Origin of the sequence: Andreprevotia chitinilytica DSM 18519, from assembly GCF_000711875.1 — a bacterium.
Taxonomy (GTDB): Bacteria; Pseudomonadota; Gammaproteobacteria; order Burkholderiales; family Chitinibacteraceae; genus Andreprevotia; species Andreprevotia chitinilytica.
In genome coordinates this window covers 54,729-111,995 of sequence record NZ_JONM01000010.1, presented here as the reverse complement: position 1 = coordinate 111,995, position 57,267 = coordinate 54,729, and the positions used below count along the sequence as shown (strand labels likewise).

General features: G+C 60.5%; 52 protein-coding genes, 1 tRNA gene and 1 other RNA gene (2 of these 54 running past the window's edge). 29 read left to right on the top strand and 25 right to left on the bottom strand.

Annotation, left to right across the window (positions count from 1 at the left end; all coding sequences use genetic code 11):
• Together BR41_RS14325 and BR41_RS14320 are read left to right on the top strand one after the other, a co-directional pair.
• Window positions 1-701 carry the 3' end of a PglL family O-oligosaccharyltransferase gene (locus BR41_RS14325; protein WP_035057981.1) on the top strand. It extends 1,027 nt beyond the left edge of the window, so 701 of the gene's 1,728 nt are visible here — the last part of the coding sequence; the start codon falls outside the window, past its left edge; its stop codon occupies window positions 699-701.
• Between the two features lie 82 nt (window positions 702-783).
• Window positions 784-1,191, top strand: coding sequence for a VOC family protein (locus BR41_RS14320; RefSeq protein ID WP_035057978.1), 408 nt, complete (start codon window positions 784-786; stop codon window positions 1,189-1,191).
• 43 nt (window positions 1,192-1,234) lie between these two features.
• Here BR41_RS14320 and BR41_RS14315 read toward each other — a convergent pair whose 3' ends face one another.
• The 7 genes from BR41_RS14315 to moaC form a co-directional block, all read right to left on the bottom strand.
• Window positions 1,235-2,104 (bottom strand): nitrate- and nitrite sensing domain-containing protein, encoded by an 870-nt coding sequence (locus BR41_RS14315; protein ID WP_084187188.1) that lies wholly within the window; start codon window positions 2,102-2,104, stop codon window positions 1,235-1,237.
• 10 nt (window positions 2,105-2,114) lie between these two features.
• The gene (locus BR41_RS14310; RefSeq protein ID WP_051710995.1) at window positions 2,115-3,323 is read right to left on the bottom strand and encodes a methyl-accepting chemotaxis protein; all 1,209 of its coding nucleotides are present in this window, start codon (window positions 3,321-3,323) and stop codon (window positions 2,115-2,117) included.
• Window positions 3,323-4,597, bottom strand: coding sequence for an EAL domain-containing protein (locus tag BR41_RS14305; RefSeq protein WP_051711018.1), 1,275 nt, complete (start codon window positions 4,595-4,597; stop codon window positions 3,323-3,325). Before BR41_RS14305 ends, BR41_RS14310 begins: the two co-directional genes overlap by 1 nt.
• A gap of 244 nt (window positions 4,598-4,841) precedes the next feature.
• Window positions 4,842-5,591, bottom strand: a complete 750-nt coding sequence (locus tag BR41_RS14300; RefSeq protein ID WP_035058255.1) for a TlyA family RNA methyltransferase — start codon at window positions 5,589-5,591, stop codon at window positions 4,842-4,844.
• 8 nt (window positions 5,592-5,599) lie between these two features.
• The gene (locus tag BR41_RS23035) at window positions 5,600-5,905 is read right to left on the bottom strand and encodes an MliC family protein (RefSeq protein ID WP_051710994.1); all 306 of its coding nucleotides are present in this window, start codon (window positions 5,903-5,905) and stop codon (window positions 5,600-5,602) included.
• 16 nt (window positions 5,906-5,921) lie between these two features.
• Window positions 5,922-6,656 carry a pseudouridine synthase gene (locus tag BR41_RS14290; RefSeq protein ID WP_035057972.1) on the bottom strand — a complete coding sequence of 245 codons (735 nt, stop codon included), beginning with the start codon at window positions 6,654-6,656 and terminating at the stop codon, window positions 5,922-5,924.
• 58 nt (window positions 6,657-6,714) lie between these two features.
• A complete protein-coding gene (moaC, locus tag BR41_RS25665) occupies window positions 6,715-7,812 on the bottom strand; it encodes a cyclic pyranopterin monophosphate synthase MoaC (protein ID WP_084187186.1) in 1,098 nt (365 codons plus the stop codon).
• Between the two features lie 182 nt (window positions 7,813-7,994).
• Between moaC and BR41_RS14280 the strand changes: the two genes are divergently transcribed.
• Window positions 7,995-8,549 (top strand): NAD(P)H-dependent oxidoreductase, encoded by a 555-nt coding sequence (locus BR41_RS14280; protein WP_035058246.1) that lies wholly within the window; start codon window positions 7,995-7,997, stop codon window positions 8,547-8,549.
• Window positions 8,550-8,803: 254 nt separating this feature from the next.
• Here BR41_RS14280 and BR41_RS14275 read toward each other — a convergent pair whose 3' ends face one another.
• Together BR41_RS14275 and mutM are read right to left on the bottom strand one after the other, a co-directional pair.
• A complete protein-coding gene (locus tag BR41_RS14275) occupies window positions 8,804-10,834 on the bottom strand; it encodes a dynamin family protein (RefSeq protein WP_084187183.1) in 2,031 nt (676 codons plus the stop codon).
• 111 nt (window positions 10,835-10,945) lie between these two features.
• Window positions 10,946-11,761: a bifunctional DNA-formamidopyrimidine glycosylase/DNA-(apurinic or apyrimidinic site) lyase gene (mutM, locus tag BR41_RS14270; protein WP_035057969.1), complete on the bottom strand. Its 816-nt coding sequence runs from the start codon at window positions 11,759-11,761 to the stop codon at window positions 10,946-10,948.
• Between the two features lie 457 nt (window positions 11,762-12,218).
• Here mutM and BR41_RS14265 point away from each other — a divergent pair, with 457 nt between their 5' ends.
• From BR41_RS14265 to BR41_RS14225, 9 genes are all read left to right on the top strand, one after another.
• On the top strand, window positions 12,219-13,946 hold the full coding sequence (locus BR41_RS14265; RefSeq protein ID WP_051710991.1) for a tetratricopeptide repeat protein: 1,728 nt from the start codon (window positions 12,219-12,221) through the stop codon (window positions 13,944-13,946).
• Window positions 13,946-14,494 (top strand): lipoprotein insertase outer membrane protein LolB, encoded by a 549-nt coding sequence (lolB, locus tag BR41_RS14260; RefSeq protein ID WP_035057966.1) that lies wholly within the window; start codon window positions 13,946-13,948, stop codon window positions 14,492-14,494. Before BR41_RS14265 ends, lolB begins: the two co-directional genes overlap by 1 nt.
• Complete coding sequence (gene ispE, locus BR41_RS14255) at window positions 14,494-15,363, top strand: 4-(cytidine 5'-diphospho)-2-C-methyl-D-erythritol kinase (protein WP_035057962.1); 870 nt, start codon at window positions 14,494-14,496, stop codon at window positions 15,361-15,363. Before lolB ends, ispE begins: the two co-directional genes overlap by 1 nt.
• A 17-nt stretch (window positions 15,364-15,380) precedes the next feature.
• Window positions 15,381-15,457: transfer RNA gene (locus BR41_RS14250), tRNA-Gln, on the top strand.
• Window positions 15,458-15,518: 61 nt separating this feature from the next.
• A complete protein-coding gene (locus BR41_RS14245) occupies window positions 15,519-16,469 on the top strand; it encodes a ribose-phosphate pyrophosphokinase (protein ID WP_035057959.1) in 951 nt (316 codons plus the stop codon).
• Between the two features lie 103 nt (window positions 16,470-16,572).
• A complete protein-coding gene (locus tag BR41_RS14240) occupies window positions 16,573-17,151 on the top strand; it encodes a 50S ribosomal protein L25/general stress protein Ctc (RefSeq protein ID WP_035057956.1) in 579 nt (192 codons plus the stop codon).
• A gap of 108 nt (window positions 17,152-17,259) precedes the next feature.
• Window positions 17,260-17,874 (top strand): aminoacyl-tRNA hydrolase, encoded by a 615-nt coding sequence (gene pth, locus BR41_RS14235; RefSeq protein WP_035057953.1) that lies wholly within the window; start codon window positions 17,260-17,262, stop codon window positions 17,872-17,874.
• Window positions 17,871-18,491, top strand: coding sequence for a nucleotide-binding protein (locus BR41_RS14230; protein ID WP_035057950.1), 621 nt, complete (start codon window positions 17,871-17,873; stop codon window positions 18,489-18,491). The genes pth and BR41_RS14230 overlap by 4 nt, the downstream gene beginning before the upstream one ends.
• Before the next feature lie 28 nt (window positions 18,492-18,519).
• Window positions 18,520-19,560 carry a CobW family GTP-binding protein gene (locus BR41_RS14225; RefSeq protein WP_169741307.1) on the top strand — a complete coding sequence of 347 codons (1,041 nt, stop codon included), beginning with the start codon at window positions 18,520-18,522 and terminating at the stop codon, window positions 19,558-19,560.
• 20 nt (window positions 19,561-19,580) lie between these two features.
• On the opposite strand, the gene BR41_RS14220 is transcribed toward BR41_RS14225, so the two are convergent.
• The 5 genes from BR41_RS14220 to BR41_RS14200 form a co-directional block, all read right to left on the bottom strand.
• On the bottom strand, window positions 19,581-20,111 hold the full coding sequence (locus BR41_RS14220) for a hypothetical protein (RefSeq protein ID WP_035057947.1): 531 nt from the start codon (window positions 20,109-20,111) through the stop codon (window positions 19,581-19,583).
• A 147-nt stretch (window positions 20,112-20,258) separates the two neighbouring features.
• Window positions 20,259-20,747 (bottom strand): hypothetical protein, encoded by a 489-nt coding sequence (locus tag BR41_RS23030; RefSeq protein ID WP_051710988.1) that lies wholly within the window; start codon window positions 20,745-20,747, stop codon window positions 20,259-20,261.
• A gap of 136 nt (window positions 20,748-20,883) precedes the next feature.
• The gene (gene ccsB, locus BR41_RS14210) at window positions 20,884-22,194 is read right to left on the bottom strand and encodes a c-type cytochrome biogenesis protein CcsB (protein WP_035057944.1); all 1,311 of its coding nucleotides are present in this window, start codon (window positions 22,192-22,194) and stop codon (window positions 20,884-20,886) included.
• Window positions 22,191-24,158: a cytochrome c biogenesis protein ResB gene (locus tag BR41_RS14205; RefSeq protein WP_245615908.1), complete on the bottom strand. Its 1,968-nt coding sequence runs from the start codon at window positions 24,156-24,158 to the stop codon at window positions 22,191-22,193. Before BR41_RS14205 ends, ccsB begins: the two co-directional genes overlap by 4 nt.
• Before the next feature lie 147 nt (window positions 24,159-24,305).
• The gene (locus BR41_RS14200; protein ID WP_035057938.1) at window positions 24,306-24,932 is read right to left on the bottom strand and encodes a c-type cytochrome; all 627 of its coding nucleotides are present in this window, start codon (window positions 24,930-24,932) and stop codon (window positions 24,306-24,308) included.
• A 165-nt stretch (window positions 24,933-25,097) separates the two neighbouring features.
• On the opposite strand from BR41_RS14200, the gene yihA reads away from it, so the two are divergent.
• The 11 genes from yihA (at window position 25,098) to BR41_RS14150 (ending at window position 40,049) form a co-directional block, all read left to right on the top strand.
• Window positions 25,098-25,730, top strand: coding sequence for a ribosome biogenesis GTP-binding protein YihA/YsxC (gene yihA, locus BR41_RS14195; protein ID WP_035057935.1), 633 nt, complete (start codon window positions 25,098-25,100; stop codon window positions 25,728-25,730).
• A gap of 349 nt (window positions 25,731-26,079) precedes the next feature.
• Window positions 26,080-26,463: a response regulator gene (locus BR41_RS14190; RefSeq protein WP_035057932.1), complete on the top strand. Its 384-nt coding sequence runs from the start codon at window positions 26,080-26,082 to the stop codon at window positions 26,461-26,463.
• A gap of 57 nt (window positions 26,464-26,520) precedes the next feature.
• Entirely contained in the window at window positions 26,521-26,883 is a 363-nt protein-coding gene (locus BR41_RS14185) for a response regulator (RefSeq protein ID WP_035057929.1), read from the top strand.
• 39 nt (window positions 26,884-26,922) lie between these two features.
• Window positions 26,923-27,429 (top strand): chemotaxis protein CheW, encoded by a 507-nt coding sequence (locus tag BR41_RS14180; protein WP_035057926.1) that lies wholly within the window; start codon window positions 26,923-26,925, stop codon window positions 27,427-27,429.
• A gap of 51 nt (window positions 27,430-27,480) precedes the next feature.
• Entirely contained in the window at window positions 27,481-29,643 is a 2,163-nt protein-coding gene (locus BR41_RS14175; protein WP_035057923.1) for a methyl-accepting chemotaxis protein, read from the top strand.
• An 86-nt stretch (window positions 29,644-29,729) separates the two neighbouring features.
• The gene (locus BR41_RS14170) at window positions 29,730-35,693 is read left to right on the top strand and encodes an Hpt domain-containing protein (protein ID WP_035057920.1); all 5,964 of its coding nucleotides are present in this window, start codon (window positions 29,730-29,732) and stop codon (window positions 35,691-35,693) included.
• A 63-nt stretch (window positions 35,694-35,756) separates the two neighbouring features.
• Window positions 35,757-35,832, top strand: a non-coding RNA gene (locus BR41_RS23660) — sX9 sRNA.
• Window positions 35,833-35,853: 21 nt separating this feature from the next.
• Entirely contained in the window at window positions 35,854-36,600 is a 747-nt protein-coding gene (locus BR41_RS14165) for a copper homeostasis protein CutC (RefSeq protein ID WP_035057917.1), read from the top strand.
• A gap of 101 nt (window positions 36,601-36,701) precedes the next feature.
• A complete protein-coding gene (locus tag BR41_RS14160; RefSeq protein ID WP_035057914.1) occupies window positions 36,702-37,445 on the top strand; it encodes a substrate-binding periplasmic protein in 744 nt (247 codons plus the stop codon).
• 428 nt (window positions 37,446-37,873) lie between these two features.
• Complete coding sequence (locus BR41_RS23025; RefSeq protein ID WP_051710987.1) at window positions 37,874-39,025, top strand: caspase family protein; 1,152 nt, start codon at window positions 37,874-37,876, stop codon at window positions 39,023-39,025.
• Window position 39,026: 1 nt separating this feature from the next.
• Window positions 39,027-40,049, top strand: coding sequence for a DUF2891 family protein (locus BR41_RS14150; protein ID WP_035057911.1), 1,023 nt, complete (start codon window positions 39,027-39,029; stop codon window positions 40,047-40,049).
• A gap of 143 nt (window positions 40,050-40,192) precedes the next feature.
• Here BR41_RS14150 and hda read toward each other — a convergent pair whose 3' ends face one another.
• Window positions 40,193-40,861 carry a DnaA regulatory inactivator Hda gene (gene hda / locus BR41_RS14145; RefSeq protein ID WP_035057908.1) on the bottom strand — a complete coding sequence of 223 codons (669 nt, stop codon included), beginning with the start codon at window positions 40,859-40,861 and terminating at the stop codon, window positions 40,193-40,195.
• On the bottom strand, window positions 40,858-41,985 hold the full coding sequence (locus BR41_RS14140; protein ID WP_084187179.1) for an AI-2E family transporter: 1,128 nt from the start codon (window positions 41,983-41,985) through the stop codon (window positions 40,858-40,860). The genes hda and BR41_RS14140 overlap by 4 nt, the downstream gene beginning before the upstream one ends.
• Before the next feature lie 101 nt (window positions 41,986-42,086).
• Here BR41_RS14140 and purM point away from each other — a divergent pair, with 101 nt between their 5' ends.
• The 4 genes from purM (at window position 42,087) to BR41_RS14120 (ending at window position 46,299) form a co-directional block, all read left to right on the top strand.
• Entirely contained in the window at window positions 42,087-43,124 is a 1,038-nt protein-coding gene (gene purM / locus BR41_RS14135) for a phosphoribosylformylglycinamidine cyclo-ligase (RefSeq protein ID WP_035057905.1), read from the top strand.
• A 63-nt stretch (window positions 43,125-43,187) separates the two neighbouring features.
• Entirely contained in the window at window positions 43,188-43,784 is a 597-nt protein-coding gene (purN, locus tag BR41_RS14130) for a phosphoribosylglycinamide formyltransferase (RefSeq protein WP_035057902.1), read from the top strand.
• A 2-nt stretch (window positions 43,785-43,786) separates the two neighbouring features.
• Window positions 43,787-44,968 carry a DUF3108 domain-containing protein gene (locus BR41_RS14125; protein ID WP_035057899.1) on the top strand — a complete coding sequence of 394 codons (1,182 nt, stop codon included), beginning with the start codon at window positions 43,787-43,789 and terminating at the stop codon, window positions 44,966-44,968.
• A gap of 35 nt (window positions 44,969-45,003) precedes the next feature.
• Window positions 45,004-46,299 carry an RsmB/NOP family class I SAM-dependent RNA methyltransferase gene (locus BR41_RS14120; protein WP_373278352.1) on the top strand — a complete coding sequence of 432 codons (1,296 nt, stop codon included), beginning with the start codon at window positions 45,004-45,006 and terminating at the stop codon, window positions 46,297-46,299.
• A gap of 81 nt (window positions 46,300-46,380) precedes the next feature.
• On the opposite strand, the gene BR41_RS14115 is transcribed toward BR41_RS14120, so the two are convergent.
• The 7 genes from BR41_RS14115 to BR41_RS14085 all read right to left on the bottom strand — a co-directional run bounded on the left by BR41_RS14115 (window position 46,381) and on the right by BR41_RS14085 (window position 51,871).
• A complete protein-coding gene (locus tag BR41_RS14115) occupies window positions 46,381-46,818 on the bottom strand; it encodes a ClpXP protease specificity-enhancing factor (protein WP_035057897.1) in 438 nt (145 codons plus the stop codon).
• Window positions 46,819-46,899: 81 nt separating this feature from the next.
• A complete protein-coding gene (locus tag BR41_RS14110; RefSeq protein ID WP_035057895.1) occupies window positions 46,900-47,505 on the bottom strand; it encodes a glutathione S-transferase N-terminal domain-containing protein in 606 nt (201 codons plus the stop codon).
• A gap of 185 nt (window positions 47,506-47,690) precedes the next feature.
• Complete coding sequence (locus BR41_RS14105; protein ID WP_035057893.1) at window positions 47,691-48,470, bottom strand: cytochrome c1; 780 nt, start codon at window positions 48,468-48,470, stop codon at window positions 47,691-47,693.
• Between the two features lie 13 nt (window positions 48,471-48,483).
• Window positions 48,484-49,836, bottom strand: a complete 1,353-nt coding sequence (locus BR41_RS14100) for a cytochrome b (RefSeq protein ID WP_035057890.1) — start codon at window positions 49,834-49,836, stop codon at window positions 48,484-48,486.
• A 15-nt stretch (window positions 49,837-49,851) separates the two neighbouring features.
• On the bottom strand, window positions 49,852-50,430 hold the full coding sequence (gene petA / locus BR41_RS14095) for a ubiquinol-cytochrome c reductase iron-sulfur subunit (RefSeq protein ID WP_035057888.1): 579 nt from the start codon (window positions 50,428-50,430) through the stop codon (window positions 49,852-49,854).
• Between the two features lie 179 nt (window positions 50,431-50,609).
• Window positions 50,610-51,119 (bottom strand): hypothetical protein, encoded by a 510-nt coding sequence (locus tag BR41_RS14090; RefSeq protein WP_035057885.1) that lies wholly within the window; start codon window positions 51,117-51,119, stop codon window positions 50,610-50,612.
• A gap of 2 nt (window positions 51,120-51,121) precedes the next feature.
• Window positions 51,122-51,871 (bottom strand): Nif3-like dinuclear metal center hexameric protein, encoded by a 750-nt coding sequence (locus BR41_RS14085; RefSeq protein ID WP_051710985.1) that lies wholly within the window; start codon window positions 51,869-51,871, stop codon window positions 51,122-51,124.
• Between the two features lie 34 nt (window positions 51,872-51,905).
• Here BR41_RS14085 and BR41_RS14080 point away from each other — a divergent pair, with 34 nt between their 5' ends.
• Window positions 51,906-53,063 (top strand): S1C family serine protease, encoded by a 1,158-nt coding sequence (locus BR41_RS14080; protein WP_035057882.1) that lies wholly within the window; start codon window positions 51,906-51,908, stop codon window positions 53,061-53,063.
• Between the two features lie 88 nt (window positions 53,064-53,151).
• Here BR41_RS14080 and BR41_RS14075 read toward each other — a convergent pair whose 3' ends face one another.
• Both BR41_RS14075 and BR41_RS14070 read right to left on the bottom strand, forming a co-directional pair.
• Complete coding sequence (locus BR41_RS14075) at window positions 53,152-55,125, bottom strand: monovalent cation:proton antiporter family protein (protein WP_035057879.1); 1,974 nt, start codon at window positions 55,123-55,125, stop codon at window positions 53,152-53,154.
• A gap of 136 nt (window positions 55,126-55,261) precedes the next feature.
• A complete protein-coding gene (locus BR41_RS14070; protein WP_035058210.1) occupies window positions 55,262-56,548 on the bottom strand; it encodes a dicarboxylate/amino acid:cation symporter in 1,287 nt (428 codons plus the stop codon).
• 407 nt (window positions 56,549-56,955) lie between these two features.
• On the opposite strand from BR41_RS14070, the gene BR41_RS14065 reads away from it, so the two are divergent.
• Window positions 56,956-57,267 carry the 5' portion of a KpsF/GutQ family sugar-phosphate isomerase gene (locus tag BR41_RS14065; protein WP_035057876.1) on the top strand. It continues 663 nt past the right edge of the window, so only the first 312 of its 975 coding nucleotides appear in the window; it begins with the start codon at window positions 56,956-56,958; its stop codon lies off the right edge, out of view.

Genomic DNA, 57,267 nt, shown 5'->3' with positions numbered 1-57,267 from the left:
CCGTGGTCGTGATTGGTTTGCTGTGGGCCGTGGCCGGCGTATGGAAGCGACGCGACAACGGCGTGGCCATGTTGGGTACGGCGATGGTGATCGTTTCCATCCTGCATAGCCTGGTGGAGTACCCGCTGTGGTACGCCCACTTGTTCCTGCCCTTCGTGCTGATGTTGTATCTGGTGCGGGATGACGAGGTGCGGATCGCCTTGCCGGCCAGCGCCGTGCGCGTCGTCACTGCTGCTGCCGGGCTGGCGCTGGTACTGGTGTGCGTGTTGGGTGGCCGCTATTACCTGCAGCTTTATCCGATTCTCGATCCATCCAAGGATGCGACGCAGAACGCGGCGAATATCCGCGAGCTGCAGCAGTTGCGCCCCAATCCGCTGGTTGATTACTACGCCGATTTCGCGCTGTCGAATTACATCGTCCCAAGCCGGCAAGACATGGCCTGGAAGCTCGATATTCTCGATCGCCTCAACACGGTGCGCCCGTATCCGGGGCAACTGGCTGATGCGGCGGTGATGCATGCCCTCAAGGGCCAGACGGCGCTCGCGCACACCTTGATGCGCCAGGCCGCGTTTGCCTATCCGGAAAGCCTCGATTACTTCTATCAGGTGATTGCGGACTTCTCCAAAGAGCCGACCGTGCAAGCGTTGAAGCCGGATGTGGATGAAGCACGCAAGCTGTTCAAGGATGCGCACGTGATCTGATCGTGGGAGGGGGAGTCGGTCATCTCGGTGACGTTTTCCCCCGTCTATACTCGTGGCTCTCACCCGGAGCCGGAGTCCCACCATGCAAGTGCAAAGCTATCTGTTCTTCTATGGCCGCTGCGATGAAGCGCTGGCCTTCTATGCCGACACGCTCGGCGCCCAAATCACCTTCCTCACCCGTTTCAAGGACGCGCCACCTGAGCAGGGCATTCCCGGTTGGGAAGACAAGGTGATGCATGCCAACTTCCAGGTCGGCGAGACCCAGTTGATGGCCTCCGATGGCATGGGGCCGCAGGAATCTTCGAAAATGAAGGGTTGCTCACTCTCGATTGGTGCCGACAGCTTCGAGCAGGGCGAGCGCGTCTTCAAGGCGCTGGCTGAAGGGGGCGAGGTGGTGATGCCCTATCAGGCAACCTTCTGGGCATCGGGTTTCGGCATGTTAGTGGACAAGTTTGGCGTGCACTGGATGGTGAACTGTCCAGATGTTTGAATGACGCAACTGCCAACGCTTCGTTGGGCAGCGCGCCAAAACATCAATGCAATAACTTGCCGCCCGGCAGCACCTGTCTGGTTGCCTGCTCGGCGGCATGCCACAGCGCCAGGCAGGCATCGATGGCCTCGGTTGCGGCGCGGAAGTAAGCGTCCGGTGCCAGTTCGATCCGCTCGACCCCAGTCAGGTGCGTATCGATCAACGTCTGCAGTGCATCGACCTTGTGTCGGCACGCCTGCGTGCTGGCCGCGAGCGTGGGCGATTCGGCGATGACGTTCGCGCGGTTCAGGCAATCGCGGATGCGGCGTTGCAGGAAACTCAGCCTGATTCGTCCGACCGCACCGCAGCGGCCGCGAACGGCATAGCCGGTGCCCAGCGCGCGGGCCTGACCGATGCTCTCCGTCAACAAGGGCAGGCGCAGCAGCAAGACCTCGGCGAGTGTGGCCAGTGCAGGATTGCGCACTTCCAACAGCCCGCCCCGTTCACCCATGTCGCCCAGCAGATACAGGACTTGCTGGATCAGCGCCGTGTGGGTGGCGAAGCTTTTTTCCACGGTGTATCGCCGCGCTTCCTGCCGCAGTTGCGCCCAGGCGGCGCGGATCGCTTCGAGCCGTTTTCCGCCGGCCGCAAATTCCGTCACCCGCGCGAAATACTCGCCCAATGCCGACAAGGTGTTATCCACTTCTTGCTGCTTGTTGTTCAGGCGATCGGCAAAGCTTTGATCGCCATTGAGCAGCGCAGCGGCCATGCCCCGATGCTGTTGTACCACCGTCATCAAGGCGACGCCCCGATTGACGGCTCCCAGGCTCAGATCACGCCGGGCGGCATGCTTCTTGTCGCTCTGGGCTTGCGCCCAATGCATCGCCGCCGTGGCGGAGGTCAGTATTCCCACACTTGTTGCGATGGCTACCATGACGGGCTCCTCAGGTTTTGAAACGCAATACCGCCCCGCGCAATCCTGCTGCCAACTCTTCCAGATAGCGCGCGACCGCTGCGGCCTCGCTGCTGGCGGCGTTGTTGGTGCGGGCAGCGCTGGCAATGCGGGTCATGTTCTCCATGGCGTTGGTGCTGGCCAGACTTTGTTCGCGCGTGGCTGCGGCAATGGCGTGCACGCGCTCCAATGTGCGGTGCGCGCCATCGCGGATGTCGGTCAGCGCATCGGCGGCCTGGCTGGCCAGTTGCACGCCACGCTCGGCCTGCGTCTGGCCTTCGTCCATGTTCGATACGGCGGTGTCGATCTCGGCGCGGATCTGCGCGATCACTTCGCCGATCTGGCTGGTTGCTGCGCTGGTGCGCTCGGCCAGCTTGCGGACCTCGTCCGCGACCACCGCGAAGCCACGCCCTTGCTCGCCAGCGCGGGCGGCTTCAATGGCGGCATTGAGCGCCAGCAGATTGGTCTGATCGGCAATGCCGCGAATCAGCGCCACCGTGCCGCCGATTTCTGCCGAGCGTTGGCCCAGCGAGCCCACCAGCGTGGATAGGCGAGCGACTGAATCGCGAATCCGGTTCATCTCCGCACCGGCCGCATCCACGACCGCGACGCCATCCTTGGCCAGTGCTTCGGAACGATCGGCGATGGCCTCGGTTTCGCCGGCGCTGGCCGCGATGGCTTCCACGCTCCCCTTGATCTGCTCGACCGCCCCTGCCGTGGCACCAGAGAGCGTGTCTTGCGCGGCAACGCCTTCCAGCACCCGTGCGGCGGCCTCGGCCAGTTCGGAGGCCGCGCTGGCGACTTCGTCGGCCGTGCCACGCACTTCGGTAATCAGCCGGCCGTTTTCGCGGGCCATCTCATTCAGGCGCATCGCGACCTTCGCCAGCTCGTCCTTGCCGTCGACTGCTGCGCGTGCCACCAGGTCGCCTTCGGCGAGCCGCCGTACCGTCTGCAAAAGCGCCTGTGTTGTGGCAGTAGTGGCTTGGTAAAGCGCAGTGAACAGGTAGAGGCCGATCGTGGCGATGGCCCAGGCCAGACCGTCCAGCAGCGCGTGCCCGGTGTGCTCATTGGCCGGCAACCAGTAATCGCCCGACTGCCACGCCAGCAGGGGCAGCGCGAGCAGCAGCCCGACCAGAGCGAACTTGGTTCGTAACGCGAGGCGGTGCATCAAGCCCACCGCGGGGCGCATCAGGATGTTCATCAGTCTTCCCACTGGATATCGCAACACAACACCCGCGTGCCTTCCGCCAGCGCAACCGTCACCGACAAGGTGACGCACAGGCTGGAATTGGCCACGGATAGATAAGGACGGCTGACTTGCGGCAGGCCGGGGTGGGCCAGCGCTCGGTAGTGGTAGGGCTTGCGTGACCAGTTCGCGCCTTTGGCTTCTTCCAGTGGCGCGAAGCGGGACGAACCGGGTTCGTGATCCGGCCGCAGCACGCTGGCGCCGATCTGCACGCCGTCGGTATTGATCAGGTAGCAGCGATCCACACGCGGTAGTGCCATCAGCCCGGTGCAGGCCGCTGCCAAGCAGTGGTCAGACTGCAGTTGCTGCGCCATCAGCTGAAAGGCATGGGTGTAGGGCTGCAGCGCTTGGTGTTGGCGCGCCGACACTTGCGCCGCCGCCTGGCGGGCGAACAACGCCGAAATGCCGCCGTCGCCGTGGCGCAGGGGCAAGGCTGCGGGACGCGCGAAGTAATAACCCTGCACGAGGTCGGCATCGCTATCCAGCGCGATGGCCGCTTGTGCTTCGGTTTCGACGCCCTCGATCAGTGCGAGGCTGCCGGCCTCGTGGATCAAGGCCACGGTGGCGGGCAACACACGCCGCGCCTTGGTGGAGTATTCGGCGGCGGCAATCAGCTTGCGGTCGAGTTTGACGATGTCCGGCGAGGCGCGCCAGATGCGCTCGATGTTGGAGGCATCGGCCCCGAAGTCATCCAGCGCCACCAGGCAGCCCATATTGCGGTACGCCGCGACCGCATCGCTGAGCAGCGATAGATCGGTGATCGCGCCTTCCAGGATTTCCACCACCACCCGCCGCGCCGGAAAGCCGCGCCGCGCCAGCAGATCGGCAAAGAAGGGCAGGGATTTGCCGGTATGGGCGACGACTTGGGGCGATACATTGAGGAACAGCCACGTCGGTTCGCAATCGTCAGAGCCCGGCGGGCGGTAATTGCGCAGATGTAGCGCGCGGCACAGGCGGTCGGCGAAGACTTCCTCCTGGGCGCTTTGCGCACTTGCCAAGGCCACGGGCGGTGGCACCGGGTTGCCGCTGGCGTTGGTTGCTCGCAGTAGCGCTTCGTGGCCGACGATGCGTTGATGGGGCAGGCTGTAGATCGGCTGAAAGGCACTATCCAGCCGTAGCCCACGGAAATGGCCGATGGCGCGGCCGGTTTCCTGCGAGATGACGCGCTCCACTTCCTTGAGCGGGGCAGGCGCGCGCGATGAGGGTTTGGGCGAGGCTGTTGGCATCATGGCGAAAAAAAAGGCGTCCCCGGGCCAGATGGCCAAGGGGACGCCGTTGTCCCTTTTTAGCGACCACCGTTGGTCTGCCTGATCAGTGGTAGCAAACGCCATGCCAATGCCATTGCACGCCGGGACGCCACAAAATGGCCCGCCATGTGTTGGTGTATCACTGGAGCGTGCTCGGCATTGGGGCGTGCCGCACCCGGCTGGTGCGAGGGATGGTCGGGATCAGTGCCAGCGATTGCGGCTGGCGTTACGTCGGCCGCTTTTCTGCGTAGATGAAAAACTCGCGGTTGCCATCGCCGCCGGCAATCGGGCTGTCGAAGTAGTCCCGCACCATAAACCCGGCGTCTTGCGCGGCTTGGCGGATCTTGGCTTCCACCTCGCCGTAGCGCATCGGGTCTTTCACGATCCCGCCTTTGCCAAGGCCCTGCGGGCCGACTTCAAACTGCGGTTTGACCAGGAAGAGCAGCTGGCCGCCGGGGGCCAGCAAGCCAGCGAGCGCGGGCAGCACCAGCGTGAGGGAGATGAACGAGACGTCGCCGACGATCAACTGCACCGCGCCATCCAGATGCGCCGCGAGATCAGCGGCCGTGACATGGCGGGCGTTGATGCCTTCAAGCGTGACGACACGGGCATCGCCTTGCAGCTTGGCATGGAGTTGGCCGTGCCCGACTTCCAGCCCAATCACCCGCCGCGCACCGGCCTGCAATGCGCAGTCGGTAAAGCCGCCGGTGGATTGGCCAACGTCGAGCACTTGCCAGCCGGTGATGTCGAGCCCGGATTTTTCCAGCGCGCCAGCAAGTTTCAGACCGCCACGCGAAACGAAGCGATCCAGTTCATCCGGCGTGATGGCAATCGCGGCGCCGGCATCGAGTTTCTGGCTGGATTTGCTAACCGGTTTGCCATCGGCCGAGACCCGGCCGGCTTCGATCATGGCTTGCGCGGCGGAGCGGGAGGCGGCCAGCCCCAACTCGACCAGCAACAGATCAGCCCGCTGCATGCCAGCCATCAGTAGGGGCGTTGCTTGCGGCAATTGTCGTGAACGATGGTCTCGCCGCGCATCACGAAGTTGGTGTCCGTGCCCTTGGTCCACCATTTCCAGTCGCCATCGCTCCACGCCGCACCGGACGCCGTGACGGCACTGGTGAGTGGATAAATGCGGCCATCGATACGGAAGGTGACGGTGTCCATGTCCGCGCTGGACGTGGCATAGAACTGCGCGCCATCACCGCAGACATAGCGGCCGGTGATGTCGGATGAGCTGGCATAGGCGCTGGCGGCAAGCAGTAGCAAGGGCAGAGCGACTAAACGCATGGGAACTCCTGGGGGATCAGAGGAAGCTTTCGTCAGCGGCGAGGTAACGCCACTGCCCCACCGGCAGATCGTCCAGCGTGATGTTGCCGATGCGGATACGTCTTAGACCGACCACCTTGAGTCCGACCAGTTCGCACATGCGGCGGATCTGCCGCTTCTTGCCTTCCTGCAAGACGAAGCGCAGCTGGTCGTCATTCTGCCAGCGCACCTTGGCCGGTTTCAGCGCCTTGCCATCGAGGCTCAGGCCAAAGTTGAGCTGCCGCAGGCCGCTTTGCGAGAGCTGGCCTTCCACGCGCACCAGATATTCTTTTTCGACTTTCGAATCCTCGCCGATCAGCGTCCGGGCGATGCGGCCGTCCTGCGTGAGCACCAACAAACCGGTCGAATCGATATCCAGTCGGCCGGCTGGCACCAGGCTCTGCAGATGCTCGCGCACGAAGCGCACGCCGGTGGTGTCGCCTTCCCACTGGTTTTCCGGCTTGATCAGCACCACGGCTGGCTCGTAGCCATCTTCGGCCTGACCGGAGACATAACCGATCGGCTTGTTGATCAGCACGGTGACGCGGTTGGCTTGCGTGGTCTGCGCGGCTTTTCTGAGCTGGATGTTTTGCGTCGGCAATACCTTGCTGCCAAGCACATTGACCACGACGCCATCGACCTCGACCCAGCCGCGCGAGATGTATTCATCGGCTTCGCGGCGCGAACAAAGGCCTAGTTCTGCCATGCGTTTGGAAAGGCGGATCGGTTCCATGGCGGTCTCGGGGTTTCAGGTAGGAAGGGCGGGAGGATAGCCCAAGCGCGGCGTGGCGTTAAGCGCTGTGCCGTGATTGCGCATCGGCTTGCCAGTGCCCCGACTTGCCGCCGCGTTTTTCCAGCAGGCGCACACCATCGATGACCATGCCGCGATCGACGGCCTTGCACATGTCATAGATCGTGAGCAGCGCGATGTTGGCTGCGGTGAGCGCTTCCATTTCGATGCCGGTGCGGCCGATGGTTTCGGCGGTGGCGATGCAGCGCACCGCGTTCTCTTCCAGCATGAAGTCGACCGATACGTGCGTCAGCGGCAATGGGTGGCACAGGGGAATCAGTTCACCGGTCTTCTTGGCGGCCATGATGCCGGCGATGCGGGCCACGCCGAGTACATCACCCTTCTTGTGGTTGCCGGCAGCGATCAGCGACAGCGTTTCCGAACGCATGTGGATGACGCCCTCGGCCCGTGCCAGCCGGCGTGTTTCTTTCTTGCCGCCGACGTCGACCATGACCGCTTCGCCCTGTTGGGTGAAGTGGGTCAGCATTGGCGCCAAGGCAGGCGGTTCCGGCGGGAGTTCGGATGAAAAGCTGGCGAAGGCATCCGGGGTATTCAAGGTCGGGAAGGCGGCGTTGGGGAATTCGACGTAGATCGGGTTGAGCGCCGTCAGCCAGTGTTCTTCCTGGCAGGTGGGATCGCGACGCAACTGGTCGGCCAGCGCGATTTGCACGCCACGCCGCAGCAAACAGATGGACGGATGGACCTGACCGTTTTGTGACTGGGCGACGGCGGCTTGCCGCTCGCTTTTCTCCAGCGCGCTGAGCAGCCTTTCCAGCAGATCAACCGGCAGGAAGGGGGCATCACAGGGTACGACCAACAGGTATTCGGCCGGCGAGGCCAGCAAAGCCGCATGGATGCCGGCCAATGGGCCGCGGTAACCGGGGTAGATGTCGCGCAGCACCGGATAATCGAAACGGGCGTAATCAGGCAGATTGCGGTTGGCAGAGACCAGGATGTGGTCGATGGCATGGCTTTGCGCATTCACCGCTGCGATCACCCAGTCGATCAGGGGGCGGCCGTTCAGCAGCAACAGCCCCTTGTCTTGCCCGCCCATGCGCAGGCCGGCACCGCCGGAGAGGATGACCGCATCCACTAACATATTGATCCTTTAAACGTTTGGGGGCTTCGCGTTGGTATCCCAGCCGGCCGAAGGTTAGCCAAATGATAGCGTCCTGTCCAAGCGGTGCAAGCCTGCCCGCTGCAATCGGCCGACCTATAGTGGAATTTGTCCGATTGCATTGTCCGATTCACGCAGACGCCTGCGTGTGCGAGGTGTTCGCCATGAAAACGCTGATCTTGCTGTCACATCCCTATCTGGCGGTATCGCACGCCCATACCTTGATGGTCGATCAGGTGAAGGAGGTGCCCGATGTGGTCATCCATCATCTGGAAGGGCTGTACCCGGATGGCGTGATCGATGTCGAATCCGAGCAAGCCGCGTGCGAGAAAGCGGCGGTGCTGGTGATGCAGTTCCCGCTCTGGTGGCATTCGTCGCCGCCGATGCTCAAGCATTGGCAGGACGAGGTGCTGGCCGCCGGTTGGGCTTATGGTCCGGATGGGCACAAATTGGCGGGGAAGACTTTGCAACTGGTGGTGACGGCAGGAGATGCCGCGACCTATCTACCAGACAACGATGCGCGCTTTGCTACCCAAGTGCTGCTGCGCCCGTTCGAAGCGACCGCGCACTTATGCGGCATGCGCTTTGCCGAGCCGCTGGTGCTGGAGGGGATTGCTCATCCGCACGGCATTGCCGAGAACGCCGAGGAAGAAGGGCGCATCATTGAATTCGCTGCGCGCTTTCAGGTGTTGCTGGAAGGTTTTGGAAGCACGGCCTGAGTTTTCTGCAACCGTAGCCCGGATGGCTTGTCGGCCGGGGTGACATTGCCACCGGAGCTACCCCGGCCGGCAAGCCGTCCGGGCTACATGGGGCGGATGCGGTGCAGGGGGCATAAAAATGTAGGAGCGAGCTTGCTCGCGATGGCACTGGTTGATTTACCGCAGCCATCGCGAGCACCCCAAGAGTATTTCCTCGCTGAGCGATGGCAAGCCATCGCACGCTTGCGGGGCACAAGCTCGCTCCTACAATGTTTTCATGCCGCCTGCGATGTCTTGCCGATCTGCCGGTTCAGCAAGGCATAGACCGCACGTGAGCGCTGGTCGAGCTCACCAATCTGCGAGGCCAGCTGGCGGTCGATGTCTTCCAGCTCGGTCAAGCGCTCTTCCAGCGTGTCGGTCGCCTTGTGGATGCGCTTGATGCTCTCCAGACGACGACGCAGTTGCAGCTGGTGCTCGCGCACTTGCGTTTCCATCGGTGCCATCACCGCTTTCAGCCAGTTTTCCACATCGCGGTTGGCGACTTCGAACACATACACGACGCGGCTGGCGACGGTTTCGAAGAACTTCTGCGTGATACGGCCCTGCGTGGTGGTGATCAGGTTGCTGATGGTGTTGAAGTGCTCGCGGAAGGATTTCTCCAGCCGCGCCAGTTCCTTGTGGTACTTGAGCGTCGAGAATGGCGGCGGCGTGGCTTGGCCGAGGCCGTGCTCCTCGCTGAACTTCTTGTACATCGCGGCCATCATGGCCTGGATTTCGGCGACCTGTTCGGCAGAGCGGGTGATGTTGCCGTTGGTGTCCTTGAAGAAGCGTTCCATCAGCGAGCGCAAACCGCCTTCGCCGAACGAGAACTTCGAGTGCTCCATCTCGTAGCGGATGCGGCCGATTTCCGCCTTCAGGCCATCCATGCCCAGCAGGGTCAGCAGCTGGTTGGTCTGCTGGCTGAATACGCTGCGCAACGCCTGAAAACGCACCAAGCCTTGCTCGAAGTGCTTCTTGTCGGACATCACCTTGTCCATCATCTGGGTGACGACGTCCTGATTCTTGCCCTTGAGCGTGGCGAGTTCGTTCAGCTGCTCTTTCACGCCTTTGCGGCGGGCGGAGACGATATTGCGCGTGGCGAGCACGACGTCTTCGACCTCGGTCATCGTGCTGTCGCGCACGATGTCCTGCTTGGCTGGCAACAGTTCGTGGGATAGCGCGTCTTCGAGCGGGGTGAGGCGCGAGCGCACCAGCAAGGCATCGTCGTCCTGCACCTTGGCGACCAATGCCTTCTGTGCCGAGATCGGATACACCTGCCGGACGGGTACGCCCAACAGTTGCGCCGTGGTATCAACCTGCTTGTTGATCTCGGCATCCATCTCGGCCTGGGTTTTCAGCGGGTCCCACAGGCCATCGATCTTGTTCAGCACCACCAGACGGCCACGCGTCCCGGTCTGAGCACGGCCGATATGGTTGCGCCACACGTCGATATCGCTCTTGGTCACGCCGGTGTCGGCGGCCAGGATGAACAGGATGGCGTGCGCGTTCGGCAGCAGGTTGAGCGTCAGTTCCGGCTCGGTACCGATGGCGTTCAGCCCCGGGGTATCGAGGATGACGAGGCCTTGTTCAAGCAGCGGATGCGGGAAGTTGATCACCGCATGACGCCAGCAGGGGATGTCGATCTCGCCCTTGGCATCCACGGTCATCTTCTGATCGGGATCGCTCTCGTCGTAGAGGCTGTATTTCTTTGCCTCTTCGATCGGCACTTTCTTGGTGTCGCCTACACGACGGAAGGCGGCCAACAGCGACTCGGCGTTGTCGAGGTCCAGTGGCAGCGTGGTCCATTCTTCCGGGTAGCGACGGTATTCGCTGGTGGTGGCGTTCTCGGCGCGGGTCTCGATCGGCAGCAGCTGGATCGATGGCGGGCGGCTGGCGTCATACAGCAGCTCGGTCGGGCACATCGTGGTACGGCCGGCGCTGGATGGCAGCACGCGCTGCTTGTAATGGGCAAAGAAAATCGCGTTGATCAGTTCGGATTTGCCGCGGGAGAACTCGGCGACAAACGCGATATTCAGTTTGTCGTCCTTGAGTTTTTCCAGCAGCGTGCTGATGCGCAATTGGGTCTGGCTGTTGTCCAGATCCTGTTCGGTCAGCCAGCGCGATAATTGAGCGATGGACTGCGATAGCTCGGCGCGCCAGGTGCTGTAGGCCTGGAAATCACTGACCAGCCGGTCGCTGGCGACAATTTCAATTGCGGCCGGATCATTGACTGCCACTGAGCCTTGATGCAGGTATTCGGAACTCATGCTCCATCCTTCCTCTGGGCTACTGCGCCCGCTATATAAATAGAGCAAATTATTGAAAGAAAATATGCTCTTAGTATTTCCATGGATTTATGCTTGGGAAGCCTTGCTTTGTCAACGCTGACAAGATGGACAGTAGAAAGTAGACCGCTGACCGAGCCGGAATTGCGATATTGGTGTGCCACAAATCCGGCATGGCTCGCCGGTGCGGCCATAGACTTGGCTTTGCAACATGAAATAGCCCGCCTTGCCATCGCTATCGACATAATCGCGCAAGGTGCTGCCGCCCACGTTGATTGCGGCCTCCAGCGTTTCCTTCACGGCCATGACGATTCGGCTGCATTCGTGGTGGCTCAGTGACTGTGCCGGCCGGCGTGGATCAATGCGGGCGCGGAATAGCGATTCGGAAGCATAGATATTGCCCACGCCGACAACGATATGGTTATCCATCAAAGCCAATTTGATTGCCACGCGTTTGCTGGCAATTGCTGCTTGTAGATAATCGGCATTGAAAGCGGGTGACAATGGCTCCGGCCCCAAAGCCGCCAGCAATGGATGCGCATTGTCGGCGCCGGCTTGCCACAACACCGCGCCGAAACGACGCGGATCGCGCAGCCGCAATCGCTTGCCGTCGGTAAAGACGATGTCGACATGATCGTGTTTCTCGGCCGGGAATGGCTCAGTCAGCACCCGCAGATTGCCGCTCATGCCCAAATGGATGATCACCGTGCCGTGGGAAAAACGCAGCAGCAGATACTTGGCGCGGCGCTCGATGGATTCCACCTTGCGGTTGGCGAGCAAGGCCGGCAAATCGGCTGGCACCGGCCAGCGCAAACGCGGCTCGCGAATGATGACTTCGGCGACGGTCGAGCCCTCCAGATGGGGGGCAATACCACGTCTCGTCGTTTCTACTTCTGGCAATTCAGGCATGCATATTCCCCAGGCGCTGTTGATGTTGGTTTCACGGCTGTGTTTGGGGTAGTTCGGGATGTAGCGTTGGGCCGTGAAGCGCGCCGTGGTGTGAACACCACAAGCGATTCGCGACACGGCGATGCGCCCGAAATGCCCTAAACCCTCTACGTGAGAGGGATTTAATCCGTTGCCCTGTGATGGGGCTGGACCAGAAAAAGGTCAAGGACGTTATGGTGCCCCTTGAAAATAACCTGATTAGACTAGTTGTCGTTACATGCTCGACGACAGGCCTTTTTCTGGTCTAGCGCAGCCGCGAAACCGACGTCAACAGCGCCTATTCCCGTCGGGCAGAGCCAACGGAATTCCCGTAAGATCGTTCTGTCTATCACAAACCCAGTTTCGGATGGTAGCCGCTATGGCCTGCATGACCCCCTTGAAGCCGATTCCCTTGTCTTTGCGTCTTGCGGGAGTCGGCGTGGCGCTAGCCTGGCTGCTCGGCGGTTGCTCGACGGCGCCGGCCCCGCAGGCCAAGCCGGTGGCTGCTGTGCCGGTCGCGAGCGCACCCGCCGCGGTTGATAACGACCAGGCGAGCGATGACGACGACAAGTTCACCAACCTGCCCAAGATCGAGCTTAGCGATGAATTGCTGATCCGCTTCCTGGTCGGCGATATTGCATTGCAACGTGGCGGCGGCCAGCTTGCTGCGCAGACTTGGCATGATCTCGCCAAGCGCACCCATGATCCTCGCGTCGCCAAGCGTGCGACTGAAGTCGCGATCGGCACTGGCCAGCTCGGTCTTGCCCGCGAGGATACGCAAATCTGGATCGATGCCGCGCCAGAATCCCAGCCCGCCAAGCAAGTGATGCTCAGCCTGTTGTTGCGGGCCAACCGACTGGACGAAGCCAAGCCCTATCTGGAAAGCTTGCTGCAGGCGCAGCCCAAGGAAATCTCGCCTTTCTTTGCCCAGTTGCACCTGTTGTGGGACAAAAGCACCGATCGCAATGCGGTGCTGAAACTGACCGAAGAGCTGACCGCACCCTATCCGCAGTTGAGCGAAGCGCAGTTTGCCCATGCCGTAGCGCTCGCCAATGTCGGCCAGACCGATGAGGCGCTCAAGCTGCTGGATAAGGCCGAAGCGCTCAAGCCGAATTGGGAAGCGCCGGTGCTCTACCACGCGCAGTTGCTGCCCGAACAAGACCGGCTGGACTATCTGCAAGCAGCGCAAAAGCGCCATCCCAAGCTGGTTTCGCTGCAGGCGTCGCTGGCGAAAGAGCTGGTGACACAAAAACGTTTTGCCGAAGCCCGCGTGCTTTATGAACAGGTGTTGGTACAGCAGCCAACAAACCTCGAGGCGTTGGTGGGCTCCGGCCTTGTGTCCCTGCAAATGCACGATCTGGAAACCGCTGATAAGCGGTTGGGTGCCGCCATCAAGATTGCGCCGACACCGACGAGCAATCTGCGTTTCTACATGGCGCAGATCGCCGAAGAGCGTCATCGCAGCGACGAGGCGTTGGGCTTGTACGAACAGGTCGAGGGTGAGATGAAGCCTTTTGCCGACCAGCGTCGTATTCGCTTGTTGGCAAAAGCCGGCCGTGTCCAGGAGGCGCTGGCACTGCTGGACGCCCAAGCTACGAGTGATGACGATTCAAAAGTCGAAAAAATCCAGCTCAATGCGCAGATCTGGCGCGAAGCCAAGCAATATCCGAAGGCTTATCAGGTGCTCTCCGACGGTTTGCTCGCAACCCCGGACAACCCGGATCTGCTCTATGACCGCTCGCTGGTCGCCGATTTGATGGATAACGATGCAGCTGCAGAAAAAGACCTGCGTCGCATGCTCGAATTGCAGCCCGATAGCGTGCAAGGACTGAATGCGCTGGGCTATACGCTGGCCAATCGCAATCGGGCGCTGGAAGAGGCGGCCAAGCTGCTCGAGGCCGCTATTGCCAAGGAGCCAGATAACCCGGTCATCATCGACAGCATTGGTTGGCTGCGTTTCCGCCAAGGCAAGCTCAAGGAGGCGCGTGACCTGCTCTCCCGCGCGCATGGCCTGATGGACGACCCGGAGATTGCGGCGCACTACGCCGAAGTGCTGTGGGCATTGGGCGACAAGGCAACGGCGCGCAAGGTCTATGACGCGGCCCTGCAGATCGATCCCGCGAACGATTCGCTGCAAGAAACCAACAAGCGCCTGGGTATTCGCTGATGCGGTTTGGGCTTGGCATGGCGCTTGTCGGCATCACGTTGATTGCCGGCTGCGCCGCGCCACCGGTGAAAGCGCCTGGAACTGATTTCGCCGCCAACGGCCGCCTCGCGGTTCGTGGCGAAATCAACGGCAAGACCGTGTCCGAAACCGCCAACTTCCGCTGGCGGCGCAGTGGCGAACGAGTTGAAGTCGAACTGGGTAGTCCGCTCGGGGAGACGCAAGCCCAACTCACGTTTAGTCCCGATGAGGCCGAAGTCCGGCTGCCTAACGGCCGTACTGCCCAGGCGGCCGATGCGGATTCGCTGCTGGAAGAGACCACCGGCTACGCGATCCCGGTTACGCCGTTGCGCTGGTGGATCGAAGGACGACCGGCTCCCGTCTTGCCGGTGCTCGATGACGGCGACACAGACACTACGACCGGGCGAGGCTTTACCCAGGCGGGGTGGCACGTAGCGCTGAACAATGTCTCCGCCCAAGGTTTTCCAAAACAACTCCATTTGCAGCGCGACGCACTCGACGTGCGCATCGCCATCACCGACTGGCCTTGATGTCTTCCAATCCCGTGTTTTCCGATCTTGCTGGCTGGCAGGCATTTCCTGCACCGGCCAAGCTCAATCTGTTCCTGCATATCGTCGGCCGCCGTGTGGATGGCTATCACCTGCTGCAATCGGTGTTCCAGCTGATCGATTATGGCGACACGCTGTACCTGCGCGTTCGTGCCGATGGCGAGGTGATGCACCACAATCCACTCCCTGATGTGCCGGCTGAATCCGATCTGATCGTGCGTGCTGCGCGACTGCTACAAGCTGAGACGGGTTGCTCGTTGGGCGTTGATCTTGGCATTACCAAGCGGCTGCCAATGGGGGGCGGACTCGGCGGGGGTAGTTCCGATGCCGCCACCGTCCTGTTGGCGCTGAACCGGCTCTGGCAACTTGGCTTGTCCCGGCAGCGATTGATGGATATTGGCCTCAAGCTCGGGGCCGACGTGCCGTTTTTTATCTATGGCCGCAATGCATTTGTTGAAGGGATCGGCGAAATCATGACGCCAGTCGAGACGCCGGCTGGTTGGTTCGCAGTCGTCCATCCCGGCGTGCATGTGCCGACGCCCGCCATCTTCAAGGCTGATGACCTGGTGCGCGATACGCCACCGATTGCTGCGCAAGATATTGATTACGCAGCAGTTCGCAATGACATGGAGCCGGTCGCTTGCCGGCTGTTTCCTGAAATCGCCGCGGTGCGTGAGTGGCTGGGCCAAACGCTGCCTGCGCGCATGACTGGCTCTGGTGCATGTCTTTTTGCATTTGATGCTTCACAAACCGAAATCGTCCATGTAATATCTCGGCTTCCTGACGGGGCGACCGGATTTGCTGCCAAGGCAATCAGTCGTCATCCGTTGTACGAGTTAGCTGTGGACTAGTCCATAAGCGATTCGATAGGGGAGTCGCCAAGTTGGTTAAGGCATCGGATTTTGATTCCGACATGCGAAGGTTCGAATCCTTCTTCCCCTGCCAATTCGAAGATAGAAAAGCGTGTACGCCCGTTACACGCTTTTCGTTTTTTCAGGGTTCGGAAATGGCTTACGACAGCCTCATGGTGTTCACTGGCAATGCTAACCCCAAGCTTGCCGAAGACGTGGTCAATCATCTGGATATCTCGCTCGGCCGTGCTACGGTTGGCCGGTTCTCCGATGGTGAAGTGACAGTCGAGTTGCTCGAAAACGTACGCGGTCGCGATGTCTTCGTGCTGCAATCGACCTGTGTGCCGACCAACGACAACATCATGGAAATGATGCTGATGGTCGATGCGCTGAAGCGGGCCTCTGCCGGCCGCATCACCGCTGCGATCCCGTACTTCGGTTATGCACGCCAGGATCGTCGTCCGCGCTCCGCCCGTGTGCCGATCTCGGCCAAAGTCGTGGCCAACATGCTGCAAGTGGCTGGTGTGGACCGTGTTCTCACCGTCGATGTACATGCCGACCAGATTCAGGGCTTCTTTGATATCCCGGTCGACAACATCTATTCGACGCCGGTACTGCTCTCCGATATCCGCGCACAAAACTATCAAGACTTGATGGTCGTGTCGCCAGACGTGGGTGGCGTACTGCGTGCCCGTGCCATGGCCAAGCAGCTGAACGTCGATATGGCGATTATCGACAAGCGTCGCCCGAAGGCTAATGTGGCCGAGGTGATGCACATCATCGGTGACGTCAAAGACCGTACCTGCGTGATCATCGATGACATGATCGATACCGCAAATACCCTGTGCAAGGCCGCGCAAGCGCTCAAGGCGCATGGTGCAAAGCGAGTGATGGCATATGCCACGCACCCGGTTCTGTCTGGCGCTGCCGTCGAGCGTATTCTGCAATCGGATCTCGACGAAGTCGTCGTGACCGACACGATCCCGCTGCCGGATATGGCGCGTGGTTCGCAACGCATCCGCACCGTCTCCATCGCCGAATTGCTGGCTGAGACGATGCGTAGAATCAACAACGAAGAGTCGGTTTCCACACTATTCGTGGATTGATCGATACTTGGTTTCTTAAGTATTCACGGGAAATTCGTCCCGGAATCGCAGGTCAGTCTGGTCGCGGGTGGCCTGCGTATCTAAGAAGTAATGGAGTTACATCATGACTTATCAAATTGAAGCCCAAGCCCGTGCGGAGCAGGGTACCGGTGCGAGCCGCCGCCTGCGTAATGCCGGCAAGCTCCCGGGCATCGTGTATGGCGGTGACAAGGCCCCGGTGGCCGTGGTCCTCGACCATAACAGCATGTACTACAAACTGCAGGAAGAGGCTTTCCACACTTCGCTGGTTCAGCTGTCGGTTGATGGCAACGTCGAGCAAGTGCTGGTTCGTGCGGTCAACTACCACCCGTTCAAGCAACTGGTGCTGCACGTTGACTTCCAACGCGTGAGCGATGCCACCAAGGTTGAGCTGCGTGTGCCGTTGCACTTCGTTGGTGCTGAAGAGTCCGAAGGCGTGAAGCTGCAAGGCGGCACGATCAGCCACATCCTGAACGAAGTCCAAGTGCGTTGCGTTGCGACCAAGATTCCGGAATTCCTGACTGTTGATCTGTCCATCCTGAACGCTGGCCACGCTATCGCTCACTTGTCCAGCATCAAGCTGCCAGAAGGCGTCGAGCTGACTGCTCTGGCACGTGGTGAAGACTTGGCGGTTGCCAGCCTGAACGGTGCCAAGGCCGTTTAAGCCTGTCTTGCTCCGTGAAAACCCGCCCGGCTTCGGCCCGGCGGGTTTTTTCTTGTCCGTGCGATAATCGCAACCTGACCTCGACATCAACTCCACAACTGCACACGCATGTCTCAGATCAAGCTCATTGTTGGCCTCGGCAATCCCGGGGCGGAATATGCCGATACGCGGCATAACGCCGGTTTCTGGTGGGTGGATGAACTCGCCCGCGATGGCGGCGCAACGCTACGGCACGATGCCAAATTCCACGGCCTTGCCGCCAAAGCCCGCCTTGATCGCCATGATGTCTGGCTGCTCGAGCCGCAGACCTTCATGAACAAGAGTGGCCTTGCTGTGGTGGCGTTGGCGCAGTTCTACAAGATTCTGCCGGACGAGATTCTCGTTGTGCATGACGAGCTCGATCTTCCGGCTGGCCAGATCAAGCTCAAGCAAGGTGGTGGGCACGGCGGGCATAACGGCTTGAAGGACATCCAGGCGCATCTTTCCACGCCGAACTTCTGGCGACTGCGGATCGGTGTCGGCCACCCCGGCAACCGCAACGAAGTGATCAACTGGGTGCTCAAGCCGCCGCGCAAGGAAGAATACGAAGCGATCATCGATGCGACCACGCGTGCGCATCAGATCGTTCCCAAACTATTGGCGGGGGAGATGGGCGCGGCAATGCAGTTGCTGCATACCGACGACACGAAGAAGCGTCCGCACAAGGCGTCCCCCGACGCATGAAAATCATCCTGATCGCCAATCCGAAGGGCGGTAGCGGCAAATCGACGCTGGCTGCCCATATCGCTGGATATTGGGCCTGGCAAGGCGAGCGGGTGATGTTGGGCGATCTGGATCGGCAACATTCCGCGAAGCGCTGGCTGGCGTTACGCCCCGATCGTTATCCGACCATCACCGGTTGGGAGGTCAAGGACGGCGAGCCCGCCAAGCCTCCCAAAGAGACGACTGCCGCGGTGTTGGATAGCCCGGCCGGTTTGCATGGCAAACGGCTGGAAGCGGCACTGAAAGTCAGCAACCGTATCCTGGTGCCGGTGCAGCCGGCCGCATTCGATATGTGGGCCAGCGCGGATTTCTTCCGGCTGCTGGCGGAAGAAAAAGCCGTGCGCAAAGGCCAGGTCGAAGTTGCCGTGGTGGGGATGCGGGTGAATCCGCGTACTCAGGCGGCCAAACAGCTCGATGCCTTTTTGCGCGAATTCGATCTGCCGGTACTGACGCAGATTCGGGATACGCAGCTGTACGTGCAGTTGCAGCCCCGTGGCCTGACCTTATTTGATCTGCCCAAACCGCGCTTTGAGCGCGACTACGCGCAATGGGCTCCCATCCTCAACTGGCTGAAGTGACGTGGCTGAAACCAACGCAAAAATCCCCGTGAATCTCGTGACCGGCTTTCTCGGTGTCGGTAAAACCACGGCGCTGCTGAAATTGCTGGCCGATAAGCCGGCCGATGAATACTGGGCGGTGGTGGTCAACGAATTTGGCGAAGTCGGCATCGATGGTGCGACGCTGTCGGGCGACGGCGGCGATGCGGTGCAAGTCGCCGAAGTCCCCGGCGGCTGTATCTGCTGCACCACCAGCCCGATGTTACGCGTAGCGCTGGGCAAGATCGCCAAGGGCGGAATAGAGCGCAAGCGGCCGGATCGGTTGCTGATCGAACCGTCCGGCTTGGGCCATCCGGCCGGCATCGTTGATCTGCTGCGTGATCCGATGGTGGCAAGTGCCTACGAATTGCACGCGGTAGTCACCCTGCTTGATCCACGCCATCTTGATGATTCGCGCTATACCGGCAACGAAACCTGGCGGGATCAGATTGAATTGGCCGATGTGCTGGTGCTGAATAAAGCCGATCTGGCCGAAGCGGTTCAGATCGATCGCGCGTTGAAGCTGGGTGACGCGCTGTTCCCGCCCAAGCTTGCTGTCGTTACTGCAGTGAAGGGCGCATTCGACGCAGCGTTGCTGGATCTGGCGCTCGATGCCAGTCGTTGGCCGGATGCGCCGCAGCCGCATCAACATGGCTTGGCGGCGCAAACATCACTGGCACCGCGCAGGAAAAGTCGGGATGTTGTTGCGGAGCCAGTCAGTTGGCCGATCCGCAAAACCCAATCCAGTCTTGGTTCGCACAGCTGCGGCTGGATTTATCCGCCCGATGCCATGTTCCATTCGGCTGCCTTGGCTGCGCTGTTCGAGCAATTGAGCGATCCGGTTGCATTGGGTTTGCAAGGGTTGTCTCGTGCCAAGGGGGTGTTCCACACCGAACGCGATTGGTATCGCTTCGACTGGGTGGATGGCATGCCCGGCGCAACGGTATCGGCCTACCGCCGGGATTCGCGTTTCGAAGTGATCGTCGATGCAGCAACGCCGCCTGATTGGGCGGCGCTAGAGGCTGCGATCGCGGTGGCTTTGATCGCTTAACGGCTTAAGAGGTTGCCGCATTATCCCTGCAAGATGGCGATGATCTGCGCTTTGTAGGTGCGCGCCATGCCGCTTTGGCCCTTGGCGTTCATGCGCCTTTCCCAGTGATCGAGACAGTCGCCCAAGGCTTGTGTGTCCTTCACGCGTGGTACGACGGTCTCCAGCCATTCATCCAGTTCGCCGGTCAGATGGGTGCGATTGGTGACATACAGAATGTGTTGAATGCGGGCGAGCTGTCCGGAGCTCACGGCTTGAACGCCGGCCGGAAGCGCAGGGGAAGCCACTGGTGCCGGGGCCGCAGCAGGGGTGTTGCTTGGGGCGGGGGCGAATGTCGCAACGCTGCCGGGTACTTTCTCGATCAGCGCATCCCACTCCAGCGCCATCAAGCCTTGCACCAGTTCGCGCCCCTCCAGCGGGGTGACCAGCGAGGCAACCGGTTTGATGCCGTCGATCTGGATCAACAACTGCCGGAGCTTGACGGAGATCCCGCTGGAGCGGTTGATCATCTCCTCCAAGCCTTGCTGGGTCTTGCGATACACGACGCCTTGCATTGAGCTTCCCCCGGTTTTTATTGCATCGAAACGCAAGCGTCATATTCTATGGCAAATCAGTAGGGCGAGCGCGGGAAAAGGCAATTGGGCCTTTCCAGCTGCTTGCTCTGCCACAAAGTGGTTCTGCTTGCGCTCGGTTTGAGTGGATCAGGCCGAGAGCGCGGACGTCACTTCGCGCTGACAGGTGTCCGCCACGCCGCGGTGGCCGGAGCGTCGCAACGCGGTCAGGCAGTCATCGACGGCGGACTGCAGCTCGCCGGCGCTACGTGCCCCGAGCAATGCCGCATCCAGGCGTTCCGCCCACTGTTCCCCGAGATATTGCTGGCTACAGGCATGGATGACTTTGCGAATGGCGGCAAGACGATCCGGCGCAAGAGCATTGGATTTTGCCGCGATGACCGGTGTTGCTGGATTGAGCAGGGGATTGCCTGAGCGGACTTCGATCAGATGTAGGTCGAGCAGGCGGTTGAGATGATCGGTGAGGTCTGCCCCGGCCGACATCTGCTGCAATTCGCCTTGCGTGCGTTTGCCGTCGATCACGATCAGCAACTGGCGCAAGCGCGGTGTGATTTGCAGCGTGCGCTCGGTGAGTTCGCGCTGGCCCTTGTCGGTTTTTTGATAGATCACGCTGTCCATTTACTAAGCCCCCATACCAGATGCTTGTTACAGATTAAGACAGCATATGCAAATTGAATAGTACGGGTAAACCCGAACACAAAAAGAAAAAGCCCTTGTAAACAAGGGCTTTCCGGGTTGGTAAGGCAGATGGGTTTTATAGTCCGCCGTAAGAATGCAGGCCGGAGAGAACCATGTTGACGCCTAGGAAGGCGAATGTAGTTACAAGTAGTCCCACAACAGCCCACCAAGCCAAGATGTCCCCGCGCCATCCTTTAACCAGTCGGACATGCAGCCAAGCTGCATAGTTGAGCCAAACGATTAGCGCCCAGGTTTCCTTTGGGTCCCAGCTCCAGTATCCGCCCCATGCGTCGGCGGCCCAAGCTGCGCCCAGAATTGTCGCGATGGTGAAGAACAAAAAGCCTAAAGCAATTGCCTTGTAGCTGATCTCGCTAAGTATGTCCGGGTTTAGCGGGAATGCACTTAACACGCCTCTGTTTAGGGCGATGCCGAGAATTGCAACGGCGGCGAAGAGAAGGAAGCTGCCGATAGCAACGACCGGACCGCTTTGTGGAAACCATTCGCTACTTTTTAATTGGAGGCAAACGGCGATTGCTACTAGCACGGTAGCGGCCAAATAGCCGACGATCTTTGTCTCTTTTTTGAGTGGCGCCGATGGGGTTGCCAGAAGTTGCGCCACTCCCAGCATTGCCGACAAGGCAAACGAGCCATAGCCGATGAAATTCGCCGGTACATGAATCTTCATCCACCACGATTGCAGTGCGGGAATTAGTGGCTGGATTTCATGTGCTTGCCGGTCGAACGTGTACCAAAGGATGAAGCCGACCGCTGCCGAGATCACCAGCAGTACGAAGGCGCCCATGCTGCGTGCCTTGTAGCGTGCCGAGTAATACAGATACATCAACGACGTGATCAGGCAGAACAGCACGAACACTTCATACAGGTTCGAGACGGGGATATGGCCGACATCTGCGCCAATCAGATAACTCTCGTACCAGCGCACCAGTGACGAAGAAAGTGCGGCGGTCGCGGCGGCCCAGGTGAGGCCGGAGCCGATGGACAGCGCGGTTTCCGAGCGGCGCAGCACGCCAAGCCAGAACATGGCGGTGGCGAGGAAGAAGCACACGCACATCCACATCACCAGCGATTGGCTGGCCAGTAGGTATTTGAGCCAGAACGCGGTCTGCGCGCGGGCAAGGTCGCCGTGGTAAAGGCCAATGCCTGCCAGTGCGATTGCAGCGCACGTCGGCAAAAAGACGCGAAGCGCCGGCCAGAACCAGCCCAGCCCGATCATTGCGCCGGCAGCGCCGATCAGGATGGCCTGCTCGTAGTAATCCATGAAGCTGCCGTAGCGACTGAAGGCGATGCCGCCGGCAATCAGCACCAGCAGGGCGAAGATGAAGTCGAACGGGCTGCGGGCAGCTAGCCGTTGGGCGGTGGCGTTCATGCGGAATCTCCGGTTTCGGGCAGGAGCGCGGTGCGGTGGCGCTCGAATTCACGGTCGAAATCACTGCTGCGGCGGTTGCTGCTCATGGCGAGCAGCGTACGCCCGTCGGCCACGCGCAACCACAGTCGTTCTTCGCGAATGTAGAACATGCAGAAAATGCCGAGCACCAGCAGGATCGAGCCCAGATAGACGACGTTCTTGCCCGGTGAGCGAGTGAGCTGGAAGCCGCTCGATTTGACTTCGGTGAAGCCGACCGGCTGTAGGTAAACCTGCGGGCCGTAGTCGAACAGTGAGCTCGCTGCGACCAGACTATCCATCAGGAAGCGGTAGTGCTCGGGATCGACCGGCAATGGTTGCAGACCGGCGCGTTGCTGGGCGACATCCATCGCATCGACGGTCGCGCCTTGCAGGATTTTCAGATAAGTCTGCGCGATGCCTTGGCGTTGCTCTTGCGGTACTTTGGCAACGAGGAATTTCTCCAGCGCGGGGAAGCCGCCTTGGGCGAATTGCTGCAGCACGCTGGTGGTCACTGCCTCGAACTGATTGCGGTTGGTGGCCGAGAATGCACCATCCTTGAAGGCTTTGTCCGCCGTGCGTTTGGCGATCTCCGGCCAGGTGCGTTGGTCGAGCAGCGTGGCGCGCAGTCGCTGGAAGGTATCCGGCTTCATATCGTCGTCGAGCGGCATGCGCACGAAACTGAATTGATCCGTGACCGCGTGGCGTACACCGGAAATCAGGTAGTTGGCGCCGCTATCGTTGAATGGTGCGAGGTAGTTCAGGTATTCGGTGGCTTGGCCGGCGCTGTCGCGCAATTTGAACTGGATCGACGGGCCGAGATTCTTCAGGTTGCGCTCGGCACGCACCGAGCGGGCCGAGGCCAGCGCTTGCGAGAACTGATCGACTGCGACGGCCGAGGTCTGTGCCGCGAGCTTGCCCATGTTCTCGATATTGAAAACGCGCAGGTCGCCGAATTCGAGTGTGTATTTTTCTTGGCCGTTCTGAAACGGTTGCTCTGATTGCGAGCGGCCGGCGAGGGTCGTCTGCTGACCGGTCATCAAATCCCAGCGAGCAAATTGCAGCGGCGAGCCGCCATCGCCAAAGCTGGATTGGTAGATCGCCACGCCATCGACAATCAGCGGTTTGTTTACTTCGACCGTACCGCTCTTGAGTAGCTTGCCGGCGTGGTCGAACACGTCGATATCGGATGCAAACCGCTTGGGCTGGCCGGTGCTGTAATGCTCGACATGGAACTGCTTGAGTTTGAGGACGAATGGCAGTTCCTGCACGAAATAGCCATTGCCGGCGTTGAGGAACACGACGTCACCGCCGCCGCCTTCCGATAGCGTGACATTGCCGCGGAAGGAGAGGTTGCTGGCGTCGAGCCGGCTGTGTGGCGGCACCTGGCTTTGCGGCAGGTCACGGGTTTCGGCGACTTTGCCGCCGAATACTTCGCGCAATTTCAAAGGTAAGTTGCCATCAATAATGAAGCCGATGCAGATGACGACAATGGCGGAATGGGCGAAGAAGTAGCCGAGTTTTTGCCAGCTGCCACGCTTGGCCGCGAGTAGCGTCACGCCGTCCTCGGTGCGTGTTTTCCAGCGGAAGCCATGCTGCTTGAGCCAAGCCTCGGTCGCGGCTTGGTCTGGCGTGCCATCAATCTCGGCGTGATGATGGATCAGCCGCAGCGAGTTGTAGCTGGCACGTTCGCGATAGCTCTTGATGTCGCGCAGCATGCCCGGCACGTGCCGGTAAATGCACAGGCTGACCGAGACGATCAGGAAGCCGAGGATGCCGAGAAACCAGCCGGCGTGATAGACATCGAACAGGCCGATCGGCTCGAAGATCGAGAACCAGAAGTCGCCGAATTCGAAGTGGTAGTTGGTGTAGGGCTCGTTCTGCTTGAGCACCGTGCCGATGATCGAGGCGATGGCCAGCACGGTCAGCAGGCTGATCGCGAAGCGCATCGAGGAGAGAAGCTCGTATAGCGCGCGGTGAAACGGAAGGAGGCGTCGGGTCGTCATCAAGTAGAAAAGGGGCGTTGGCCGCCCCTTTGTTCGTTCGCGGCCGGGTTAGGTTCCGTGAACAGAACCCGGTTCCGGCTGGCGAGAATATTAATGCAGGGCCTGGATGTATTCGGCCACGGCTTTGATGTCGGCATCGGACATCTTGGCGGCGACTTGTTGCATTGGCGCGTTGTTGGTGCGATCGCCGATGCGGAAGGCTCGCAATTGCGCATCGATGTAGGCGCTGTGCTGGCTGGCAACGCGCGGGAACTGCACCGGAATGCCGGCGCCGCTCGGGCCGTGGCAGGCCATACAGGCTGGCAGTCCCTTGGCTGCGATGCCGCCGCGGTAGATCTTCTTGCCGGCGTCGATCAGCGTCTTGTCAGAGGCGCCACGTTCTTTGGGTTGTTGCGCCGAGAAGTAAGCGGCGACGTTTTTCATGTCGGCATCGGATAGCGTGGATGCCATGCCGAGCATGACCGGATTCTTGCGCTTTTGCGCCTTGAATTCGGTCAGCTGTTTGTAGATGTATTCCGCATGCTGGCCGGCGAGACTGGGGTTGGCGGACGCGGCGCTGTTGCCGTCGATGCCGTGACAGGCGGCGCAAACCTTCTCGACGATTTCCTTGCCCTTGGCTGGATCTCCCTTGGCCACCGGGGTGGTGGATTCGGCAAATACGCTAGATGCCATCATCGTCAATGCTGCTGCCAGTGCGGTAACGAACGCGCGCTGCATAGGTTGCTCTCCCAAGCAAATTCGCCGATTCGTCGGCGGCTAATGAATCAAATCCTGCTATTCTATAGCAATAAAGATATTGCAAGAAATACTGCCGAACCACTCGCCCGCGTACTGTCTTATTCAGACTCTTCTTTGTCGCGCGGCACCCCTGAGAACCACTCAATGTCGCTGTTTCGCGGACTCAAATTCCTTACCACCGTCAATGATCTGAAAATGCTGCCGAACGAAGGCATCGAAGTGGCCTTTGCCGGGCGCTCGAATGCGGGCAAGTCGAGCTCGATCAATACATTGGCCAATCACACGCGGCTCGCTTTCGTCTCGAAAACGCCGGGCCGCACGCAACATATCAACTATTTCGATTTTGGCGAAGAGCGCCGGCTGGTCGACTTGCCGGGCTATGGCTATGCCGATGTGCCGGCGCGGGTGCGGGCGCACTGGGAAAAGCTGCTCAGCCAGTACCTGGTGGGCCGCGAAAACCTGATCGGTCTCGTATTGATCATGGATTCGCGCCGGCCGCTCACCGAGCTGGATCGCCGCATGCTCGACTGGTTCCGGCCAACCGGCAAGCCGGTGCATTGCCTGCTGACCAAGTCCGATAAGCTCACCACGCAAGAGCGTATCAAGACGCTGCGCGCAGTCGAGGCGGAGTTCGCCGACGATCCGCAGGTCACGGTGCAGCTCTTTTCCAGCCTGAAGAAGCAAGGCGTGGAAAATGTTGAAACGGTTGTGGGCGCCTGGTTTGATGCGATCCGATTCGAACAGAATCAGCAAGATGAAACGACGGACGGTATTTAAATGTCATTGAACTTTGCGCGAGGCTTTCTATCCTAGGAGCTAGGTGCGCCCCCGCACCTCCCGCTTTTCCTCCCTGAGCGGGTGCCCCGGCCACATTGCCGGGGCCTATTACACCCCGGTCGATTTCCCCTTGGGCCGGGGTTTCTTTTTGTCTTTTCGCCATTGCGTGCTTCGGCGGCTACGATCTGAAAGTAAGGTTTCATGTGGCAAGCGCTAGGAGAATTCCCGTACGCCCCGCATCAGCCTTGTCTTATTTAATTTTCAATCGGTATGATCGCGAAAAAGAGGTATGCGGAAAGCATGTCGTCGCGTGACGATTGCGCGCTGCCGAAATAATCTGGAGGAGTTCATGTCGAATCTCGCTGGCGTAAAAGTGATGGTCATCGACGACAGCAACACGATTCGCCGTAGCGCCGAGATTTTTCTCGGCCAGGCCGGGTGCGAGGTCATCCTGGCCGAAGACGGGTTCGATGCGCTGGCCAAGATCAGTGATCATCAGCCGGACGTGATCTTTGTCGACGTCATGATGCCGCGGCTGGATGGCTATCAGACCTGCTCGCTGATCAAGAAAAACCCGCGCTACAAGGCTACGCCGGTCATCATGCTGTCGTCCAAGGATGGCTTGTTCGATCGCGCGCGCGGCCGGATGGTCGGCTCAGATGAGTACCTCACCAAACCCTTTACCAAAGACAGCCTGCTCTCTGCCGTCGACGCGCATGTGAAGCAGGTCTAGCGCTCGGCCCGTTCGCGCCGTTACGCTGTCAATAATTTGCAGAATGAGGAACACCTTATGTCTATCAAGAAAATCCTGATCGTCGATGACTCCCCGACCGAACGTCATTTCCTGGGTGAGTTGCTCACCAAGAACGGTTTCCAGATCCTGACCGTAGAGTCCGGCGAAGAAGCGGTCGCCAAGGCCAAGGAACTGATGCCAGACCTGATCCTGATGGACGTCGTCATGCCGGGGATGAACGGTTTCCAGGCCACGCGCACCATTAGCCGCGACGAAGCGACCAAGCACATCCCCATCATCATGTGCACGTCCAAGAATCAGGAAACGGACAAGGTCTGGGGCAAGCGTCAAGGCGCGGTCGAATACGTCGTCAAGCCGGTTGATCCACAAGAGTTGCTGGCCAAGATCGCCGCGCTCTAAACCCTCGCACCCTCACTTTCCTACGCCCCGGAGCCGGCCATGGCCAAGCGCATCAGTCTGCGGGAATACCAGCAAGGCGTGGTTGAACGCCTGAAAACAGCCACCGCGACCGCGCAGGTCGACGCGCGGCTCGGCGTTCGCATCGGTACCGACAACTGGTTGATCGATCTGGCCGACGTGGCCGAGGTGATGCCGGTGCCCGTGGTGTCCAGCGTGCCGCTGGCCCAGCCCTGGTTCAGGGGTGTGGCGAACATCCGCGGCAATCTTGTCAGCGTGTCGGATGCCAGTGCCTTTTTCGGCGGCCCCGATCTGCAAACGAGTCAGGCGGCGCGTTTGATGCTGTTGCATCCGCGTCACATCCTGCACTCCGCAATTCTGGTTGAGCGTATGCTCGGCCTCAAACACTTGGCTGACTTACAGCAGGACGACGCACCGCATCCCCGCGCGAGCAGTAGCTGGCGCGATGCAGGCGGGCAACGCTGGTTCGCGCTCGACGTCGCGGCGCTGGCGGTTGATCCGGCGTTTCTGCAAGCCGGCACAGTTTGAAATCACACAGATAACTGAATAAATAAGATTGCATCGGGAGCGAGACGAACCATGGCACTGAAACTGGACGGCCTCACCAAGTTGTTTGGCCGCAAAGCGCCGAAAGCGGAAGCGAAAAAAGGCTACGAGCCCACCAAGACCACCTGGATTCTGGAAAAGATCCGCCTGCCGGATACCGATGACGCCGCTGCACTCAAGCCGCTGCCGCTCATTGGTCACATGCCGGCGCGGCAACAGATGGCCTTGCTGGCGCTCATCGTGGCGGTCTCGGTGGTCCTGTTCGGCGCCACCGCCTTGATTTCCTATCAGGAAACCACGACCAACGCCGGCCGCCGCTCGATCGCAACCGAAATGCAGATGTTGTCGCAGCGTCTTGCCCGCGCGTCTACGCAAGCGGTGCAAGGGCAGGCGGATGCGTTCCCGATTCTCGAATCGGCGTTCCAGAACTTCGACACCGATCTGAACGAGCTCAAGGGCAGCCACAGCCTGTTCGGTGGCGGTAGCCGCGAGGTGATCGAGTCGATCGAACAGACCTGGAATGCCTCTTATCGCATGAACCCCAGCCGCCCGACGGTTGATTCGATCCTGAAGCAAAAAGACGCCTTGATCGACGTGGGTAAGCGCGTTTCCAACATTAACGCCAACGATGCCAAGCTGCTGGAACAAACGCAGCAATTCGCATCGCTGCTGGGCGAATCAGGTGGTAACACCCGCGAACTGGAATACGCGAACCAGCTCTCGATGTTGTCGCAGCGGATGGCGAAAAACGCCAACGCCATGCTGGCGTCTGAGCTGATCAACCCGGAAGTGGTGTTCTTGCTCGGCAAGGACGTATCGACCTTCAACGACATCATCGCCGGCTTCATCGACGGTAGCGATGCGTTGCAGATCCGCCCCATGTCCAGCTCGGCGCTGGTCGAGCGGCTGAACAACATCAAGACGACTTTCCACGACTTCGAAGTGGTGGTGACCTCGTTCTCGAAGAACATGCAGCCGCTGGTCAACACCCGCCTGGCCAATCAGGCCGTGGTGAAAGACTCCAACAAACTGCTGACCGATACCATCGAACTGTCCGCCAGCTACGAAAACCGCTTTGGCAGCTTCCTGACCAATGCGCTGGAAGTCGCGTTCATCGTCATCGCCGTGGTGTCCGCCTACCTGCTGTCCCGCGTGTTCAACCAGGAAGCGGTGCGTCGCCGGATGGAATCCGAAGGCGAGAACAAAAAGAACCAGGAAGCCATTTTGCGCTTGCTGAACGAAATGTCCGATCTCGCCGACGGTGACCTCACCGTACGCGCCTTGGTGACGGAAGACTTGACCGGCGCCATCGCCGACTCGATCAACTTCACCATTGAAGAGCTGCGTAACCTCATCGGCGGGATCAACCGCGCGACCGAGCAGGTGAACCGCGCTACCGACAAGGCCCAATCGGTATCGAACGAACTCCTGTCCGCCGCCGAACGCCAATCCAACGAAATTCAGGACACCACGACGGCCGTCGACCGCATGGTGCATTCGATCCAGGGCGTATCGGGCAACGCCGCCGAATCCGCCAACGTGGCCCAGGCATCGCTGTCCGCCGCCGAGCAAGGCGCGGTGGCGGTACAGAACCAGATCAAGGGCATGGGCGAAATCCGCGAACAGATTCAGGAGACCGCCAAGCGAATCAAGCGGCTGGGCGAATCCTCGCAGGAGATCGGTGAAATCGTGGAACTGATCTCGGACATTACCGAGCAGACCAACGTGCTGGCGCTGAACGCCGCCATTCAGGCCGCCGCCGCCGGCGATGCCGGCCGAGGCTTCTCGGTGGTTGCCGAGGAAGTGCAGCGACTGGCCGAACGCTCCGGCGAAGCCACCAAGCAGATCGGCGCGATCGTGAAGACCATTCAGACCGATACGCACGATGCCGTGGCCGCTATGGAACTGTCGACCCAGGGTGTGGTGGAAGGGGCCAAGCTGTCTGATGCCGCCGGCAAGGCGCTGACCGAGATCGGTCGAGTCTCGCGTGAACTGGCGAAGCTGATTGATTCGATCGCCCACGAAACCGAAGATCAGACCCAGCTGGCGGCCCGCGTGAACACCTCGATGCGCGATATTCTGTCGATCACCGAGCAAACCACCGAAGGCACCAAGCAATCGGCTCAGATCGTCGGCCAGCTCACCAGCCTCGCCCAAGACCTGAAAGACTCCGTTTCGGGCTTCAAACTCGCCTGATCGCCCGCTGGGGCCGCCCATCGGATCAAACTGACCATCTATAAAGACTGCGGGGGCAATTAGCCCCCGCTTTGCGAGACCCCGCCATGAGCGTTCATACCGAATTCGACCAAGGCTCGCTGATCTGGGTAAAAGGCGAGCTGGAGCAGACACTGGCGCGCGCGGCCGATGCGCTTGCCCGTTATGCCAGCGCGCCTGCCGATGCCTCTGATACCGCCTTGCTCAAGCATGCCCAGACCCACCTGCACCAAGCCGCTGGCGCGTTGCAGATGGTCAGTCTCGACGGGTTGGCCCGGTTCGTCGAAGAAGTCGAACAGGTCGTTGCCGCAGTCGCCCGTGAAGAAGTCCCGCCCGCGGCGCTGACGCAGGCCAAAGCCGCCACCGCCGAGGCCGGCCGCTATCTCGAAGACCTGGTGGCGGATGTACCCAATCAGCCCATGGCGCTGTTGCCGCGCTTTGTCGAGCTGGCAGCGCTTCGCCGCGCCAGTCAGAGTGGCGCGGAGCTGTTCTTCCCGCAGTTGACCGAGCTGGAGTTGCCCAAGTCCTTGCCGGCCCGCGCGCTCGGGCCGGGGGAGTGGGCGAACTGGCTGCGTGAACAACGCCGCCGTTTCGAAGCCGCCTTGTTGCGCTGGATTCGCGATCACGATCCGGCCGCTGCCGCCGTACTCGGTCGTGCCTTGGCCGAAATCGCCACCGTACAACCGCAAGGGCTGGCCAAGGCTTTCTGGTGGACGGCCTCGGCCGTGGCGGAAACGCTGCCGACGCGCGCACCGCTCGATCTCGATCTCAAACAACTGCTGCTGCGGCTCAATATGCAGCTGCGGCGCTTGTCCGACGGCTCGACCAAGGTCGCCGAGCGCTTGTTCCGCGATCTGCTCTACGCGCTTGCCAGCGATCACTCCGGCAGCGCGCTGGCCGGACAACTCAGCACCGCATTCGATCTCTCGGATTTGCTGTTCGATGTCAGCGCCAACGAGGCGGTGGCAGAGAACGAAAGCAATCGACAGCATGCACGGGCGTTGCGTGAAGAACTCTCCGCCGCCAAGGAAGTCTGGACGCGCGTCGCGACCGGTCAGCGTGAGCGCCTGCCGACCTTGCAGGCTGAAGTCACCAAGCTGGCGGATCGCACCGCTGCCTTGCAGATCGAAGGGTTGGCACCGCTGTGGCAAGCGATGTCCGCTGCCTGCCTGCGCTACGCTGATGCTGGCGTGAGCGAAGGCGATGCGCTGGAAATGGCCACCGCCTTGCTATTGGCCGACAACGCCCTGGCCAATTATCCGACCCGCTCGCCCGACTTCGCCGCGCAAGCCGAAGTGATGGCGCATCGTCTGGCCGATCCGAGCGCGGCGACGATGGATGCGCCGCAGCTGGATGAAGTCAGCCGCGAAGCGCAGGAAAAGCTGTTGCAGGCTCAGTTGGCGCAGGAAATGCGCACCAATCTGCAACAGGTAGAAGAGACGCTCGACGCCTACTTCCGCGATCCGGGCACGCAGGCTGCGCTCAAGCAGCTTGATCCGGGCCTGCGGCAAATCCAGGGCGCGTTGATGATGCTGGAGAAGCACGACGCCGTGGCGTTGTTGCAAGCCAGCCAGCAGCGCATCCAGCGCTATGCCGCCCAAGAAACACCACCACCGCCGGCTGAGCTGGAAGAGCTTGCCGAAGCGCTGTCGAGCCTCGGTTTCTACATCGATGCCATGGCGCAAGGCCGGGATGAGGGCAGCGACATGCTCGCGCCCAGCCTCGCCCGCCTGTTGGGCGGCGATGTTGAAGAAGTGGCCGTGCCGGAGCTGGCCGAGCTGGAGCAAGAGCCCGAACTGGCTCCGCCGCCCGCCGTTGCCGCGCCGGTTGAGACGGAACCGGTGGAGGCACCGCGCGCGTTGCCGTCTTCCGACGAGGCGGTCGATGCCGAATTGCTGGAGGTCTACCTCGAAGAAGCCGTCGAAGTGTTGGCCACGATCGACGACAACCTCGCCGTTCTGCGCGCCAATCCGCACGACCGCGAAGCGCTCACCGTGCTGCGGCGCAGCTTCCACACGCTCAAGGGGAGCGGCCGCATGGTCGGCCTCAACCTGCTGGGCGAAGTCGCTTGGGGCATCGAGCAGACGCTGAACAAATGGCTGCAGGCAGAACAACCTGCTGCCGATGCCTTGCTTGCGTTGGTTGGCGACGTGCACGTCGCCTTCGCCGGCTGGGTGGAGGAGCTGGCGCAGAGCGGTAGTGCGCAGGTGGATGAAGCGCCTTGGGCCGCACGTGCCGAAGCCCTGCGGCACCAATTCGACAATGCCCCGGCAGAGCCCTTGCAAGAGCTTGAAGTCGACACCGCGTCGTCGTCATCGGAGTCGGCCGAGCCGGTCAGCGATGAAGTGCAGATTGGCGATGTCACGGTATCCAGCACCCTGTTCGCCATCTTCCGTGACGAGGCGACCCGCCACGTTGCCACGCTGAAAAAGGGCGCCGACGTGCTCGAAGCCGGCGATGTGCCGCCCGGCAATTTCGAACTGGCTGCGCACACCTTGGGCGGTATTGCCTCGACCGCCGGCTTCCGCCCGCTTGGCGAGCTTGCCTATGCGCTCGAACACTCAGTACAGCAGCTCGGGAAAACGCCGGGCTCCGTCATCAGCCATGCGCGTGAATTGACCAGTGCCGTTGCCAAGCTCGACCGTATGCTGGGCACCGTATTCGCCTTGCAACCGCCGGAAAGCCCGGAACCGAACCTGAGCGAACTCGTCTCGCTGGCAAACGAGCCGCTGGTTCTGGCACTGGATGAAACCAATATCGACGTCGGCGAAGCGCTGGTCGAGCTGGTGGTTGATCACCCGGAGCTGGAGGAAGTCGTCACGCCGGCCGAGCTGCCGCATGTCGAGCCACTGGAAGAGATCGATTTCTCGCTCGATCTGGGCAGCCTGGAAGCGCCTGTTGCCGCGCCGCATGCCGAACCGCTCCATGAGCAGATCGTCGACGCGCCTGAAGCTCACGCCGCGACCGATGCCACCTTGGCAGAAGTTGATGAGCTGGCGATGCTCGATGGCGTTGCCGCCGCACCGGTTGCTGAACCGGTTGCCGGGCACGACGCCGTGCATGATGAGGATTTGGCCGCGCTGGCTGATCTGATCGAACTTGATCTGGATGAAGCGCCTGCGCCGCATCCTGTTGAAGTCGCCGCCGAGCCTGATGAAATTAATCTCATCTTGTCGGACGAGCTGCTGGATGCCGAGCCGGCCGAAGTGCCGGCCGCGCCTGTAGCGGACTTTGTGATCCCGACTGCGCCGACCGAAGCCGCTGGGGATGCGCTCGACGAAGGGTTTGATCTCACGCTTGATGAAGCACCGGCCGAGCCGGCAGTGGCCAGCACACTGACGGAAGAGGCGACCGCTGCCGAGCCGGCATTCGACCTCGATCTGACCGAGCTTGATGTACTGGTTGATGAACCCGTCGCAGAGGCGCCCGTTCAGCCTGAGTCCCACGCCGAGCCCGTTGTTGAGGCCCCCCTTCTCGAACAATCCGAGCAATCTGAAGAAGAAGACGTCCCCGAACTCCACGAGCTGGTTGATCTGCCGCCGGCCGAATCCGACCTCGCTGCTGAACTGTTGGTAGAGCCGGCGATTGAACCGACTGCGGTGGCTGAACCCGAACCGGAGGTTGAGACGCTTCTGATGAGCGACGAGGCGGTCGAGCTGCTGCTGACCGAAGAAGAGCCGCAAGCCAAGGGCGATAGTCTGGCTGCCCAGGCAGCCGAGCCGCCGGCTGCATTTGCGGCCCCCGAGGCCGCGTCTCCGCTTGCCGCGCTGTTGGCGACCATTCCCCTCTCGCTGAATGATCGCAAGACCGAGCTTGAAGCCGCGGTGGTCGATGAAATCGACGATCAGCTGTTGCCGGTCTTCATCGAAGAAGCCGATGAATTGATGCCGCAAATCGGCGACGCGCTGCGCAGCCTGCGCGAGCACGGTGTGCCGGCGGCGGTGAACACGCTCAAACGTACGCTACACACCCTCAAGGGCAGTGCGCGGATGTCCGGTGCGATGCGCATCGGTGAAGCCACGCACGAGATGGAATCACGTCTGCTTGCCAGTGCCGCTGAGGTACCGGGGCCGGCGCTGCTCGATGAGCTTGAAGCCGATTACGACTTGATTCTGGCTATCTACGACGAACTGACCGGTCGCAAGAAACCGGCCAAGCCGGCTGCCGGTGCCGAGCAAGTCGCCGCCACCGCAACCGCCGCACAGCCGCTGCTGGCCGCGCCGGATGCCGAAGGCAAGACCACCATTCGTGTGCGTTCCGAGCTGGTCGACGAACTCGTCAACCAGGCCGGTGAAGTGGCGATTGCCCGGTCGCGAATCGAAGCTGAAATGCTGGCGGTCAAGGGCTCGCTGCTTGATCTGACCGATAACGTGACCCGTCTGCGCGGCCAGCTGCGCGAGCTGGAAATCCAGGCTGAATCGCAGATGCAGGCGCGGGTGAAGGAGTTTGAAGTCCAGCATCAGGACTTCGATCCGCTCGAATTCGACCGCTTTACCCGTCTGCAGGAAATCACCCGCTTCATCGCCGAAAGCGTGAACGACGTGGCGACCATTCAGCACAACCTGTTGAAGAACCTCGACGATTCCAGCGCTGCGCTCACCGCGCAGAACCGGATGACCAAGGAGCTGCAACAGAGCCTGATGCGCGTGCGCATGGTGCCGTTCTCCAGCGTGTCCGATCGCTTGTACCGCCTCACGCGTCAGACCGGTAAAGAGGTCGGCAAGAAGGTCAACCTGGAAATCCGCGGCGGCCGCGTCGAAATCGACCGTGGCGTGCTGGAAAAAATGATTTCGCCGTTCGAGCACATGCTGCGCAACGCGATCGACCACGGTCTGGAAACGGTGGAAGAGCGTGCCACCGCTGGCAAGACCGAGTTCGGTGAAGTCGTGGTGGAAGTGCGGCAGGAAGGCAACGAACTGGTCGTGATCCTGAAGGACGACGGTCGCGGCATGAACCTGGAGCGCATTCGCGCCAAGGGTGAATCGCTCGGCCTGATCGCGCCGGGTAGCGAGCCGACCGACCGTGATCTGATGCACCTGATTTTCGAGCCGGGCTTCTCCACCGCATCGAACGTGACGCAAATCTCCGGCCGTGGCATCGGTATGGACGTGGTGAAGAACGAGATCGGTAACCTGGGTGGCCGCGTGGATGTGACCTCTGCGGTTGGCAGCGGCACCACGTTCACCATCCACCTGCCGCTCACGCTGGCAGTCACGCAAGTGCTGCTGGTCAAGGCCGGCGAGCGCTTGCTGGCGATTCCGTCGGTGATGGTCGAGCAGGTGCAGGAACTGAAACAAGAAGCGCTGGCGCGGCTCTACAGTGCCCGCGAGCAGGAATGGCTGGGCGGGAAGTACCCGTTTGCCTACTTCCCGCGTCTGGTTGGTGATGGCCAGTCGGTGCCGGAGCAGAAACGCTTCTCCACCGTCTTGTTGTTGCGTTCCGGCGTTGATCGCATGGCCTTGCATATCGACCACCTGGTGAAGAACCAGGAAGTCGTGGTCAAGCAGATCGGCACGCAGCTGGCCCGTGTGCCAGGTGTGGCTGGTGCGACCGTGCTGGGTAACGGCGACATCGTGTTGATCGTGAATCCGCTGGCGCTGTTTGCGCGTGGCGAAATCGCGCCGACGCAGAAGAAGGCCGCTGCTGCGCCGGATCAATTGCACACCGCGCCATTGGTGATGGTGGTCGACGATTCGCTCACCGTGCGCAAGATCACGACTCGCTTGCTGGCACGCGAAGGCTTCCAGGTGGTGACCGCCAAGGATGGCGTCGATGCGCTGCAGCAGCTGCAGGATGTGACACCGGCCGTGATGCTGGTCGACATCGAAATGCCACGCATGGATGGCTTTGAGCTGACCCGTAACGTGCGCGCCGATGATGGCACCAAGCACATCCCGATCATCATGATTACCTCGCGCACGGCCGACAAACACAAGAACGTGGCGTTTGATATGGGCGTGAACGTCTTCATGGGCAAGCCGTTCCAGGAAGAAGAGTTGCTGGGGCACATCCGCGAATTCACCGGGGCCTGAGAACCATGCCCGCAAAACTACTGCGCGACCGGCAATCGGGGGCGCGCGGTGCTCGGAATCCTCATGTATCGCTCATACACTCCGGTTCCTGTGCGCCGGGCTTCCCCGCCTGCCGGGCGCTCGCTACGTTTTCCGGGCAGGTTCTGACGGGAGTGGTGGAATGATCGAGCTGGAAATCTGTGCGGGCTCGGTGGCGAGTTGCCTCGCTGCCCAGGCTGGCGGTGCGGTGCGCGTCGAGTTGTGCGACAACCTGCTGGAAGGCGGCACCACGCCTTCCCACGGCACCATCGCCGCCGCGCGGGATCGGCTCTGGATCACACTCAATGTGATCATCCGTCCGCGTGGTGGCGATTTCCTCTATTCGGACGACGAGTTCGAAGTCATGAAGCGCGACGTGCTCGCGTGCAAGAAGATCGGCGTGGATGGCGTGGTGATCGGCCTGCTGACGACCGATGGCGATATCGACGTGGCGCGTACCCGTGAGCTGGTCGAGCTGGCTACGCCGATGCAAGTCACGTTTCATCGCGCCTTCGACGTGGCACGCGATCCATTCAAAGCGCTGGAAGACATCATCGCGTGCGGCTGCAACCGGCTGTTGTCATCCGGGCAAGAAGCGAGTGCGCTGGCCGGTGCGGCCTTGCTCAAGCAATTGAGCGAAGCCGCCGCTGGTCGCCTGGCCGTCATGCCGGGTGCGGGGGTGCGCGCCAACAATATTGCCGATCTGGTGCGCCAGACCGGTTGCCGCGAATTCCACACTTCGGCACGAGCTCCGGTGCCCAGCGGCATGCGTTATCGCAATGAGCGCGTGAAGATGGGCGGGCCGGGGCTGGATGAGTACAGCATCCTGGAAACCTCGCCGGACATGGTGCGGGAGATCCTGCAGCTGGCCGGCGATGCGTTGGCCTAACGATTGCGCCACGCTGCCGGCATGACGATCGGGAGCGCATGCACTACGTTGGAAGCTGGCGTGGCCACTGCTGCGCTCATGCGTAGAGTCAGCAGGGATTCATGATGCGCTTTGCGGCAATGCTCGCTTTTCTTGTCTTCGCCACCATCGGTCCCGCTCACGGTGCCGAAGTCAAAATGGCGTTCGGCGAGAAAATCCCGCCCTTCTGCTTTCCTGAAACCAATTCCGGCATCGAGCTGGAAGTGATCGGTGAATCTTTGGCCTATCGTGGTCACGTGCTCAAACCGCTGTATTTCTCGTTCGCCCGCGTGCCGCTGGCATTCAAGAAAGGGGAGGTGGATGCGACGATGACGGATCTGGGCGAGGATTTGACCCCCTACGGGGGCTTCTACGGCGATCCGGCGGTGTTTTACGACAACGTGTTTTTAACGCTGAAAGAAAAGAACTTCACCATCAAGAAGCCGGACGATCTGCACGGTTTGACGGTCGTGTCATTTCAAGGTGCGAGCAAGCGTTACCCGGATTGGCTGGATGCGGTTAAAAAAGCCGGTCATTACTACGAGCTGGCTGATCAGGAGCTACAGGTGCTGACGCTCAATGGCGGCCGGTACGACGTGGTATTGAGCGATCGCAATATCTTCAAATACTTTACGTTGAAGCTCAAAAAGGAAACCGGCTTCCAGCCCAAACCGACGCAAGAACATCATTTCGTCAAACTCAATCCGCTGGATTACCGGCCGATATTCCGGGATAAGTCCGTGCGCGATGATTTCAACGTGGGCCTCAAGCATTTGAAAGAGACGGGGCGCTATCAGGCGATTTACGACAAGTACCTCAAGGAATAGGTGGCTATGCGCCTTCGGCGCGAGTAAAGGCGTTACAGCGCGTTCCGCCGCGTGGACGGGGAAGGGACTTTGTCTCGCCAAAGCCCCCTCCACCCCAAAGGCGACCCCCGCTGGGCGGCCTTCCAGGCTACCCTCGGTCGGTCGCGAGCCTAAGGTCTCGGGACACTCTCTCGGCGCTTAGCGAAAGGGGGAGAAAACCACCAGTGCAACCATTGCAGAAGCAAAAGCCGGCAACTGTTTGCATCGTTCGTAGGGCGCAATCCCCGAAGGGCATTGCGCCGCATCTATGTCTGGAGAATCGAATGTTCACAATCAAAGGTCGTGAACAGGCTTTAAGGATCACTCATCCTTATCCGCACTGGCAACGTCCCGATGTTCTCCTGCCATTTTGACTAGAATTCAATTGTCATGAACCGGAACAGTCGTGGATGAAATCCCTACTCAATCTGCTCAAGCTATTCATCGTCTTGCTCTGCGGCATGTTGTTGGCCGCACCGACTAGTGCCGCCACCAAAGTAGCCTTGGTCATCGGCAATGCCGCCTACAGCAGCGCCCCGCTGAAAAACTCGGTGAACGATGCCGAGCTGATCGCCAGCACGCTGCAACGGCTTGGCTTCGACGTAAAGCTGGAACGCAATGTGAATCAAAAGTCCTTCCAGCGGGCGCTGCGGGATTTTGGTGCGCGCTCCAAAGGCGCAGAACTGGCGTTCTTCTATTACGCCGGTCACGGCGTGCAGGAAGAGGGCGAAAACTGGCTGGTGCCGGTCGGCGCGCAGATCGATAAGCCAGGGGATATTTCAATCGAAGCCGTTGGTGTGAACGGGGTGATGCGGGAGCTGCAGAACTCCGGGGCCAAATACAAGGTCGTCGTGCTGGATGCTTGCCGCGACAACCCGTTCATTTCCGCCGAGCGCGGCAGTAGCCATCGCGGGCTGGCACGGATGGATGCGCCCGGTGGCACCCTGGTGGCATTTGCCACTGCGCCCGGCAGCACTGCGCGCGATGGCGACGGCCGCAACGGCCTCTACACGGGTGAGCTGGTCCGCTATCTGGTCGATCCGTCGCTGGATCTGAAAGAGGCATTCGATCGGGCTGGCGCGGCGGTGGCGCAGGCCAGCGGCGGCAAGCAGCTGCCGCGCAAGGACGATGGCATCTACGACAAGATTTATCTGGCCGGCCATGCCCCGGCCGCTGGCAAGCCCGAAGCGCCGCAACCAGCTGCCGTGGCGAGTATTGATGCCGCGCTGGCCGGGCAATGGGAAGGCTATTACCGCTACGATGCGAACAAATCCGTACCGGTCAAATTCATGTTGGACGCTGCCGTGAGCGGCAGTCGCTTCTATGGCAAGATTTCTGAACCCAACACCTTTGGCGATAAACAGGAAGCCTTCTTGTATGCCAATTTCGAAGGCGCAATTACCGGCAATACCGTGACCTTTGTGAAAACCTACGATGGCAGTGGCGGCCAGCATCACTCGATCCAGTATCGGGGTGTGCTGGATCGGGCTAGCGGTGTGATTCGCGGCCAGTGGGTGATCCAGAATACGACCGGCACATTCGAGGTGAAGCTCAGGAAATAAAATGCGCCAATACCTCTCGTTTGCCATTTTATTCTGGGGCGTTTTTGCCAATGCGGGCTCCACGAACCCCGCGCTGAATGAGTTGGTGGCGAATCGACAGCAAATCGCGACCGGGTTTGCTGAATCGGCGGCGAATTGCGTGCAACGGCAAGATACCGCGCATGTCGCATTTCATGGTTGCATCGACTGGCATTCCGCCGTGCATGGCACGTGGGCACTGGTGGCCTATACCGCAACCACCGGGGATCAACGTTACGTGCCGTTGATTCGGAGCGTCACCGCGTCGGCGAAGATCAACGAAGAGCAACAGTTATTGGCGGCCAATCCCGATTTCGAAATGCCCTATGGCCGCGCTTGGCTATTGCGCTTGGGGCTGGAATACGAAAACCAATTCCATGATGGTCATTTGCAGTCCATCGCTGATTTCGCCGCCGATTCCATTGCCGCCTATTACCGCCGGAATCCACCTGATCCAATGGCGCGAGAATACAAGAGTGCGGCTTGGGCGCTGATCAACGTGTTTGATTACTACGCATCCCGGCATGATGAAAAGAAGCTGGATGAAGTCCGCCAGCTGATTCGCAAATCCTTCGTCGAGCATCGGCCATCTTGCGATGCCGCTACGGATCGGGCGGGTTTCATGGCGATTTGCACCAATTGGGCATGGCTGGTTTCCCGTGTGATGACGCGGGAAGAGTACCTGCCGTGGGTGGATCGATTCCTGCCGATATCGCGCCTACCCAAGCCGGTGCGTGATCCGCGAGATGCACATGAATACGGCCTGAATTTCAGTCGGGCTTGGGGGTTGTTGGGTATCTATCGCGTCACCTGGCGCCCGGAATATCTCACTGCCTATGCGGAGCACGTTGAGGCCACGCTCAGCAATCGCGGCAATTGGGCTGTGCCCTATGAGGTCGTCGGGCATTGGGTGCCGCAGTTCGGGATGTTCGCGATCGAGCCGCTGTTTGATGCGGCGGTCATTGCGCCGGGAGGCGCGTCAATCGGGCCAGCGAATGGGGCTTGAACAGGTTCTGAGAAGCTGTTCAAAGTCTCTTGCGGCAACGTTTACGTTGCCATTCCCCCCTTTAAAAAGGGGGAAGTAAAACCCTGTTGCGCTTCAAGTTGGCGGTTTGCGAGCCTTTGAACAGGCTCTGAGAAGAGGAGGGCCTAAACGCCGCCCGCTTCGGACAATACTTCCCGGATCAACGCCGTAGTGACCGGACGGCGTAAAGACAGCGCCCGCTCGTTCACGCGATCAAGGAGCGCGGCAAGGCTGCCCAGATCGCGTGCGGCGTGTCGCAAAAGATAGTCCGCCACATCGTCGCCCAGCTCGAAGCCCAGTTGATGGGCGTGTTGCTTGAGGGCGGCGATGCGATCCGGCTCGGATAGCGCTTTGAGCTGGTAGACAAGGCCCCAGCCCAGCCGAGTGGTCAGGTCATCGCGTAGCGCCAACAGCATCGGCGGCAGTGGGCCACTGGCCAGCAAGCGGCCGGTGCCTTCCTTGAGCGTGTTGTAGTGATCGAACAGGCGGATTTGCTGCTCGGGGTCGAGTGCGTCGGCGTTGTCGACGATCAGTGCCGCATCGGCAGGCAACGGAAACGGGAGCGTCTGTCGCTTGGCATCGATGAACAGCGCGCCGGGAATACGGTCGGCGACGGCGGCGAGCAAATAGCTTTTGCCCACGCCGGATTCACCCCACAGGTAGACGAAACGGACATCATCGCTGCCGGCCGCCCACTCGCCGAGCATGAACAGCAGCTCCGCGTTGTCGCCAGCGACAAAGCCGGCAAAGCCCGGCGGCGTGGCCAGGCGCAGATCAAGCACCAGTTGTTTCATGAGTCGTCGGATTTCGGCTGGGACGGCGGGTCGACCCGGTGGGTGCGTGCCGGTTTGCGGTAGGTCTGGCTAGCCATGTAAACGCGGCTGGCGTGGCGCAAGGTGACTTGCAGCACCGCCGCCATCGGCAGCGCGAGCAGCACGCCCACGAAGCCGAACAGCTGGCCGAACGCCATCAGCGCAAAGATCACCGCAACCGGGTGCAAACCAATGCGGTCGCCAACGACCTTGGGTGTGATCAGATTGCCTTCCAGTGCTTGGCCGATCCCGAATACAACCCAGGCGGGCCATAGTCCGGCGAAGGAGCCGTATTGGCTGAGCGCCGCCAGCGTGGCCAGCATGAAGCCGGTGCTGGAGCCCAGATAGGGAATGAAGGTCAGCACGCCGGAAATGACGCCGACGGGTAGTGCCGCATCCAGCCCGACCAGCCACAGTCCGCCGCCATAGATCACACTCATGATCAGCATCACCGACAGCTGGCCGCGCAGGAATTCCGACAAGACCTGATCGAATTCGCCGAACAGCTTGGTGATGCGGCCTTCCAGCCGGCGTGGCACCCAGCGGCGCAGGCGCGGCAAAAAGCGGTTACCGTCACGCAGGGCATAAAACAAGACCACCGGCACCAGCGCCAGATTGACCAGCCAGCCCGCCAGCGCGATGCCTTTGCTGCCGAGTTGTTGTGCCAATCCCGGCAGGAGGTCGCGTACTTCGCCGGCGTGGTTGGCCACCCAGTTGCGCAGATCATCCTGATTGAGCGAGAGCTTGAGGCCAAGGCGCTGATTCAGCGCCGGCAGCCAGCTGCTAGCCGCACGCTGCGCCAGCTTGGGCAAGCCTTCGTACAGCAGCTGGAATTGATCGATGAGCAGCGGGGTAATGATGAGGAAAAGCAGCAGGAAAACGATGGCGATACCCAGAATCACTAGCAGCGCGGCGACATTGGCGTTGATGCGCCGGGCCACCAGCCAGTCCTGCGCTGGGTGCAGGATATAAGCCAGAATCGCGGCCGCCACGAAGGGCATCAGGATCGGCAGCAGCAGGTAACACAACGCGGCGATGGCGCAGGCTGAGCCGATCAACCAGAGCGGCGGCACGTCGAACGTGTGGCTGGAGGGCGGGCGCTTCATCGCGGGATACGGTAAACTATTATGTTTTCAGTGGGTTGGCCGGCATTCTAACCGAGAACACCGCTTGCCCACCGCAGAATCATCCCACCACGAGGCCGTGCATGAGTTCCCCAAGCCTGAGTTACCGCGATGCGGGTGTCGATATCGACGCCGGCGACCAGCTCGTCGAAAACATCAAACCGTTCGCCAAGCGCACGATGCGCCCGGAAGTCTTATCCGGCATTGGCGGCTTCGGCGGTCTGATCGAAATCTCCAAGAAGTACAAGGAGCCGGTGCTGGTATCGGGTACCGATGGCGTGGGCACCAAGCTCAAGCTGGCGTTCGAACTCAATCGTCATGACACCGTCGGCCAGGATCTGGTGGCGATGAGCGTCAACGATATTCTGGTGCAAGGCGCCGAGCCGCTGTTTTTCCTCGACTACTTTGCCTGCGGCAAGCTCGATGTCGATACCGCCACCGAAGTGATCCGCGGCATTGCGCTGGGTTGTGAGCTATCCGGTTGCGCGCTGATTGGCGGCGAAACCGCCGAGATGCCGGGCATGTATCCGCTGGGCGAATATGATCTGGCCGGCTTTGCCGTCGGCGTGGTCGAAAAGGCCAACGTCATCACTGGCGCCACGATCAAGGCGGGCGATGTCGTACTGGGCCTGGCTTCCAATGGTGCACACTCCAATGGCTATTCGCTGGTGCGCAAGATTCTGCATCTGACCGATGCCGATTACGCCGGTGAGTTCGAGAACGGCAAGAGCCTGGCCGATGTCGTGCTGGCCCCGACCCGTATCTATGTCAAACCGCTGCTGAAGCTGATGGCCGAGTTGTCCGTAAAGGGCATGGCGCATATCACGGGTGGCGGCATTACCGAAAACGTGCCGCGCGTACTGCCGGCCAACGTTGTTGCGCAGATCGATGCCAAGAGCTGGACCTTCCCCAAGCTGTTCCAGTGGCTGCAGAAAGAAGGTAACGTCGCGACCGACGAAATGCATCGCACCTTCAACTGTGGCGTGGGCATGGTCGTGATCGTGGCGGCCGAAGATGCCGACCGCGCTACGGCGCTGCTGCAAGCCGAAGGCGAGACGGTCTACCGCCTTGGCGCCATCCGCGCTCGCAACGGCGACGAACACCAAACGCAGATTGCGTGAGGTGAGAGGAGTGAGGCGTGAGGTGTTCACCCCTCACTCCTTCCCCCTTACTCCTCACATCCAATGAAAAACATTGTCATCCTGATTTCCGGCCGCGGCTCGAATATGCAAGCCATTGTCGAGGCGCAGATCGACGGCGCAAAGATTGCCGCTGTGATCGCCAATCGCGCCGATGCGGCCGGTCTTGCCTGGGCTGCTGAGCGTGGCATTGCTACGGCAGTGCTCGATCACAAACAGTTTGCCGGTCGCGATGCGTTTGATGCTGCGCTGGCCGAACTGATCGATAGCTACGTGCCCGATCTCGTCGTACTGGCTGGCTTCATGCGCATCCTCACGCCGGGTTTCGTCAATCATTACGCTAACCGGCTGATCAATATCCATCCCTCGTTGTTGCCGTCGTTTACCGGGCTGCATACGCATGAGCGCGCTATTGCGGAAGGCGTCAAGTTCGCCGGTTGCACGGTGCATTTCGTCACCGCTGATCTCGATCACGGCCCGATCGTTGCGCAGGCAGTCGTGCCGGTGCTCGACGACGACACACCTGATGCCTTGGCGGCGCGGGTGCTCAAGGAAGAGCACCGGTTGTATCCGGAAGCGGTCGCCTTGTTTGTTGCCGATCGTTTGCATATCGACGCCGGCCGGGTGAGGCGGAGCCACTGACGATGCCGCATCGCGGTCGTCGCTGGTTTTTGTGGGCGCTGGGTTTGTCGCTGGCGTTGCACATCCTGACCATCGGTGGCGATACGATCACCATGCTGGCCGGGATGTTTACCGGTAGTGGCGAGCAGGTGAAGTTGCGCAAGCCCAGCAAAGAGTTGGCCGGTCAGACATTGGACGACGAGCCGGAAAAACCTGCGGGGCTGGCAGGGGTGAAACCGGCGGATAATCTGTCGATTACATTCCAGCAACCGCGTACGACTGGTCAGGTGCAGTCGGCATCAGCCACCCACCCAGCCACGCCGCAGTCGAAGAAGAAGCTGGCTGCGGCTTCCAGGGCAAGCCATGTCGCATCGCAGGTGGTGGCCGAGGTCGGTAAAGAAGCCGCAGCGCGCGTGGCGGCGCAAGTCAACCCCTTGGCGAGCAATGTGGCAATTGCCTCCATCGCCTCCGTTGCACAGCCCGTCGCCAGTACGCCGCACGTCGCCATGGCATCGGCTGCGGCCTCCATGCCGCAAGCAGAAATGGTGGCGGCCACCAAGCAGTTCCCGCGCAATGTCTCGATCACCTATTACTGGGGCGGGACGCCAGCTACGATGACTTGGCATGTCGAGCGCGGCGAGTATGTGGTGAGCTTGCAGTTCAATGCCTTGGGCAAGCGTGAGTTCCGCAGCGAAGGCAAGATCAACAACAATGGCGTCGTGCCCATGCACTGGATCTCGCTGCTGAACGGCGAGAAACAGACCGAGGGTATCTATGATTGGGACGCCAAGACCATCACCCTGGATAACAAGGGTGACATCAAGACCGAGCCGCTGAAGGAGGGGGCGCAGGACTTCCTGTCCGCCGCACTGCAATTCAGTTTCAAGGGGGCGAACGCTCAGCGCTTCAAGCAGACCTTGATCAGCGGCAAGAAGGTGTATGAAGACATCCCGTTCGAGATTTTGGGTGAGGCCACGCTCTATGTGAGTACCAAGCCGGTGAACGCCACGCTGCTACACGGCCACTATGAGGATCGGGTGGTGGACTTCTGGCTGGCGACCGATTGGCATAGTTTGCCGGTGCGGATCAAGGCATCGTTCAGCGGCATTGGCATCGATATCCAGGCCAGCGAAATCCGTATTGGTGACAAGACGGTGTTGTCACCCTCCGTGCTACAGCGCGATCCCCGCCGACGTGGCCCATGAGTTATGAAGAATTTGAAAAGAGTAAACAAGAAATGCTGAACCGTACCCAATTTGATTCCCTGCTGGATGTACTGCATCAGGTGCTGCCGTTCACTGCGCCGTCCGACGTGATCCTGTCGCGTTATTTCCGCGATGAGCGCCAGCTCGGCGCGCGTGATCGGGCGTTCATCGCCGAAACCGTATTCGGCCTGCTGCGTCATTTGCCACGCATCGAGTGGCTGACGGGCGAGAAGGCTGGTGTGGTCGAGTGGCTGCTGGCGTACTTTTCAGCGGTCGAGAAGCGCAATCTGAAAGAGCTTGTCGGCATCTTCGACGAAAAGCGCATCGAGCAAGCCAAGCAATGGAAGGGCGTGGATTGGTCCACGGCCCCGTTGCACGTCCAGGCGGCCTTGCCGGCATGGGCGGTCGAACAGCTGCAAGCCGGCGGGATGAGCGATGCTGCGGTGCTGGAGCTGGGGCAATCACTGCTGACTGCCGCGCCGCTCGATCTGCGTGCCAATACCCTCAAGATGAAGCGCGAAGCCGTCGCTGCTGAGCTGACGGCCTCGGGCATCGAGATCAAGCCGATGGCCTACTCGCCGTGGGGCCTGCGCATCAACAGCAAGCCGGCGCTGAACAAGCATCCGCTCTTCCTGGCCGGTGCATTCGAGGTGCAGGACGAAGGCAGCCAGTTGTTGGCGTTGCTCACTGGCGCCAAGCGCGGGCAGATGGTGGCGGACTTCTGCGCCGGCGCGGGCGGCAAGACGCTGGCCTTGGGGGCGATGATGGGCTCGACCGGGCGCTTGTATGCGTTCGATATCTCCGAGAAGCGGCTGGCGAATCTCAAGCCGCGTCTGGCGCGTTCTGGTCTGTCTAATGTGCAGCCGCAGCTGATTGCCAGCGAGAATGACCAGAAGATCAAGCGCCTCGCCGGCAAGATGGATGCTGTGCTGGTCGATGCCCCATGTTCTGGTTTGGGGACGCTGCGCCGCAATCCCGATCTGAAATACCGGCAGAGCGCCGCGGGCGTGCTTGAACTCAATGCCAAGCAGGCGAGCATCCTGGCTTCCGCCGCCCGATTGGTGAAGACCGGTGGTCGCCTGGTTTATGCCACCTGCAGTATTCTGCCGAGCGAGAATGCGGCCATTGTCGATGCCTTCCTCACCGCACATCCAGACTTCCAGCTGGTGGATGTGCGCGAGCTGCTGGCGAAGGAAAAAATCGAATTGCCGCTCGATGGCGAGATGCTGCAGCTGTTGCCGCAAAAGCATGGCATGGATGGGTTCTTTGCTGCGGTGATGACGCGTCTGCCCAAGGCTGCCGTTGTGGTGGAGCCTGCCGCCGCAGAGTGAGTGCTTGCTTCAGCAAAAAAACAATAAACCCGCCAACTGGCGGGTTTATTGTTTGGAGCGCGTCGGTGCAGCTTCGGTTGCTTACTTGACGATCCGCAACGCTGGCTTGCCACCACCGGGGCGTGACGGTGGCGGTTCATCGCTGCCGTCATCGTCTTTCTTGCTTTCTGGTGCGGTTTCCAGTGTCGGGACTTCATGCACCGGGCTTTCTTCATACTCAAAGCCCATGCCCTCGCCGTTCTCGCGGGAGAAGATCGACACCACGGCACCAACCGGAATCGTGATATCACGTGATACACCGTTGAAACGAGCCGAGAAGCTGATGAAATCGTTGCCCAAGCTCAAGTTACGCGTGGCGTTGTAGCTGATGTTGAGCACGATCTCACCGTTCTTCACATACTCCATCGGCACCTGCATCTTGCCGCGCACCGAGACCACCAGATACGGCGTAAAGCCGTGGTCGGAACACCACTCGTGCAGGGCACGGATCAGATAGGGTTTGGTCGAGACGGATTGCATGGTTCGCTCCGTAAAGGGTGAGGCAGAAAGAGTGAGGCGGTTTCCCCCTCACTCATCACACACCTATCACCTTACTATCAATTATTTCCGCATGGCTTTTTCGTTGGCGGTCAGCGATTCGATGAACGCTTCGCGGCTGAACAGGCGCTCAGCGTATTTCATCAGCGGAGCCATCGCCTTGGTGACTTCAATGCCGTAGTGGTCGAAGCGCCACAGCAGCGGGGCAATGGCGACATCCAGCATCGAGAACTCTTCACCGAGCATGAACTTCTGCTTGGCGAACACCGGAGCGACTTGGGTCAGGCTGTCGCGGATGGCGACGCGTGCTGCTTCGAGTTGCTTCTTGGTGGCAGCGCCGTCTTCCAGTGTCTTCACGTGGATGAAGAGTTCGCGCTCGAAGTTGAACAGCATCAGGCGGGCGCGGGCGCGCATCACCGGATCGGCCGGCATCAGCTGCGGGTGCGGGAAACGCTCGTCGATGTATTCGTTGATGATGTTGGATTCATACAGGGTGAGGTCGCGCTCGACCAGAACCGGCACTTCGTTGTACGGGTTCATCACGGACAGATCTTCCGGCTTGCTGTGGATATCGACATCGATGATTTCGAAGTCCATGCCCTTTTCGAACAGCACGATACGGCAGCGGTGGCTGAACGGGCAGGAGGTACCGGAATACAGTTTCATCATGACGCGGGGGTTCCTGTCTGGATTGGCAAAAGAGGGAGTGTACAGAAAGTGCTGGGTGACAATCCAGAAAACGTTGCTTAACTTGTTGATGTAAAAGGGGAATCCGGAAATTTTCCGTAAAATGAAAAACGGGGCGCAAATGCGCCCCGTTTTCGGGTCTGGCGAGCGTTGATCAGTACATCCGATCAGTGCACGTCGCGCCAGTATTCCTTCTTTAGCAAGTAGCTGATCGGCACCAGTACGAACAGCAGGAACAGCAGGACGAAGTAGCCGATCTGCTCGCGCTTCACCTGCGCAGGCTCAGACACGTACACCAGATAGTTCACCAGGTCGGCAACGCGCTTGTTGTACTCGGTCTGGTCGTACTTGCCATCTTCGCTGATCTGCGTAAGCAGACCCGGCTTCACCAGCTTGACGCCTTCAAGGACCTGTTCTTCCTTGCCGGATTCATGGTTCTTCACCGTCTTGTAGACCGGCTCCTGAATGCCTTGCAGCTCCCAGAGGGCGTGCGGCATGCCGACCTTGTCGAAGGCGATATTGTTCCAGCCGGTCGGGCGGGTATCGTCACGATAGAAGGTGCGCAGGTAGGTGTAGAGCCAATCTGCACCACGGGCACGCGCGATCACCGACAGATCCGGCGGCACGGCGCCAAACCAGACTTTGGCATCAGGCGCTTGCATCGCTACCTTCATCTGCTCGCCGACTTTGTCGGTGGCGAACATCAGGTTGGCTTTGATCTGGTCTTCAGTCAGGCCAAGGTCTTGCAGCCGGTTGTAGCGCATGTTGAGCGCGCTGTGGCACGACAGGCAGTAGTTGGCGAACGTCTGCGCGCCACGTTGCAGCGACTCAGGGTTGTGCAGATCGATCGGTGCCTTGTCGAGGTGCGCACCGCCTTCGTTGGCGAACACCGCCACCGGCAAGAGCAGTGCAGCAGCGGCGAGGAAACGACGAATATTCTTATGCATGTTGGCGTTTCCCTTAAATAACCTTGGCAAACACGGCTGCGCCGATGAAGGTGACCGCCATCCAGAACAGGAATTGCAGCTGGCGAGAACCGTTGGTATCGGTAACACGATCAGGCACCGGCAGCGTTTTCCCCATTTTCGAGTAGAACGGCATCAGGAAGAAGAAGGCGAAGTAGACCACCGACAGGATGCGCGACACGAGGGTGCGAACCGTGGTCGGCGGCAGCGCGCCGAGGATACCCAGGCCGATGAACGCGACGATGAAGATGCCCAGGATGACCTTGAACGACTTCGGACGATAACGGATCGACTTCACCGGGCTACGGTCGAGCCACGGCAGGAAGGCGATGACCACCACCGCAGCGCCCATGCCCAGTACGCCCCACACCTGCGTGCCAAGGAAGGACGGAATGGCGCGCAGGATCGCGTAGAACGGCGTGAAGTACCATACCGGCGCAATGTGCGGCGGGGTCTTCAGCGGGTCGGCCGGGATGAAGTTGTTGTCTTCCAGGAAGTAACCGAACACGTTCGGCAGGAAGAACACGATGGTGGTGAACACCACCAGGAACACCGCCACGCCGAAGATATCCTTTACCGTGTAATACGGGTGGAACGGAATGCCATCGAGCGGCAGGCCGGTCTTCGGGTCCTTGTTCTTCTTGATCTCGACGCCGTCCGGGTTGTTCGAGCCGACTTCGTGCAGTGCGATCAGGTGGGCTACGACCAGCGCCAGCAGGATCAGCGGCACGGCAATCACGTGCAGCGCGAAGAAGCGGTTCAGCGTGGCATCAGATACCACGAAGTCACCACGGATGAAGGTCGAGAGATCCGGGCCGATCATCGGGATCGATGCGAACAGGTTCACGATCACCTGTGCGCCCCAGAACGACATCTGGCCCCACGGCAGCAGGTAGCCCAGGAAGGCTTCGGCCATCAGGCACAGGAAGATCAGCATGCCGAAGATCCACACCAGCTCGCGTGGCTTCTGGTACGAGCCGTAGATCAGGCCGCGGAACATGTGCATGTAGACGACGACGAAGAACATCGAGGCGCCAGTGGAGTGCATGTAGCGGATGATCCAGCCACCGCCCACGTCGCGCATGATGTATTCGACCGAAGCGAACGCGACCGAGACATTGGTGCCCGGAATCAGCGAGCCGTCCGGCTTGTAGTTCATCGTCAGGAAGATGCCGGTGACGATCTGGATCACCAGCACCAGCAGTGCCAGCGAGCCGAAGAAGTACCAGAAGTTGAAGTTTTTCGGTGCGTAGTATTCGGAGACATGCTCCTTCCACAACGCCGTCAGCGGGAAGCGGTCATCGACCCATTGCAGGGTGTCTTTACCGAGTTGTTCTAGTTTGCTCATGGTTCGCTCCGGGCCTTATTCGCCAATCTTCAAACGCGTATCGCTCAGGAACGCATAAGGGGGGATGGGCAGGTTTTTTGGTGCGGGCATGCTGGAGTAAACACGACCGGAGAGGTCGTATTTGGAGCCATGACAGGGGCAGAAGTAGCCGCCCAGCCAATCCGAGCCCAAGTCTGCCGGGGCAAGTTCCGGGCGGAAGGTTGGCGAACAGCCCAAATGGGTGCAGACGCCGGTGGCAACCCAGACTTCCGGTTTTTTCGACCGCCAGGTGTTCTTTGCGTAATCGGGTTGTTCGCTGTCATCCGACTTGGGGTCGGCGAGTTTGCCGTCCAGCTTGGGCAGGTTGGCGAGCATTTCCGGTGTGCGCTTCACGATCCAGACGGGCTTGCCGCGATATTCGACGTCGATCTTCTGGCCCAGCTCAAGCTTGCTGATATCCACTTCAACCGGCGCGCCGGCGGCCTTGGCGCGCTCGGACGGGAAGAAGCTGGCGATGAACGGCGTTGCTACGCCGGCCACGGCCACGGCGCCTGCGCCGCTGGTGGCCAGCAGCAGGAAACGCCGCTTGCTGTTGTCTACTTGTTGGTCACTCATAACTTATCCCTGATTGAAGGAATCTCTTGTAGAAACAGCCCGGTAACGGCGAGATGGCCGGATTTTCCGAGCTGTTCCTAAAGCTAAACTCGCGAATTCTACCCGACAGGGTAGGGAACTGAAAGCATACGGTGTGGTCCTGATGCGCCGCTGCGTCAGTCAGTGATTCAGACAGCGATTCAGCGCCAGTCGCCTTTGGCGTAACCGGCCAGCTCGCGGTCGAGCTGTTGTGCAACATCATTGGTGATTTCGGTGATCTGTTCCTTGGTCGTGCCCGGATTGGCGACCTGGAACACGCGGGCAGAGAGCAACTGGCCCCCGCCGCTGGCCGTCAGCAGATAGCGTATGCGCGCTTCGGTCGGCACCTTGACTTTTTGCACCGTCATGGAAAATTCCACGCGATTCGCGGTTTTCGTGGTCACGGTCATGCCGCGGCCGGTGCGGTATTTGACGATGTCCTCGAGGATTGCTTGCGGCGTGCGATTCTGAATCAGCACGGAGGGCGGCTGCAGCTCCGGCGATGGCCGGCTGGGTGCCGGGGTCGGTGTGGGCGTGGTGCCTGGCGCCGTGGTGGATGGGGTTGTTGTCGACGGCTTGGGGCCGGGGCCGGTTTGGGTTGCACAACCGGCAAATAGCGACAACGCTGCTGCCAGAGCGAAACAGCGTTGGATGTAATAAGTGTTGGGCATGATCAGACCGGGTTCGGGATGTCGAGATGGTGGACGATGAGGCCGAAAGTCGCGCCGAGATGATCTCCCAGTGCACGCACGCCGCCACGTTCCGTGGCGTGGTGGCCGGCGCCCAGATAGGCGATGCCGGTTTCCTGCGAGAGATGGGCGACGAATTCAGAGGCTTCGCCAGTGAGAAAGCAATCGATGTCGAGCGTGGCCGCTTCGTGGAAATAACCTTGCGCGCCGCCGGTGCACCAGGCGATGCGGCGGATCGGTTTGTCCACATCGCCAATCGCCAGTGGCGGGCGACCCAGAACGGCTGCGACGTGCTGGCTGAAGTCGGCAAATGACATCGGCGTGGGTAACTCGCCCAGCCAGCCCAGGTCCTGTTCCGCGAAACGGCCAGTCGGGGTGATGCCCAGCGCTGCGCCAAGCGTGGCGTTATTGCCCAGTTCGGCGTGCGCATCGAGCGGCAGATGGTAGGCGAACAGGTTCAGGTCGTGGGCGAGCAGCTTGGCGATGCGGGTTTTCTTGGTGCGCACGATGGGGGCCGCTTCGTTCTTCCAGAAAAACCCGTGATGGACCAGCAAGGCGTCAGCGCCAATGTCGATGGCCGCGTTAATGGCGGCAAGACTGGCGGTGACTGCTGTAGCGAGAACGCGGATTTCGTCGCGGCCTTCGACTTGCAGCCCGTTTGGACAGTAATCGCGAAAGCGGTCAACGGATAATCGTTGTCCGATATAATTTTCCAGGCTTGTTCGCGTAACCACTTGAATAGTTGAATCCACTGGACTTGGTTGGCTGATGAAAAAACTGTGGCTGATTTTCGCACAAACCACTACGGCCGGTCTGGCTGTCTGGTTTCTGGTGTCTCTGCTGTACCCGCAATGGCTGCCGCGGCCTTTGTCGCCCGCGCCGGTTGCCGCTTCACGGGGTGGCTCGCCAACGCCGTTGATCAACCTGACCGGGCCGTCGAGTTATCACGGCGCTGTCGCGCGTGCGATGCCGGCGGTGGTGAATATCTACACCGCAAAGGAAGTGAAATCGCGCAAACACCCTCTGATGAACGACCCATTCTTCCGGCGTTTCTTTGGTGACCGCTTCGGCGGCGACGAGACAACGCGGGCCACCAGCCTGGGGTCCGGTGTGTTGGTATCGGACAAGGGTTACATCGTCACCAATAACCACGTGGTGGAATCGGCCGATGAAATCGAAGTGGCGCTGGCCGATGGCCGTACCACTGAAGCCAAGATCATCGGCACCGACCCCGATACCGATCTGGCGGTGATCAAGATCGAGGCGGATCGCTTGCCGACGATTGGTTTTGCCAATTTCGAAAAGGTGGCGGTTGGTGATGTCGTGCTGGCCATCGGCAATCCGTTCGGGGTTGGCCAGACGGTGACGATGGGCATCGTATCGGCGCTGGGCCGCACGCAGCTGGGCATCAACAATATCGAGAACTTCGTGCAGACCGATGCCGCTATCAACCCGGGTAACTCGGGTGGCGCGCTGGTCGATACCAACGGCAATCTGGTGGGCATCAACAGCGCGATCTACTCCAACAGCGGCGGCTCGCTCGGCATCGGCTTCGCGATCCCCGCGACCACGGTCAAGCAGGTGATGGACGCGATCATCAAGGACGGCAGCGTGACGCGCGGCTGGCTGGGGGTCGAGGCGCAGGACGTGACGCCGGAACTCGCCGCATCGTTCAAGCTGAAGGACGTGCAAGGCGCTTTGATCGCGGGCATCGTGCGCGGTAGCCCGGCAGACAAGGCCGGTCTCAAGCCGGGCGATATCCTGCTGACGATCAATGGCCGGCCGGTTGCTGATTCATCCGGCATGTTGAATCTGATTGCGTCGCTGAAGCCGGATGAGGACGTGCCGATGGTTGTCCATCGCGGTACGCAGAGTGAGACGGTGAAGGTGCATATCGGCAAGCGACCGAGGATCAAAAGCCAGTAAGTATTGGGATGCATGAGGTAAAAAGGGACGCCAGCGCGTCCCTTTTTCAATTGTCTTTCGTGTTGATGGTGTAGCACCGGGCTTCGAATCAATTCCCTTGCAGCAACAGCATCTCTGCGGCTGCCAGGCTTTCCGGCTCGCCCAGCAAGACCAATACGTCGCCGTCCATCAATTCAAACGCATTGTCCGGCTGCACGGCAGGCATGTGGCGGCGGCGGATGCTCTTCACTTCAACATGCATCCCGCTCAGGTTGACGTCGCCCAGCGTACGGCCGATCGACGCTGCGCCGGGGCTCAGTAGCACCGAATGCAGCTGTGATTGCGGGCGGTCCGCGTCGTCCAGATTCTCGTTCAGGCCGCGGAAGAAGCCACGGAACAACGCATAGCGTGCCTCCCGCACTTCCCGGATGGTCTTCAGTACGCGATTGAGCGGCGTGCCAAGCAGCATCAGCGTGTGCGAGGCGAGCATCAGGCTGCCTTCCATGATCTCGGCCACCACTTCGGCCGCGCCAGCTTCACGCAATTTGCCGATATCGCTGTCATCGGTGGTGCGGACGATGATCGGTAAATCCGGACGAATCTGGTGGGCAACTTCGAGGATTTTCAGCGCTGAGTGCGTCTCGGCATAGGTGACGACGACGGCGCGGGCGCGCATCAGGCCGGCGGCCATCAATACCTCGCGTTTGGCTGCATCACCGAATACCACCGACTCACCGGCGGTGCTGGCCTCGCGCACCATTTCCGGGTCGAGATCAAGCGCAAAGAAGGGGATGTCTTCCTGCTTCAGAATCCGCGCCAGCGACTGACCGCTGCGGCCATAGCCGCAGACGATCACGTGGCCGCTGGCTCCCATGGTGCGCACGGCGATCTGGTGCAGGTTGGCGGCCATGTTCATCCATTCGGAGCTGGCGAGCTTGAGTACCAGCTTGTCGCTGTGCATGACGATGAAGGGCGTTGCCAGCATCGAGATCACGATGCCGGCGATGGTGGCCTGTTGCACGGCTTCAGGTAGGAGTGGACCGGATGTGGCGGCGAGCGCCAGCAGCACGAAGGCGAACTCGCCACCCTGGCCGAGCGCGAAACCGGTGCGCCATGAGGCACCCGGACTGCTGCCGAACAGTCTGGATAGCCCGGCGATCACCATGATCTTGAGCGGCCCCAGGGCGAAGACCACCAGCAGCACCAGCCACCAGTTGGCGAAGACCTGATGGAAGTCGAGCGTCATGCCGACGGTGACGAAGAACAGGCCAAGCAGCAGATCGCGGAACGGCCGGATGTCATCCTCGACCTGATAGCGGTATTCGGTCTCGGCGATCAGCATGCCGGCGAGGAAGGCACCAAGGGCGAGCGAGAGCCCGGCCAGTTCGGTCAGCCAGGCAATGCCGAGCGTGATCAGGAACAGATTGAGCATGAACAGCTCGCTCGAATGCTGCTTGGCGACCAGCGTGAACCAGGGCCGCATCAACTTCTGGCCGAAGTACAGCAGCAACAGCAGCACCACGACGATCTTGGCGGTGGCGATGCCCAATGCGGTGAACAGTTGTTCGCTCGGCTGGCTCAGGGCCGGCAGCATGATCAGCTGCGGCACCACGGCCAGATCCTGAAACAGCAGGATGCCCAGTGCATTGTGGCCCTGCGGGCTGTTGAGCTCGCTCCGGTCGGCCAGCAGTTTGGAGACCATGGCCGTGGATGACATCGCCATCGCGCCGCCGAGTGTCAGCCCGGCTTTCCAGTCCAGCCCGGCCAGCATCGACATGACAAGGATCAGCAGGGCAGTGGCTGCGACTTGCGCCAGCCCAAGCCCGAATACGATGCGCCGCATCGCATTCAGCTTGGCGATATTGAATTCCAGCCCCAGCGTGAACATCAGGAACACCACGCCATATTCGGCCAGGTGGGTCGCTTCGGTGGACGAGCCGATCATTGCCAGCGCGTGCGGGCCGATCAGCACGCCGACGAACAGGTAGCCGAGCATGGCCGGCAATTTGAAGTGGCGGCAAGCCACTACGCTGAAGACAGCAGCAGCCAGCAACAACAGGAGCGAGGACAGATGAATGGGCATGGCGGCTGTTGGTGGGGGATTCCGTTGATGGCTGGTTACAGCCCAGATTATGCAAAACGACTGCGGGACCGTCTTTGTTAAGACGGCCCCGCGATAATACCCCGCCCGTCAGCCCGACGCCGAGCGCCGTCAGCGATCAGCGCTCTGCTGTTTCACTGACCAGTTCGCCGCGTTCACCAGTCATGCCGCGAGCGAGTTTGTCGCGGTCAAGCTCGCGCTCCCATGCCGAGACCACCACGCAAGCCACGCCGTTGCCGATGATGTTGGTCAGCGCCCGGCATTCGCTCATGAAACGGTCGATGCCAAGGATCAGCACCATGCCGGCGACCGGGATGGTCGGCACTACCGCGAGCGTGGCCGCCAGCGTGATGAAGCCCGCACCGGTGATGCCCGATGCCCCCTTTGACGTCAGCATGGCCACCGCCAGAATGCTTAGCTGCTGGGTCAGCGTCAGTTCGATATTGAGTGCCTGCGAGATGAAGATCACCGCCAGCGTCATATAGATATTGGTGCCATCGAGGTTGAACGAGTAACCCGTCGGCACCACCAGGCCGACCACTGATTTCGAACAACCAAGTCGTTCCATCTTCTCGATCAGTTGCGGCAATGCGGATTCGGATGAGCTGGTGCCAAGCACGATCAGCAGCTCCTCCTTGATGTAAATGATGAAGCGGAAAATATTGAAGCCGGTCAGCTTGGCAATGATGCCCAGCACGATGGCGACGAACAGGAAGGCCGTCAGATAGAAGGTGCCGATCATCTTCAGTAGCGGCACCAGCGACACCACGCCGTACTTGCCGATGGTGAACGCCATCGCGCCGAACGCGCCGATCGGGGCGACACGCGTGATGATGTGCACGATGCGAAACATCACCGCGGCGGTGCGATCGATGAGGTCCGTCACCATTTGCGTGCGCTCGCCCAGCGCCGACAAGGCTGCACCCACCAGCAAGGCAATCAGCAGGATCTGCAGGATGTCGCCCTTGGCAAAGGCATCGACCACGGTGCTCGGAATGATGTTGAGCAGGAATTCGACCGTGCTTTGTGACTGCGCCTTGGCGGCATATTGCGCGACGGCCTTGGTATCGATGGTGTGGACGTCGACGTTGAAGCCCGCGCCGGGATTGAGCACGTGGCCAGCAATCAGGCCGATGACGAGGGCAAAGGTGGAGACGACTTCGAAATACAGCAGCGCCTTGCCGCCGACCCGGCCGACTTTCTTCATATCCTGCATGCCGGCAATGCCGGATACCACGGTGCAGAAAATGATCGGCCCGATCACCATCTTGATGAGCTGGATAAAGCCGTCACCCAGCGGTTTCATCTTGGTGGCGAGGTCCGGATTGAAGTGGCCCAGCAAGACACCAAGCACAATCGCGGACAACACCTGTACGTACAGAATCTTGTAGAACGGCTTTTTCATGAGTTCCTCGAGGAATCGAAACAGCGACGTCATGTGGTGCTTGGGCGAAGTGCGCTGCCGAGCGGGTTCTTGGGTGGATGCTTGTTATCTTGAAACGGATGGAAAGCGGCGCAAGGCAAGACTTCACTTCAGGCTGCGGCCATTCAGCTTGCCGATAAAATTACGATGGCATTCGGGGTGAGCAGCGTCAACCAGGGAATCCGGGCGAGTGTTGCATCTGCAGGCCGGCGCGTGCAGGCAAGGCGCCCGCACTGTTTGGCGTTGAGAACACTTGGTAACCATGCATGGATACGGACCAAGAATGGCTGTCTGGGGCTTCGGGCAAGGCGTGCCGGCCGTCACTGCTTGGAAGATTTACGGGAATGCGTGAGTGGTAAGCGGATGCGCCGGTCTTTTATACTCTTGGGATGACTGAACCCACATCCCGGCTTCTGGCGCAGGCGCGTCAGGTGCTGTTGACCGAAGCCGCGGCCATCACGGCGCTGGCTGATCGTCTCGACCCCCGCTTTGAAGCCGCTTGCCAGCTGATGCTGGCCTGCCGTGGCCGTGTCGTCGTGACCGGCATCGGTAAATCTGGCCACGTGGCCCGCAAGATCGCCGCCACTCTCGCCAGTACCGGTACGCCGGCGTTCTTCATGCATCCGGCTGAGGCTGCACACGGCGATCTGGGCATGTTGACTGCCGATGACGTCGTACTGGCGCTGTCCTACTCCGGCGAA

Coding starts and splice junctions, on each gene's coding strand:
- hda (WP_035057908.1), bottom strand. CDS start 40,861: ATGAAACAACTGGTGCTTGATCTGCGCCTGGCCACGCCGCCGGGCTTT.
- BR41_RS14300 (WP_035058255.1), bottom strand. CDS start 5,591: ATGCAGCGGGCTGATCTGTTGCTGGTCGAGTTGGGGCTGGCCGCCTCC.
- BR41_RS23030 (WP_051710988.1), bottom strand. CDS start 20,747: ATGGACAGCGTGATCTATCAAAAAACCGACAAGGGCCAGCGCGAACTC.
- ccsB (WP_035057944.1), bottom strand. CDS start 22,194: ATGAACGCCACCGCCCAACGGCTAGCTGCCCGCAGCCCGTTCGACTTC.
- BR41_RS14080 (WP_035057882.1), top strand. CDS start 51,906: ATGAAAAAACTGTGGCTGATTTTCGCACAAACCACTACGGCCGGTCTG.
- purM (WP_035057905.1), top strand. CDS start 42,087: ATGAGTTCCCCAAGCCTGAGTTACCGCGATGCGGGTGTCGATATCGAC.
- yihA (WP_035057935.1), top strand. CDS start 25,098: ATGTCGCTGTTTCGCGGACTCAAATTCCTTACCACCGTCAATGATCTG.
- BR41_RS14220 (WP_035057947.1), bottom strand. CDS start 20,111: ATGCAAGGCGTCGTGTATCGCAAGACCCAGCAAGGCTTGGAGGAGATG.
- BR41_RS14290 (WP_035057972.1), bottom strand. CDS start 6,656: ATGGAACCGATCCGCCTTTCCAAACGCATGGCAGAACTAGGCCTTTGT.
- lolB (WP_035057966.1), top strand. CDS start 13,946: ATGCGGTTTGGGCTTGGCATGGCGCTTGTCGGCATCACGTTGATTGCC.
- BR41_RS14075 (WP_035057879.1), bottom strand. CDS start 55,125: ATGCCCATTCATCTGTCCTCGCTCCTGTTGTTGCTGGCTGCTGCTGTC.
- petA (WP_035057888.1), bottom strand. CDS start 50,430: ATGAGTGACCAACAAGTAGACAACAGCAAGCGGCGTTTCCTGCTGCTG.
- BR41_RS14140 (WP_084187179.1), bottom strand. CDS start 41,985: ATGAAGCGCCCGCCCTCCAGCCACACGTTCGACGTGCCGCCGCTCTGG.
- BR41_RS14165 (WP_035057917.1), top strand. CDS start 35,854: ATGATCGAGCTGGAAATCTGTGCGGGCTCGGTGGCGAGTTGCCTCGCT.
- BR41_RS14205 (WP_245615908.1), bottom strand. CDS start 24,158: ATGCGCTTCGCGATCAGCCTGCTGACCGTGCTGGCCATCGCCTCGATC.
- mutM (WP_035057969.1), bottom strand. CDS start 11,761: ATGCCTGAATTGCCAGAAGTAGAAACGACGAGACGTGGTATTGCCCCC.
- BR41_RS14185 (WP_035057929.1), top strand. CDS start 26,521: ATGTCTATCAAGAAAATCCTGATCGTCGATGACTCCCCGACCGAACGT.
- BR41_RS14180 (WP_035057926.1), top strand. CDS start 26,923: ATGGCCAAGCGCATCAGTCTGCGGGAATACCAGCAAGGCGTGGTTGAA.
- BR41_RS23035 (WP_051710994.1), bottom strand. CDS start 5,905: ATGCGTTTAGTCGCTCTGCCCTTGCTACTGCTTGCCGCCAGCGCCTAT.
- BR41_RS14160 (WP_035057914.1), top strand. CDS start 36,702: ATGATGCGCTTTGCGGCAATGCTCGCTTTTCTTGTCTTCGCCACCATC.
- BR41_RS23025 (WP_051710987.1), top strand. CDS start 37,874: ATGAAATCCCTACTCAATCTGCTCAAGCTATTCATCGTCTTGCTCTGC.
- BR41_RS14305 (WP_051711018.1), bottom strand. CDS start 4,597: ATGATGCCAACAGCCTCGCCCAAACCCTCATCGCGCGCGCCTGCCCCG.
- BR41_RS14200 (WP_035057938.1), bottom strand. CDS start 24,932: ATGCAGCGCGCGTTCGTTACCGCACTGGCAGCAGCATTGACGATGATG.
- BR41_RS14240 (WP_035057956.1), top strand. CDS start 16,573: ATGACTTATCAAATTGAAGCCCAAGCCCGTGCGGAGCAGGGTACCGGT.
- BR41_RS14245 (WP_035057959.1), top strand. CDS start 15,519: ATGGCTTACGACAGCCTCATGGTGTTCACTGGCAATGCTAACCCCAAG.
- BR41_RS14090 (WP_035057885.1), bottom strand. CDS start 51,119: ATGCCCAACACTTATTACATCCAACGCTGTTTCGCTCTGGCAGCAGCG.
- BR41_RS14170 (WP_035057920.1), top strand. CDS start 29,730: ATGAGCGTTCATACCGAATTCGACCAAGGCTCGCTGATCTGGGTAAAA.
- BR41_RS14230 (WP_035057950.1), top strand. CDS start 17,871: ATGAAAATCATCCTGATCGCCAATCCGAAGGGCGGTAGCGGCAAATCG.
- BR41_RS14150 (WP_035057911.1), top strand. CDS start 39,027: ATGCGCCAATACCTCTCGTTTGCCATTTTATTCTGGGGCGTTTTTGCC.
- purN (WP_035057902.1), top strand. CDS start 43,188: ATGAAAAACATTGTCATCCTGATTTCCGGCCGCGGCTCGAATATGCAA.
- moaC (WP_084187186.1), bottom strand. CDS start 7,812: ATGTTAGTGGATGCGGTCATCCTCTCCGGCGGTGCCGGCCTGCGCATG.
- BR41_RS14315 (WP_084187188.1), bottom strand. CDS start 2,104: ATGGTAGCCATCGCAACAAGTGTGGGAATACTGACCTCCGCCACGGCG.
- BR41_RS14310 (WP_051710995.1), bottom strand. CDS start 3,323: ATGAACATCCTGATGCGCCCCGCGGTGGGCTTGATGCACCGCCTCGCG.
- BR41_RS14070 (WP_035058210.1), bottom strand. CDS start 56,548: ATGAAAAAGCCGTTCTACAAGATTCTGTACGTACAGGTGTTGTCCGCG.
- BR41_RS14110 (WP_035057895.1), bottom strand. CDS start 47,505: ATGATGAAACTGTATTCCGGTACCTCCTGCCCGTTCAGCCACCGCTGC.
- BR41_RS14190 (WP_035057932.1), top strand. CDS start 26,080: ATGTCGAATCTCGCTGGCGTAAAAGTGATGGTCATCGACGACAGCAAC.
- BR41_RS14320 (WP_035057978.1), top strand. CDS start 784: ATGCAAGTGCAAAGCTATCTGTTCTTCTATGGCCGCTGCGATGAAGCG.
- BR41_RS14105 (WP_035057893.1), bottom strand. CDS start 48,470: ATGCATAAGAATATTCGTCGTTTCCTCGCCGCTGCTGCACTGCTCTTG.
- BR41_RS14280 (WP_035058246.1), top strand. CDS start 7,995: ATGAAAACGCTGATCTTGCTGTCACATCCCTATCTGGCGGTATCGCAC.
- BR41_RS14115 (WP_035057897.1), bottom strand. CDS start 46,818: ATGCAATCCGTCTCGACCAAACCCTATCTGATCCGTGCCCTGCACGAG.
- BR41_RS14275 (WP_084187183.1), bottom strand. CDS start 10,834: ATGAGTTCCGAATACCTGCATCAAGGCTCAGTGGCAGTCAATGATCCG.
- BR41_RS14100 (WP_035057890.1), bottom strand. CDS start 49,836: ATGAGCAAACTAGAACAACTCGGTAAAGACACCCTGCAATGGGTCGAT.
- ispE (WP_035057962.1), top strand. CDS start 14,494: ATGTCTTCCAATCCCGTGTTTTCCGATCTTGCTGGCTGGCAGGCATTT.
- BR41_RS14175 (WP_035057923.1), top strand. CDS start 27,481: ATGGCACTGAAACTGGACGGCCTCACCAAGTTGTTTGGCCGCAAAGCG.
- pth (WP_035057953.1), top strand. CDS start 17,260: ATGTCTCAGATCAAGCTCATTGTTGGCCTCGGCAATCCCGGGGCGGAA.
- BR41_RS14125 (WP_035057899.1), top strand. CDS start 43,787: ATGCCGCATCGCGGTCGTCGCTGGTTTTTGTGGGCGCTGGGTTTGTCG.